Annotated in this window: 58 protein-coding genes, 1 tRNA gene, 1 pseudogene and 1 riboswitch; of the genes and pseudogenes, 26 read left to right on the top strand and 34 right to left on the bottom strand. The window is 69.7% G+C overall.

What is annotated here, in order from left to right; translation table 11 throughout:
- Positions 1–68 precede the first annotated feature (68 nt).
- The 3 genes from ACFY2B_RS25475 (at position 69) to ACFY2B_RS25465 (ending at position 2,607) form a co-directional block, all read left to right on the top strand.
- Entirely contained in the window at positions 69–1,148 is a 1,080-nt protein-coding gene (locus ACFY2B_RS25475) for a Gfo/Idh/MocA family oxidoreductase (RefSeq protein ID WP_390765380.1), read from the top strand.
- Positions 1,145–1,648 carry a heme-degrading domain-containing protein gene (locus ACFY2B_RS25470; protein WP_390765379.1) on the top strand — a complete coding sequence of 168 codons (504 nt, stop codon included), beginning with the start codon at positions 1,145–1,147 and terminating at the stop codon, positions 1,646–1,648. The genes ACFY2B_RS25475 and ACFY2B_RS25470 overlap by 4 nt, the downstream gene beginning before the upstream one ends.
- 92 nt (positions 1,649–1,740) lie before the next feature.
- Positions 1,741–2,607, top strand: a complete 867-nt coding sequence (locus ACFY2B_RS25465) for an LLM class F420-dependent oxidoreductase (RefSeq protein WP_390765378.1) — start codon at positions 1,741–1,743, stop codon at positions 2,605–2,607.
- Between the two features lie 469 nt (positions 2,608–3,076).
- On the opposite strand, the gene ACFY2B_RS25460 is transcribed toward ACFY2B_RS25465, so the two are convergent.
- The 4 genes from ACFY2B_RS25460 to ACFY2B_RS25445 form a co-directional block, all read right to left on the bottom strand.
- Positions 3,077–3,934: a fumarylacetoacetate hydrolase family protein gene (locus tag ACFY2B_RS25460; RefSeq protein WP_390765377.1), complete on the bottom strand. Its 858-nt coding sequence runs from the start codon at positions 3,932–3,934 to the stop codon at positions 3,077–3,079.
- A 215-nt stretch (positions 3,935–4,149) separates the two neighbouring features.
- Entirely contained in the window at positions 4,150–4,860 is a 711-nt protein-coding gene (locus tag ACFY2B_RS25455) for a YidC/Oxa1 family membrane protein insertase (RefSeq protein WP_390765376.1), read from the bottom strand.
- A 100-nt stretch (positions 4,861–4,960) separates the two neighbouring features.
- Positions 4,961–5,272, bottom strand: a complete 312-nt coding sequence (locus ACFY2B_RS25450; protein ID WP_390765375.1) for a DUF6412 domain-containing protein — start codon at positions 5,270–5,272, stop codon at positions 4,961–4,963.
- Between the two features lie 206 nt (positions 5,273–5,478).
- On the bottom strand, positions 5,479–6,033 hold the full coding sequence (locus ACFY2B_RS25445) for a winged helix-turn-helix transcriptional regulator (protein WP_390765374.1): 555 nt from the start codon (positions 6,031–6,033) through the stop codon (positions 5,479–5,481).
- 69 nt (positions 6,034–6,102) lie between these two features.
- On the opposite strand from ACFY2B_RS25445, the gene ACFY2B_RS25440 reads away from it, so the two are divergent.
- A complete protein-coding gene (locus ACFY2B_RS25440; protein WP_390765373.1) occupies positions 6,103–7,542 on the top strand; it encodes an MFS transporter in 1,440 nt (479 codons plus the stop codon).
- A gap of 96 nt (positions 7,543–7,638) precedes the next feature.
- Here ACFY2B_RS25440 and ACFY2B_RS25435 read toward each other — a convergent pair whose 3' ends face one another.
- Positions 7,639–8,451, bottom strand: a complete 813-nt coding sequence (locus ACFY2B_RS25435; protein WP_390765372.1) for a class E sortase — start codon at positions 8,449–8,451, stop codon at positions 7,639–7,641.
- A gap of 380 nt (positions 8,452–8,831) precedes the next feature.
- On the opposite strand from ACFY2B_RS25435, the gene ACFY2B_RS25430 reads away from it, so the two are divergent.
- The 4 genes from ACFY2B_RS25430 (at position 8,832) to ACFY2B_RS25415 (ending at position 12,600) form a co-directional block, all read left to right on the top strand.
- Positions 8,832–9,872 (top strand): hypothetical protein, encoded by a 1,041-nt coding sequence (locus ACFY2B_RS25430; RefSeq protein WP_390765371.1) that lies wholly within the window; start codon positions 8,832–8,834, stop codon positions 9,870–9,872.
- Between the two features lie 146 nt (positions 9,873–10,018).
- Positions 10,019–10,426, top strand: coding sequence for a very short patch repair endonuclease (locus ACFY2B_RS25425; protein WP_390765433.1), 408 nt, complete (start codon positions 10,019–10,021; stop codon positions 10,424–10,426).
- A gap of 23 nt (positions 10,427–10,449) precedes the next feature.
- Positions 10,450–11,364, top strand: a complete 915-nt coding sequence (locus tag ACFY2B_RS25420; protein WP_390765370.1) for an NgoMIV family type II restriction endonuclease — start codon at positions 10,450–10,452, stop codon at positions 11,362–11,364.
- 120 nt (positions 11,365–11,484) lie between these two features.
- Positions 11,485–12,600 carry a DNA cytosine methyltransferase gene (locus tag ACFY2B_RS25415; protein WP_390765369.1) on the top strand — a complete coding sequence of 372 codons (1,116 nt, stop codon included), beginning with the start codon at positions 11,485–11,487 and terminating at the stop codon, positions 12,598–12,600.
- On the opposite strand, the gene ACFY2B_RS25410 is transcribed toward ACFY2B_RS25415, so the two are convergent.
- From ACFY2B_RS25410 to ACFY2B_RS25400, 3 genes are all read right to left on the bottom strand, one after another.
- On the bottom strand, positions 12,597–13,562 hold the full coding sequence (locus ACFY2B_RS25410; RefSeq protein ID WP_390765368.1) for a NaeI family type II restriction endonuclease: 966 nt from the start codon (positions 13,560–13,562) through the stop codon (positions 12,597–12,599). The genes ACFY2B_RS25415 and ACFY2B_RS25410 overlap by 4 nt on opposite strands.
- A gap of 540 nt (positions 13,563–14,102) precedes the next feature.
- The gene (locus ACFY2B_RS25405; RefSeq protein ID WP_390765367.1) at positions 14,103–14,504 is read right to left on the bottom strand and encodes a hypothetical protein; all 402 of its coding nucleotides are present in this window, start codon (positions 14,502–14,504) and stop codon (positions 14,103–14,105) included.
- A complete protein-coding gene (locus ACFY2B_RS25400; protein ID WP_390765366.1) occupies positions 14,504–15,154 on the bottom strand; it encodes an ATP-binding protein in 651 nt (216 codons plus the stop codon). Before ACFY2B_RS25400 ends, ACFY2B_RS25405 begins: the two co-directional genes overlap by 1 nt.
- Before the next feature lie 268 nt (positions 15,155–15,422).
- Here ACFY2B_RS25400 and ACFY2B_RS25395 point away from each other — a divergent pair, with 268 nt between their 5' ends.
- The 3 genes from ACFY2B_RS25395 to ACFY2B_RS25385 all read left to right on the top strand — a co-directional run bounded on the left by ACFY2B_RS25395 (position 15,423) and on the right by ACFY2B_RS25385 (position 17,249).
- Positions 15,423–16,274 (top strand): helix-turn-helix domain-containing protein, encoded by an 852-nt coding sequence (locus ACFY2B_RS25395; RefSeq protein WP_390765365.1) that lies wholly within the window; start codon positions 15,423–15,425, stop codon positions 16,272–16,274.
- A gap of 10 nt (positions 16,275–16,284) precedes the next feature.
- Positions 16,285–16,479: a hypothetical protein gene (locus tag ACFY2B_RS25390; RefSeq protein WP_390765364.1), complete on the top strand. Its 195-nt coding sequence runs from the start codon at positions 16,285–16,287 to the stop codon at positions 16,477–16,479.
- A 467-nt stretch (positions 16,480–16,946) separates the two neighbouring features.
- Positions 16,947–17,249 (top strand): hypothetical protein, encoded by a 303-nt coding sequence (locus ACFY2B_RS25385; RefSeq protein ID WP_390765363.1) that lies wholly within the window; start codon positions 16,947–16,949, stop codon positions 17,247–17,249.
- Between the two features lie 171 nt (positions 17,250–17,420).
- Here ACFY2B_RS25385 and ACFY2B_RS25380 read toward each other — a convergent pair whose 3' ends face one another.
- On the bottom strand, positions 17,421–18,485 hold the full coding sequence (locus ACFY2B_RS25380; protein ID WP_390765362.1) for a GlxA family transcriptional regulator: 1,065 nt from the start codon (positions 18,483–18,485) through the stop codon (positions 17,421–17,423).
- A gap of 171 nt (positions 18,486–18,656) precedes the next feature.
- On the opposite strand from ACFY2B_RS25380, the gene ACFY2B_RS25375 reads away from it, so the two are divergent.
- Complete coding sequence (locus ACFY2B_RS25375; RefSeq protein WP_376523871.1) at positions 18,657–19,106, top strand: hypothetical protein; 450 nt, start codon at positions 18,657–18,659, stop codon at positions 19,104–19,106.
- Positions 19,107–19,148: 42 nt separating this feature from the next.
- Here ACFY2B_RS25375 and ACFY2B_RS25370 read toward each other — a convergent pair whose 3' ends face one another.
- Together ACFY2B_RS25370 and ACFY2B_RS25365 are read right to left on the bottom strand one after the other, a co-directional pair.
- Positions 19,149–20,603: an MFS transporter gene (locus ACFY2B_RS25370; protein ID WP_390765361.1), complete on the bottom strand. Its 1,455-nt coding sequence runs from the start codon at positions 20,601–20,603 to the stop codon at positions 19,149–19,151.
- A gap of 340 nt (positions 20,604–20,943) precedes the next feature.
- Positions 20,944–21,726, bottom strand: a complete 783-nt coding sequence (locus ACFY2B_RS25365; protein WP_390765360.1) for a helix-turn-helix domain-containing protein — start codon at positions 21,724–21,726, stop codon at positions 20,944–20,946.
- 3 nt (positions 21,727–21,729) lie between these two features.
- Here ACFY2B_RS25365 and ACFY2B_RS25360 point away from each other — a divergent pair, with 3 nt between their 5' ends.
- Both ACFY2B_RS25360 and ACFY2B_RS25355 read left to right on the top strand, forming a co-directional pair.
- Entirely contained in the window at positions 21,730–22,098 is a 369-nt protein-coding gene (locus tag ACFY2B_RS25360; RefSeq protein ID WP_390765359.1) for a hypothetical protein, read from the top strand.
- Positions 22,099–22,383: 285 nt separating this feature from the next.
- Positions 22,384–22,476, top strand: a pseudogene (locus ACFY2B_RS25355) (Ku protein); the annotation flags it as partial.
- Positions 22,477–22,734: 258 nt separating this feature from the next.
- Here ACFY2B_RS25355 and ACFY2B_RS25350 read toward each other — a convergent pair.
- The gene (locus ACFY2B_RS25350; protein ID WP_390765432.1) at positions 22,735–23,997 is read right to left on the bottom strand and encodes a DUF445 domain-containing protein; all 1,263 of its coding nucleotides are present in this window, start codon (positions 23,995–23,997) and stop codon (positions 22,735–22,737) included.
- Positions 23,998–24,747: 750 nt separating this feature from the next.
- On the opposite strand from ACFY2B_RS25350, the gene ACFY2B_RS25345 reads away from it, so the two are divergent.
- Positions 24,748–26,085, top strand: coding sequence for an SGNH/GDSL hydrolase family protein (locus tag ACFY2B_RS25345; protein WP_390765358.1), 1,338 nt, complete (start codon positions 24,748–24,750; stop codon positions 26,083–26,085).
- A 143-nt stretch (positions 26,086–26,228) separates the two neighbouring features.
- Here the strand turns inward: ACFY2B_RS25345 and ACFY2B_RS25340 are convergent, their stop codons facing one another.
- The 4 genes from ACFY2B_RS25340 to ACFY2B_RS25325 form a co-directional block, all read right to left on the bottom strand.
- Positions 26,229–27,005 carry a DUF1707 domain-containing protein gene (locus tag ACFY2B_RS25340; RefSeq protein ID WP_390765357.1) on the bottom strand — a complete coding sequence of 259 codons (777 nt, stop codon included), beginning with the start codon at positions 27,003–27,005 and terminating at the stop codon, positions 26,229–26,231.
- Between the two features lie 109 nt (positions 27,006–27,114).
- Positions 27,115–28,101, bottom strand: coding sequence for an ATP-binding cassette domain-containing protein (locus ACFY2B_RS25335; RefSeq protein WP_390765431.1), 987 nt, complete (start codon positions 28,099–28,101; stop codon positions 27,115–27,117).
- A gap of 273 nt (positions 28,102–28,374) precedes the next feature.
- Positions 28,375–29,139 (bottom strand): ABC transporter permease, encoded by a 765-nt coding sequence (locus tag ACFY2B_RS25330; protein ID WP_390765430.1) that lies wholly within the window; start codon positions 29,137–29,139, stop codon positions 28,375–28,377.
- Between the two features lie 49 nt (positions 29,140–29,188).
- Positions 29,189–29,989, bottom strand: a complete 801-nt coding sequence (locus ACFY2B_RS25325) for an ABC transporter permease (RefSeq protein WP_390765356.1) — start codon at positions 29,987–29,989, stop codon at positions 29,189–29,191.
- Positions 29,990–30,192: 203 nt separating this feature from the next.
- Between ACFY2B_RS25325 and ACFY2B_RS25320 the strand changes: the two genes are divergently transcribed.
- A complete protein-coding gene (locus ACFY2B_RS25320) occupies positions 30,193–32,655 on the top strand; it encodes a transglycosylase domain-containing protein (protein WP_390765355.1) in 2,463 nt (820 codons plus the stop codon).
- Positions 32,656–32,682: 27 nt separating this feature from the next.
- Here ACFY2B_RS25320 and ACFY2B_RS25315 read toward each other — a convergent pair whose 3' ends face one another.
- The 3 genes from ACFY2B_RS25315 to ACFY2B_RS25305 form a co-directional block, all read right to left on the bottom strand.
- Positions 32,683–33,003: a DMT family transporter gene (locus tag ACFY2B_RS25315; RefSeq protein WP_389008278.1), complete on the bottom strand. Its 321-nt coding sequence runs from the start codon at positions 33,001–33,003 to the stop codon at positions 32,683–32,685.
- 37 nt (positions 33,004–33,040) lie between these two features.
- Positions 33,041–33,102, bottom strand: a riboswitch (guanidine-III (ykkC-III) riboswitch).
- A gap of 77 nt (positions 33,103–33,179) precedes the next feature.
- Entirely contained in the window at positions 33,180–33,542 is a 363-nt protein-coding gene (locus tag ACFY2B_RS25310; RefSeq protein WP_376523860.1) for a GroES family chaperonin, read from the bottom strand.
- A 44-nt stretch (positions 33,543–33,586) separates the two neighbouring features.
- On the bottom strand, positions 33,587–33,916 hold the full coding sequence (locus ACFY2B_RS25305) for a DUF3618 domain-containing protein (RefSeq protein WP_390765354.1): 330 nt from the start codon (positions 33,914–33,916) through the stop codon (positions 33,587–33,589).
- A 92-nt stretch (positions 33,917–34,008) separates the two neighbouring features.
- Here ACFY2B_RS25305 and bcp point away from each other — a divergent pair, with 92 nt between their 5' ends.
- The 4 genes from bcp to ACFY2B_RS25285 all read left to right on the top strand — a co-directional run bounded on the left by bcp (position 34,009) and on the right by ACFY2B_RS25285 (position 35,891).
- Positions 34,009–34,476 (top strand): thioredoxin-dependent thiol peroxidase, encoded by a 468-nt coding sequence (bcp, locus tag ACFY2B_RS25300; protein ID WP_376523856.1) that lies wholly within the window; start codon positions 34,009–34,011, stop codon positions 34,474–34,476.
- A gap of 139 nt (positions 34,477–34,615) precedes the next feature.
- Positions 34,616–35,266 carry an HNH endonuclease signature motif containing protein gene (locus ACFY2B_RS25295; RefSeq protein WP_390765429.1) on the top strand — a complete coding sequence of 217 codons (651 nt, stop codon included), beginning with the start codon at positions 34,616–34,618 and terminating at the stop codon, positions 35,264–35,266.
- Positions 35,263–35,793, top strand: coding sequence for an HNH endonuclease (locus ACFY2B_RS25290; protein ID WP_390765353.1), 531 nt, complete (start codon positions 35,263–35,265; stop codon positions 35,791–35,793). Before ACFY2B_RS25295 ends, ACFY2B_RS25290 begins: the two co-directional genes overlap by 4 nt.
- Positions 35,794–35,818: 25 nt before the next feature.
- Positions 35,819–35,891, top strand: a tRNA-Leu gene (locus ACFY2B_RS25285).
- A 55-nt stretch (positions 35,892–35,946) separates the two neighbouring features.
- Here the strand turns inward: ACFY2B_RS25285 and rdgB are convergent.
- From rdgB to ACFY2B_RS25265, 4 genes are all read right to left on the bottom strand, one after another.
- Positions 35,947–36,549 (bottom strand): RdgB/HAM1 family non-canonical purine NTP pyrophosphatase, encoded by a 603-nt coding sequence (gene rdgB, locus ACFY2B_RS25280; protein ID WP_390765352.1) that lies wholly within the window; start codon positions 36,547–36,549, stop codon positions 35,947–35,949.
- Between the two features lie 32 nt (positions 36,550–36,581).
- Positions 36,582–36,989 (bottom strand): hypothetical protein, encoded by a 408-nt coding sequence (locus ACFY2B_RS25275; RefSeq protein ID WP_390765351.1) that lies wholly within the window; start codon positions 36,987–36,989, stop codon positions 36,582–36,584.
- Between the two features lie 125 nt (positions 36,990–37,114).
- Entirely contained in the window at positions 37,115–37,852 is a 738-nt protein-coding gene (rph, locus tag ACFY2B_RS25270) for a ribonuclease PH (protein ID WP_390765350.1), read from the bottom strand.
- A gap of 394 nt (positions 37,853–38,246) precedes the next feature.
- Positions 38,247–38,480: a glucose PTS transporter subunit EIIB gene (locus ACFY2B_RS25265; RefSeq protein ID WP_376523848.1), complete on the bottom strand. Its 234-nt coding sequence runs from the start codon at positions 38,478–38,480 to the stop codon at positions 38,247–38,249.
- 185 nt (positions 38,481–38,665) lie between these two features.
- Between ACFY2B_RS25265 and ACFY2B_RS25260 the strand changes: the two genes are divergently transcribed.
- Together ACFY2B_RS25260 and ACFY2B_RS25255 are read left to right on the top strand one after the other, a co-directional pair.
- Positions 38,666–39,952, top strand: coding sequence for a PTS transporter subunit EIIC (locus ACFY2B_RS25260; protein WP_390765349.1), 1,287 nt, complete (start codon positions 38,666–38,668; stop codon positions 39,950–39,952).
- Between the two features lie 167 nt (positions 39,953–40,119).
- Entirely contained in the window at positions 40,120–41,370 is a 1,251-nt protein-coding gene (locus tag ACFY2B_RS25255; protein ID WP_390765348.1) for a PTS transporter subunit EIIC, read from the top strand.
- Positions 41,371–41,482: 112 nt separating this feature from the next.
- Here ACFY2B_RS25255 and ACFY2B_RS25250 read toward each other — a convergent pair whose 3' ends face one another.
- Positions 41,483–42,235: an MBL fold metallo-hydrolase gene (locus tag ACFY2B_RS25250; RefSeq protein WP_390765347.1), complete on the bottom strand. Its 753-nt coding sequence runs from the start codon at positions 42,233–42,235 to the stop codon at positions 41,483–41,485.
- Positions 42,236–42,498: 263 nt separating this feature from the next.
- Here ACFY2B_RS25250 and ACFY2B_RS25245 point away from each other — a divergent pair, with 263 nt between their 5' ends.
- On the top strand, positions 42,499–43,011 hold the full coding sequence (locus tag ACFY2B_RS25245; protein ID WP_390765346.1) for a type II toxin-antitoxin system PemK/MazF family toxin: 513 nt from the start codon (positions 42,499–42,501) through the stop codon (positions 43,009–43,011).
- 30 nt (positions 43,012–43,041) lie between these two features.
- Here the strand turns inward: ACFY2B_RS25245 and ACFY2B_RS25240 are convergent, their stop codons facing one another.
- The 8 genes from ACFY2B_RS25240 to clpS form a co-directional block, all read right to left on the bottom strand.
- The gene (locus ACFY2B_RS25240) at positions 43,042–43,545 is read right to left on the bottom strand and encodes a hypothetical protein (RefSeq protein ID WP_390765345.1); all 504 of its coding nucleotides are present in this window, start codon (positions 43,543–43,545) and stop codon (positions 43,042–43,044) included.
- Positions 43,546–43,685: 140 nt separating this feature from the next.
- Positions 43,686–44,636, bottom strand: coding sequence for a PLP-dependent cysteine synthase family protein (locus tag ACFY2B_RS25235; protein ID WP_390765344.1), 951 nt, complete (start codon positions 44,634–44,636; stop codon positions 43,686–43,688).
- A 15-nt stretch (positions 44,637–44,651) separates the two neighbouring features.
- The gene (locus ACFY2B_RS25230; RefSeq protein ID WP_376523836.1) at positions 44,652–44,939 is read right to left on the bottom strand and encodes a MoaD/ThiS family protein; all 288 of its coding nucleotides are present in this window, start codon (positions 44,937–44,939) and stop codon (positions 44,652–44,654) included.
- 109 nt (positions 44,940–45,048) lie between these two features.
- Positions 45,049–45,144, bottom strand: coding sequence for a putative leader peptide (locus tag ACFY2B_RS25225; protein ID WP_376523835.1), 96 nt, complete (start codon positions 45,142–45,144; stop codon positions 45,049–45,051).
- A gap of 77 nt (positions 45,145–45,221) precedes the next feature.
- Positions 45,222–45,644, bottom strand: a complete 423-nt coding sequence (locus ACFY2B_RS25220) for a Mov34/MPN/PAD-1 family protein (RefSeq protein ID WP_390765343.1) — start codon at positions 45,642–45,644, stop codon at positions 45,222–45,224.
- Between the two features lie 154 nt (positions 45,645–45,798).
- On the bottom strand, positions 45,799–47,217 hold the full coding sequence (locus tag ACFY2B_RS25215) for an amino acid permease (protein ID WP_390765342.1): 1,419 nt from the start codon (positions 47,215–47,217) through the stop codon (positions 45,799–45,801).
- Between the two features lie 331 nt (positions 47,218–47,548).
- On the bottom strand, positions 47,549–48,157 hold the full coding sequence (locus ACFY2B_RS25210) for a DUF2017 domain-containing protein (protein ID WP_390765341.1): 609 nt from the start codon (positions 48,155–48,157) through the stop codon (positions 47,549–47,551).
- Between the two features lie 11 nt (positions 48,158–48,168).
- Positions 48,169–48,486, bottom strand: coding sequence for an ATP-dependent Clp protease adapter ClpS (gene clpS, locus ACFY2B_RS25205; protein ID WP_390765340.1), 318 nt, complete (start codon positions 48,484–48,486; stop codon positions 48,169–48,171).
- 57 nt (positions 48,487–48,543) lie between these two features.
- On the opposite strand from clpS, the gene ACFY2B_RS25200 reads away from it, so the two are divergent.
- Complete coding sequence (locus ACFY2B_RS25200) at positions 48,544–49,941, top strand: nicotinate phosphoribosyltransferase (protein WP_390765339.1); 1,398 nt, start codon at positions 48,544–48,546, stop codon at positions 49,939–49,941.
- Between the two features lie 126 nt (positions 49,942–50,067).
- Positions 50,068–50,691, top strand: coding sequence for an isochorismatase family protein (locus ACFY2B_RS25195; protein WP_390765338.1), 624 nt, complete (start codon positions 50,068–50,070; stop codon positions 50,689–50,691).
- A gap of 130 nt (positions 50,692–50,821) precedes the next feature.
- Here ACFY2B_RS25195 and ACFY2B_RS25190 read toward each other — a convergent pair whose 3' ends face one another.
- Together ACFY2B_RS25190 and ACFY2B_RS25185 are read right to left on the bottom strand one after the other, a co-directional pair.
- Positions 50,822–51,187, bottom strand: a complete 366-nt coding sequence (locus tag ACFY2B_RS25190; protein WP_390765337.1) for a hypothetical protein — start codon at positions 51,185–51,187, stop codon at positions 50,822–50,824.
- Positions 51,188–51,308: 121 nt separating this feature from the next.
- Positions 51,309–53,660 (bottom strand): immune inhibitor A domain-containing protein, encoded by a 2,352-nt coding sequence (locus ACFY2B_RS25185; protein ID WP_390765336.1) that lies wholly within the window; start codon positions 53,658–53,660, stop codon positions 51,309–51,311.
- A 405-nt stretch (positions 53,661–54,065) separates the two neighbouring features.
- Here ACFY2B_RS25185 and ACFY2B_RS25180 point away from each other — a divergent pair, with 405 nt between their 5' ends.
- The gene (locus ACFY2B_RS25180) at positions 54,066–54,353 is read left to right on the top strand and encodes a hypothetical protein (RefSeq protein WP_390765335.1); all 288 of its coding nucleotides are present in this window, start codon (positions 54,066–54,068) and stop codon (positions 54,351–54,353) included.
- Positions 54,354–54,397 lie beyond the last annotated feature (44 nt).

The following is a 54,397-nucleotide window of genomic DNA, read 5'->3' as shown; positions in this document are numbered from 1 at the left end:
CGCCCGTTCCACACCCCCATTCTCTCCGGCACCTTGCACTTTGGAAACAGCGTTGCGAAAGTGGCTGCATGACAACTGGTACGACTGGCACCCCCCTGCGCGTGGGCCTGATCGGCTACGGCCTGGCGGGCTCCGTCTTCCACGCCCCGCTGATCTCCGCCACGGACGGCCTCGCCCTCGACACGGTGGTCACCGCGAACCCCGAACGGCAGCGGCAGGCCCGCGCCGAGCACCCGGACGTACGGCTCGCCGCCGACCCCGACGAACTGTTCGACCGCGCGGACGGACTGGACCTGATCGTCATCGCGTCGCCGAACAAGACGCACGTCCCGCTGGCCACCGCCGCCCTCAAGGCGGGCCTGCCGGTCGTGGTGGACAAGCCACTGGCCGGCACGGCCGCCGAGGCCCGGGAGCTGGCCGCCCTCGCCGAGCAGCGCGGCCTGCTGCTGTCGGTCTTCCAGAACCGCCGCTGGGACAACGACTTCCTGACCCTGCGGGGGCTCCTGGCGGAGGGCGCGCTGGGCGAGGTCCAGCGGTTCGAATCCCGCTTCGAGCGCTGGCGTCCGCAGCTCAAGGGCGGCTGGCGCGAGTCCGGCGACCCGGCAGAGATCGGAGGTCTGCTCTACGACCTCGGCAGCCACACAGTCGACCAGGCCCTGGTCCTGTTCGGCCCGGCCACGCGCGTGTACGCCGAGTCGGACGTGCGCCGCCCAGCCGCCGAGGCCGACGACGACACGTTCATCGCGATCACCCACGCCGGCGGTGTCCGCTCTCACCTGTACGCCTCCGCCACCACCGCCCAGCTCGGTCCCCGTTTCCGGGTGCTCGGCTCGCGCGCGGGCTATGTGAAGTACGGCCTCGACCCGCAGGAGGCGGCGCTGCGCGAGGGGCGGCGGCCGGGCCCCGGCTGGGGCACCGAACCCGAGTCCCTGTGGGGCCGGATCGGCTCCGGGGAGTCGCCGCTCACCGGCGGCGGCACGCCCGTACCGACCCGGCCCGGCGACTACCCGGCGTACTACGCGGCCATCGCCGAGGCGCTGACCGGTGCCGGTCCCAACCCGGTCGGCGCACTGGCCGCGGCCGACGCCCTCGACGTACTGGAGGCGGCCCGCCGCTCCGCCCGCGACGGTGTGGCGGTGACGCTGTGAGCCGCCACCCGCAGGGCGGACCGGGGTCCGCCGCCGAGGCCGCCCCGAGCATCGAGGAGTTGGAGGCACAGCAGCACCGGCTGGTCTTCCGCCGGTTCACCTGCGACGACGCCTGGGCCCTGGGCTCGCTCCTGGTGGAGCTGGCACGGGCGCGCCATGCCCCGGTGGCGATTGACATCCACCGCGCCGGCCAGCAGCTCTTCCACGCGGCGCTGCCCGGGTCCACCCCCGACAACGACGCCTGGATCGCCCGCAAGCGCCGCGTCGTGGAGCGCTACAGCGCCCCGTCCTACCTGGTCGGCGCCCGTTTCCGGGCCAAGGGTACGAGCTTCGAGGACTCCTCCCGACTCGACCCGGACGTGTACGCGGCGCACGGCGGCTCGTTCCCGATCACCGTCGCGGACGTGGGCGTGATCGGCGCGGTCACCGTCTCCGGCCTGCCGCAGCTCCAGGACCACCGCCTGGTGGTGGAGGCACTGGAGCGTTTCCTGGACATCTGACACCCCACGGGACCATCCCGAGGCTCCCTCCGGTTGAACCGCCAGAGCACTCAGCGATCATGGAACGACACGCACCCGGAGGGAACGGAACCATGAGCACCGCCCTGAAGGAATCGGTCGGCCGGTACGGCATCTGGAGCGTCGGACTCCGCTCGGAGGAGCCGGACCGGCGACCGGAACTCGCCGCTGCCGCCGCCGAACTCGAACAGCTCGGGTTCGGCGCCGTCTGGCTGGGCGGCAACAGCGCCGCCCGGCACTCGCTGCCCCTGCTGGAGGCCACCTCCCGGCTGGTCGTCGGCACCAGCATCCAGAGCATCTGGGACTACGGCGCCGAGACCAGCGCCGCCGCCTTCGCCGAGGTGGAGGCGGCCCATCCCGGCCGCTTCCTGCTGGGCCTCGGGGTGAGCCACGCCAGGCGCGCCGAGCAGTACCGCCGCCCGTACTCGGCCCTGGTCGAGTACCTGGACGCGCTGGACGCGGCCGGGGTCCCGGCCGGGCGCCGGGTCGTGGCGGCGCTCGGCCCGAGGAGCCTGGACCTGGCCCGCGAACGCACCGCGGGTGCCATCCCCTACCTGGTCACCCCCGAGCACACCGCGCAGGCCCGCCGGATCCTGGGCGAGGAGCCGCTGCTGGCGCCGGAGTTCAAGGTGGTCCTGGAGACGGACCCGGACCGCGCCCGTGCCCTGGCCCGGGACAGCCTGGCCATGTACCTGACCCTGCCGAACTACACCAACAACTTCCTGCGGCTCGGCTTCACCGAGGACGACCTGGCGGCGGGCGGCAGCGACCACCTGATCGACGCGCTGTTCGCCTGGGGCGACGACGCCAGGATCCGGGACCGCATCGACGCCTTCCACCAGGCGGGCGCCGACCACGTGGTCCTCCAGGTGGTGACCGACGGCCCCCGAGACGCCCTCCCCCGCCCAGCCTGGCAAAAACTCGCCACCATCCTGCCCTGACCCACCTTCCCCCACCCCGTCCAGGCCCCCACAGGAGCGCGAGGAACCGCGCGCCCCCACGCATAGACGCGAGGGGAACTACGCGCCCAGCCCCCACACACATACGCGCGCGGAGAACTACGCGCCCAGCCCCCCACACACATACGCGCGCCGAGAACTACACGCCCAGCCCCCCATAGGGGCGCGAGGAACTGCGCGCCCAGCCCCCACAACCCGCACCCACCCACCCACGCAACCACCCCCACCCACCCCTCCAGCCGCACGGAGAACGACACCCCCCACCCTCAGGGGCGCGGGGAACTGCGCAAAAAAACCCGCACCCCCACTACCCGCACCCGAACACACCCCCGTCCCCCATCCCCACCCCCCAGGGGCGCGGGGAACTGCGCAAAACCACCCCCCACCCGCACCCAAAAACCACCCCCACCACCCCACCACCCCGTATTTCCCCGCCCCACCCAGCGGAGCGCTACGCGTTGGCGAAAACCTGCCGCTGCCTCCCCAACCCCTCGATCTCCAACTCGACAACATCCCCGCCCCGCAGATACGGCTTCGGCTCGGGCTGCCCCAGCGCCACCCCCGCGGGCGTACCGGTGTTGATGACATCCCCGGGGTACAGCGTCATGAAGTGGCTCACGTACCGGACGACCTCCCCCACCGGGAAGATCTGCTCGGCGGTGGTCCCGTTCTGCTTCAGTTCGCCGTTGACCCACAGCCGCAGCGGCAGGTTCTGCGGATCCGGCACCTCGTCCGCGGTCACCAGCCACGGCCCGAGCGGATTGAACGTCTCGCAGTTCTTGCCCTTGTCCCAGGTCCCGCCGCGCTCGAACTGGAACTCCCGCTCGGACACGTCGTGCGCCACCGCGTACCCCGCGACATGCGCGAGCCCGTCGTCCGCCGACTCCAGGTAGCGGGCCGTACGTCCGATGACGACGGCCAGCTCCACCTCCCAGTCGGTCTGCTCCGACCCGCGCGGCACGAGCACGGTGTCGTCCGGCCCGACGACCGTGTCCGCGGCCTTGAAGAAGACGACCGGCTCGGCGGGCGTCTCGGCACCCGTCTCCCGGGCGTGGTCGTGGTAGTTCAGGCCGATGCAGACGACCTTTCCGATCCGCGCGAGCGGCGGCCCGATCCGCAGTCCGGCCGCGTCCAGCACGGGCAGGTCGCCGGCGTCGGCGGCGGCCCGGACCCGGCCGAGCCCGGCCTCGTCGGCGAGCAGCGCCCCGTCGATGTCGCCGACGAGCCCCGACAGGTCCCGCAGGGTCCCCGCGGCGTCCAGCAGTGCGGGCCGCTCCGCCCCGGCCGTACCGACTCGCAGCAGCTTCATGGTCACCATCTCCCTCGGTCAAGGATCCCGTCCGACGGCCACAGCCATCGGAGGTCTGGTCGATCCTCCAAGGTCGAGATCAAGTCCGCAACCACCGGTTCACGTACTGGAACACAGCCGGGGCGTTCACCGCGGTGCACCGGCGCGCTCACCGGTACCCCCACCGACCGGACCGGACACCCCACCGGGGCACCCCGTCAGTGCAGCGGAGGTGCTCACCGGTACAGCAGCACCCGCTCGACGGCGGTCCACGTCGTGCTGGTGACCACGTACAGCGCGGCGGCGAGCGGCACCACGGCCACGGTCAGGAGCGTGAAGTACGACATGAACGGCATGGCCCGGCCGACCGCCGCGAGCCCGGGAGCCGGCGCGTTCCCGGCGGGCACCGCGGCGTCGGCCGCCATCGTCCGCTTCGTACGCAGGCAGTTGAAGGTCGCGACGGCGGCGACGACGGCGAACAGGCCGAGGTAGACGGCGCCGGACACGCCGAACACCCCGCCGTCGACGAGGGCGTCCGTCCACCGCCCGCCGAGCGGCGCGGCGAACAGCTGGTGGGTGAGCAGCCCGTTGGTCCGGCCACCGACCGTGGTGTTGGAGAAGAGGTGGTAGAGGAGGAAGAAGGCGGGCAGTTGGAGCAGGCTGGGCAGGCAGCCGGACAGCGGCGACACCTTTTCCTCGGCGTGCAGTTCCCGTACGGCCTGCTGGAACTTCTCCGGGTTCTTGCCGTGCTTCTCGCGCAGTGCGGCGACCTTGGGCTGGAGCGCGGCGCGGGCCCGCTGCCCGCGGGCCGCCGCCCGGGACAGCGGATGCACCAGCAGCCGGACGAACGCGGTGAACAGGATGATCGCGGCAGCCGCCGCGGAGGCGTGGAAGATCGGCTGGAGCAGCTCGGCGAGCTGCTCGACAAGGCGGGCGAAAACGGACATGGGTGAGCCCTCCGGGGGTCTCGTCGTGCCGGGAGAGGACGTGCGTGACGGCATGACGACCCACGCGGGGTCACCTACGTTGACGTATCCGGGTGGGGCCCTACGCGGTGGTCGCCGGGAGGGCGCGCCCCGGTGCTCTGGGCCGCGGCCGGCCGGAGGCATCGGGATCCCGCTGGGGCAGGAAGGCGGTGCGGCGGTCCCGGTCGCGGATGGCCGTACGCACCCGAGTGGGCGGTACGGCGGGGGCGCAGCGGGCGGCGACGAGGGTGCAGACGGCGAGCGCCGAGGCGGCGGCCGCGGTCGCCGCGAGCGCGACGGTGGCGCTCAGGACGCCGGTGTCGAGGAGGGCGACTCCGAGCAGCAGGAACAGCAGGACGGCGGCAGGGCGCAGGCCGGACCGGCTACGGACCATCGGCCTGCCCTCCCCTCACTCGTACGTCCTTGCGCGCCATGCGTGCTGCTGCTGCCGGTTGTACCGCAACCCCACCGGTCCGCGCCACGGCCCCCGCGAGCGGAACCGCCCCACACCATCCGAGTCGCATCCCGCGCGGACGGCACCGCACCCCCTGCGGACGGCCGGCCCCGCACCCCGCGATCTACACCCCGTCCACACCTCATCTACATCCTGTCGCCCGACCCGCCCGACGGTCCGGTCTCGATCGTCAGGGGTTCCAGCAGCCGCTTCGGCCGCAGGAGCGCCCGGCTGACCGGATCGGCCGGATCGGGGTCGAGTCCCGGCCCCGGCACGATGACAACGTCCGCGACGGGCACGAAGGTTCCGCAGGCCGGGCATTCGCCGTACGGCCCGAGTTCCGTGCCGCAGTCCACGTGCCGGTACGAGCGCAGTTGTGTCTCCTGGAAGTGCTCGCGCCCCCAGCGCCCGAGGGTCCGCAGCACCGGCCACAGCGCGGTCCCGCGCTCGGTCACCACGTACTCGTCCCGCGGCGGCGACTCCTGGTACCGGCGCCGTTCGAGGATCCCCTGCTCGGTCAGGGTCTTCAGCCGGGCCGACAGGACGGCGCGCGGGATGCCGAGGTGGACGAGGAAGTCGTTGTACCGGCGGACGCCGTAGAGCGCGTCGCGGACGACGAGCAACGTCCAGCGCTCGCCCACGACTTCCAGCGCGCGGGCGATCGAGCACTCCTGCGTCACGTAGTCCTTGCCCAGTGCCATGGGGACCACCTTAGCCAGTTTCCGACACCTTGGTTCAATGAACGAACTTGCCATGCTACGGTACCGCCCATGGGTAGGTTCAATGAACGAACTCTTATACGGGCGGCCCCCCGGAACGCCCCGCGCGGCCCGGCAACCCCGGTAGCCGCCGCCCAGCCGTCAAGACACCCCCGGCCCGCCGTCACCCTGGCCCTGACCAGCGCCGCGACGGCGGTGACCCTGATGACGTACACCGCTCCGATGGTCACGCTGCCGGAAACGGCGGCGGACCTGCACACCCCGTTGTCCGCCCAGGCATGGCTCCTCAACGGCGCCCCGCTGGGACTCGCCGCCCTGCTCCTGGTGGCCGGCAGCCTCGCCGACGACTACGGCCGGCGCCGGATCTTCCTCTCCGGCACGCTGGCCCTCGGCATCACCACGGCCCTCGGCGGCCTGACCACGTCGACCTGGGCCTTCACCCTGGCCCGCGCCGCCCAGGGTGCCGCGAGCGCGGCGATCCTGGCGAGCAGCCTGGGCCTGCTGGTGACCGCCTACCCGAGCCCGCGCGGAAGGCTGCACGCGACCGGCGTGTGGGGCGCGTTCGTCAGCGGCGGCATCGCGGTCGGCCCGCTGGTCTCCGGCGCCCTGCCCGACTGGCGGCTCGCGTACGTGGTCCTGGGCGCGGCGGCACTGGTGATCGCGGGACTGGGCATCCGCGGACTGTCCGAGTCGCGCTCGCCGCGGGGCGGACGGCCGGACGCCGCCGGGGCCACGGCCTTCGGCCTCGCGCTGGTCGCCCTGGTCGCGGCGCTCACCCTGGGCCGGGACGGCTGGCTGCGGGCGCCGGTCGGCCTGCTGCTGGCGGCGGCCGTGCTGCTGGCCGGGGTCTTCACCGTCGTCGAACGGCGGGTACGGACCCCGATGATCGACCTGAACCTGCTGCGCAGCCCCCGCTTCCTCGCGTCCTCGGCGGGCGGCCTGTTCACCGGCCTGGCGGTGATCGGCCTGTTCAGCTATCTCCCGGCGCTGATGCAGCAGACGCTGCGCCTGTCGCCGCTGGCGACGGCGTGGCTGTTCCTGCTCTGGTCCGGGCTGTCCTTCGCGGTGGCCTTGCAGGCGAAGCGGCTCGCGGGCCGGGTGCCGCCGCGCCGGCAGCTGGCGATCGGCTTCGTCCTGCACGCGGTCGGCACGCTGACGATGCTGGGCGCACTGGCCGCGGACTCCTGGGTGCGGCTGCTGCCGGGACTCGTGATCGGCGGGGTGGGCAGCGGTCTGCTCAACGCGGCGCTCCCGCTGCTGTCGGTGGAGTCGGTACCGGCCGAACGGGCGGCGATGGGTTCCGGCGCCCAGCAGACCTTCCGCTACATCGGCTCCTGCGCCGGGGTGGCCCTGACCATCGCGCTGGCCACGTCGTCCGGCGCCGGCCTGGCCCGGGGCGCGAACCTCGCGATGACGGTGTCCGCGGGGCTTGCGGTGCTGGGCGCGGTGAGCGTGCTGGCACTCCGGGACCGGGACCGGGACCGCGCCTGAGACCGCGCCCGGGAGCGCGGCTGAGACCGCGACTGAGACCGCGGTGGAACCACGCGCCGGAGGCCACCGGAACCGAATCGTTCCCCGGTGGCCGGGTCACGGGGAGCGCGGCCGCATCGACACCAGCTTCCCCCACACGACCAGCCGGTACGTGGACGTGAACTCCGGCGTACAGGTGGTCAGGGTGATGTAGTAGCCCGGCTCGGTGTAGCCGTACCCGGGTTTCACGACCGACCGCGGCACCGGCCGCAGGACGCCCGAGTCCCGGGCCGATGTCTGCGGCAGGGTCTTGTCGACGACGTACGAGTAGGTCGCCGCGTTCGTCTCCACCTCGATCGTGTCCCCGGCCCGCAGCCGCGGCAGCCGGCGGAACGGCTCCCCGTGCGTGTTCCGGTGCCCGGCGAGCGCGAAGTTGCCGGCCCGGCCCGGCTGCTGGGTGCCGGGATAGTGGCCGACGTACCCCTTGTTCAGGACCTGCTGCTTGTCGACGCCCTCCGCGACCGGCACCCGCAGCCCCAGGCGCGGAATGGTCAGGACGGCGTACGCCTGGGAACGGCCGGCCCCCGACGAACCGGTGTCGCCGGACGACCGCTGCCCGCCCGTGGCCCCTCCTTGGCTCGTCGGCGAGGGGGCGGGCGGCGTCACCGGAGCCGTATCGGTGCCCGCGGGCGCGGCGGCGGGACCACCGGAGTCCCACTCCCGCTCCAGCGCCTCCACCTGCCGCTCGGCGCCGCGCCTGGCCTCCCGGTTCGTCCACCACACCTGGTGCACCACGAGCAGCAGGAGCACCACCCCGACGGTCACCAGGACCTCGCCGCCGCTCCACACCACCCGGCGGTGCCGGGCACGCCGCCGCCGCGTGCCGTTCTCCACGACCGGCACCCCGCGAACCACACCGGAAGCCCGCATACGCAGTACGCCTCCTCACCGCCCCTTCCAGCCCCGCATGGCCCCCCACGGCCCCGGCTCGCCCACACACCCGAAACCGCCCGCACGATAGGCCCACGGCCGCCAACTCACCAGACCCGCGCCCCGACGCAGCACGGAGACCACCCCGCACCCGCACTTCAAAAAGGCTTTGTCAGGCCGGGCCGGCGGTGATGACGTACGCGATACACACCCGGCCCCACCCGCCCACGGACCCGCGGGTGGCCGTCCCCGCACCCGGCCGGACACCGATCCCGTGACCGGCGGACACCGCCGCCGCCCGGCCATCGCCCGGCGGCCCCGGCGCCCCGCCGGTCCCCTTGCCGCTCGCCCCTTCGGCCGACGGCAGTACGGTGTCCCCCATGCGCCCCGACACGCCCGCCGAGAACGCCGAGAACGCCGTAAACGTCGACCACACCGCCGAAGCGGCACGCCTGGAGCGGACCGCCGATCTGTATCCCGAGGACGCCGAAGCCCTGCTCGTCCGGGCCGCGGCCCACCGGGAACTCTCCGGCGACCGCCCCGCCGCGACCGCGCTCTACGACCGCCTGCTGTCCGCCCCGGACACCCTGGAGACCCCGCACCTGGTACGGGCCCTGAAGGCGTCGAACCTGTGGGAGTACGGCCATGAGGCGGAGGCCCGCGCCATCATCGACGGCATCCGCACCGCCGCGCCCCGGGACCCGGCCCCGTGGGTGATCGTGGCCGAGGCCCTGGAGTCCCACGACGAACTGGAAGCGGCGCACGAGACGTTCACCCAGGCCACGACGCTCCTGCTGACGGACGTCCCGGAACCCCCGTACGCCACCCACCCTCTCCTCTTCGGCCGCCACCGGGTCGGCCGCATGCTGGGCGCCCCCCACGACGACTGGGACGACCGGGCGGACGCCCTGCACTCGTCCTCCTCATCCTCCTCGGTGTCCCTGGACGAACTCCACGACCCCAAACGCGTGTGGGCCCTGGGCTCCGACAACCCCGCGGAACTGGAGGCGGAGATCTCCCGCCTGCGCGCGGAACTCGACGCCCACCGAGAGGCACTGTCCCGCCCGTTCCCGGTCGCGATCCTGCACTGGCCGGCCGACGAACTGGCGGAACTCCTGTCCGCCTACCCGTCCCTCACCGCCGAGTACCCGTCCCGGGACCAGCACCTGTCGACGATAGAAGCCGCCCTGCGCGAACTCGCATCCTCCGGCACGGCAAACCTGGGCATCGTCACGGGCACGGTCCCGTCGTACGAGGCATTCGCGGCGTCGGAGGCATCATCACCGACGCAGGCGGAACTGCTGCCGCAGTACGCAACGACACTGGCGGCCCGAGGACGAGCAACGGCCTGGCCGCCGGAGCGGGGGGCGGGGTGTTGGTGCGGGGCGGGGGCGTCGTATGAGGGGTGTCACGGAGCCTGAGAGAGCTGCCGATCACGGGGCTGAGCCGCGCCTGCGCCCCCGGCCGCGAACGCAACGAACCCGCAGGGCCACCCGGGCCATGGGCAGGCCGGCAGAATGCTCCCGTGCCAGGAGCAGTCCCATCTTCCTCCGCCGTATCCGCCCGGATGAGCCGACAGAGTTCACGCGACACGGCTCCAGAGGTCGCAGTGCGGAAACTCCTGCATGCCGCAGGGTTGCGCTACCGAGTGAACTTCCCGGTGCCTGGCATGCCACGCCGCACGATCGACATCGCGTTCAGTCGGGTGAAGGTCGCCGTATTTCTGGACGGTTGTTTCTGGCATGGCTGCCCCGAGCACGCCACCCATCCCAAGGCGAACGCCGAATGGTGGCGACAAAAACTTACAAAAAATATCATACGGGACCAGGAGACCACACGACATTTGGAATCGCAGGGCTGGACCGTCTTGCGATTCTGGGAACATGAAGTTCCAAAATCGATTGCAGAAGTCGTCGAAGAAACGTGGCTAAACTTCCGACAAGAAACATCTCGAACCATGAAGCATTCGAGCTAGTTCTTCATCCATAGGGATTTCCTTTGCCTGCACCTTTCGTTGAAGCACTATGCGGCTACCGCGACGGTCGGCCGAACACGTCCGACAAGAATGACTCAGGATCAATCGCTCTGGGCAAGATTTTCTACGAAGCGATGGGGATCGCGGAAGACGCAATTCCACCGGAGAGTAATGAAGACGGAAAGAAAACGACCGTTGGCCCACTGATGGCCACCTTGATGTCTTCCGATCTTCAACAGTATCTTAAAAATGAGGCATCACATCTCACGGTGGAACCCGAGAAGCCGTTTCCGATCTTTGAGCAGTTTACACACCTCAAAGCCGCACAAGATTTGCGCGGCGACATGGCGAAGGATGTGGAGCGGGCCGTCCGGGACTTGCAAAAGTACTCAGCCCGGGCGGGATTGAGCGAAGAGATACACAGCAAGCTGAGCGCACACCTCAGCAAGATTCGTGACGAAATTCAATCGGTCGAGGATCGGCGTCGGGAACTTCTGAACCTAATGGGTGAAGAATCACTTCTCAAGCTGGACATCACCGTCTCCAGGGATCTGCCCCAAACCTTGAATCCCTCCAAACCCCTGCGGCACCTTGTGGCCGGGCTGTCATTGAAATGGACCCTTCGGACCGACAGAGCCCAGGACTGCAGGAGCCAGGGCGCCAAGATGGCAGCGCTCCGCCGTGGCCGCATGCCGCACTTCGCCGCAGTGACGATGGAACCGAGGCCGGCGATGCTGGCACTCCTCGCGCGGGGGACCGGCGACATCGATTGCGTATACCACCTGCACCTTCCGGCCCTCTCCGATGCCCTGGATGAGTACTGTTCAGGAACGCGACACAAGGCCCGGATCGCCATCAGAGACAACTTCAGGCGTATGCGCGATCACCGGCGAATCCGCGACTACGACGAACTGCGGACGTACCTGAGCACACTGTGACAGGCCGCACCGAAGCCCACCCCGCTTCACGGCACCCCATCCCATCGCAGCCCCGGCACGGCACGTTGTCCTCACACCCATCAAGGGCAACTGTCAGTCCGTGGGATTAACCTGTCCACCATGGCTAAGCGCATCTCCATGATCGACCTGTTCGCAGGCTGCGGTGGCATGACCTCCGGCTTCGTCGCTGCAAAGGGGTACAAACCGGTCATGGCGGTCGAGTGGGACCTTCACGCTGCGGCTACCTACGCCGCCAACTTCGGTGAGTCGCACATGCGTTGGGGTGACATTCAGAACATCAAGGACAAAGAGATCCCAACGGCCGACGTGATCATCGGCGGCCCGCCATGCCAGGGATTCTCAAACTTGGGAACCAGAGACGTGAATGACCCACGGAACAAGCTCTGGAAGGAGTACATCCGCTTCGTCAGGCACGCCCGCCCCATGGTCTTCGTCATCGAGAACGTCGACCGGTTCCTCAAGTCGTCCGAGTTTTCCCTGCTCCAGGCCGAGGTTCGCCCCGGCGGCCTGCTGGAAGGCTACGAGTTGACCCACGGGCTATTGATGGCCGCAGACCACGGCGCGCCTCAGCGCCGCAAGAGGACCATCGTGATCGGGTCCCGCATCGGAAGGATCCCTCTCCCCGAGCCCACCCACGGCCAGGGCAATCCCATGGGATTGAAGAGTTGGCGTACGGTGCACGATGCGTTCGGCGAGAAGCAACTCCTCGACGTGCCCACCGTGAAAGCCCTACCCGATTCGACCGTTTCATTCTTCGGTCAGACAGTGCCGGGAATCTATAAGAGCGAGGACTTGCACATCGGGCGTACGCCCACCGAACTCTCGCTACTTCGGTACGCCCACATCCCACCTGGTGGTGGGCGTTTCGATCTACCTGAAGATCTTTTGCCCAACTGCTGGAAGAACAAGCCATCAGGAACCACTGATGTCATGGGCAGGATGCGATGGGACGAACCCTCGCTCACCATCCGAACCGAGTTCTACAAGCCTGAGAAGGGTCAGTATCTGCACCCCCAGTGGGAACCCGGGGTGGACGGCTACCGAGTGGATCGCCCCATCACCCATAGGGAAGCCGCGCTCCTTCAGACTTTCCCCGACAACTACCTCTGGTGCGGCACGAAGATCCAAATCGCGAAGCAGATCGGCAATGCTGTACCGACAGTCCTGGCACAGGCCATCGCGAATCAAATCAAGCCGTACATCTTGAGTGCCTAGTAGTCAATGGTGGGGGCCGGGTGGCGTTCATCATCCGGTCTCGCCACGACATAGGGAGTCGCGCCGATCCAGACCTGCGACCTGCTGTCACCGGGGCTTGGAGCGGGAACCAAACGCGTCGCAACCCATGTCCCCTTGTCCGGTATCGGAAGGCCCAGGGCTTTGGCCACACGAGGGCTTTCCTTCTGATGGCCGAGGATGATCACGCCTTCCGACGCGAGTCTCTGCCTTGCATCCCGCACTCGCTTCGGTGCATCCAACTGCTTGGCGACCGTCACCACAGCATTCCTGTCAACAATGCGGCCGTGCACACATCGGAAGAGTTGGTCGACCCTGTTCTGTCCCACAGGAGCTTGCTCCAGCGCTGTACGGATGGTCTGATCAAGCCCCAAGAGCAAATTACTCTTCAACTTGCCCTGCCTGATAAGCCACTTGACGCGACGTCGGCCCAGAAGAGAAATTGAGCGCTTCCCATCCTGATTCCCACCCCGGGTCAGAATATCCTCCGAGATGCGAACCAGACCAACTTTAAAGGTCGACTCCCTATCGTTTGCCGCCATCAGAAGGCAGAGGTGTCCCATCGCCTCGCGCGGGATCATCCACTTTCCCTCCAGCGAGAACTTTGCATCCACCTCTCGACCGCACACCCGATAGTCCATCACGTCACCGAGTGGTAAGTCGAAGGCCGCGCGGCAGACAATCTCGACCTTCGTGCCCAGGTAGGTCTTCTCGGTCTTCTCAAGCATGTCGACGTCGTACCGTCCGGTCCTCTGTCCGTCCAGTACTTCGTCGAGAGCCTGCCTGAATACAGATGAAAAACGACCTTCCAAGTCAGTGTGACCCCCGAACCACCGGGCCACGCCGTCGACATCACCGTCCTGGACGTGATGAGGAGTGGCCTCGCCAGCCCCTAGCGTCAAAGCGTTCGACTCGTCGAACAGAGCGTTCTCATCCATAGGCATGACACCACAATAGATCGCCGCGCCGGCGGTCCACTAGAGCATTTGTCGTCTTCAAATGATCTCGACCGATTGCTCATGGTCGCGGCGATACTCCTCGTCAACCATCCCGTGTGGACGAGGGGTTCGTCCTGTCCACCCAGTTCATAGCGGGGACGGACGCGGTCGAAGCCCCGGATGGTGCCGAACGGAACGGTGGTGAGGTTCCGTCCAGAGCCTGGCGTACATGCCCAAGTGGTACGCACTCAGGGCCACTATGCACACCCGTTTCCCTAGCGGGCCAAGGACGAACGTTCGAGGGGGATGCCTCAAGTGACCCGGGCACACACCGCGGCTCAACACCCCTCAAAGGGCGAGGAGCGCCCGGACGTGCGCATACCGCCTGAGTGACAAGGGTCACTTGGCCTGCGATACCTTGGGCCAGCCGGTCACGCTGGGGAGCGGTACGGCATCACCAACAACTGCGGCCTGATCCGCTATGGCGACGGATGCGGTCCATTTTCTCCGCATCGGCCCCGGGGGGGCCGCCCCCTACCAGACCCGTCAACCGTCCTGCCCGTCGCCAATGAGCGCTCGCACCTGCTCCAGTTCCGATGCCACCCTCAGCCATGTGTAGCCATTCAGGCCGGCCTCGGTACGCCGAGCAATCTCGTCAATGCGCCCAAGGACATGCTGCACAGCCTCTATGCCCGTTACCCCAGCAGGAGGTTCTAGTTCACTCCACCTGAGCTTGGCTGACGCGAGGACGATGCCATCCGCTACGTCGACGGTCAGCAAGAATTCTCTGCATGTGGGATCGGTGGCCAACGGCAAGACCTCCACATCGCCCAAGAAGCCCGCCTCCCTTGCGACCCGACAAAGCAGTCCCAGCGATTCAGGATCACGCCAGCCGAGATTCAAGCCGCTGGAAGAGCCAATGCCTTCGCCTCCATATTCTCCTTCCATCACACTCGCTCCGCCGAAATTTCCTCGAAGCGTACCTGCGCACTTTCGAGAGTATCTTCGGGGTCCAAGCCATGAGCCTGGACCCAGTGCAATAGATCTGCGATGAGCCCGACCGCCTCCTTGGCGGTTTGCAATACTGATGGGCTGTCAGACATGACTGAGCGACAGATTTGTTTGCCATACACGGTCAGCAACTCGTCGGCGCGGGATACGCGGTGATCCGAGACGTGACCGTGCGGCGACGTGAGCATAGTGGCCAACTCGCACCACGTGCCCTTCCACCTTGGAGTAAGGCGGACTCCCCACTTCTCGGAGATCGCGTCGACCAGGGCAAGTCCTCGCCCCCCTTCATCCTCACCCTCCGCCGACGTCTGCTCCGGGAGTTTCCCCAAGAAGGGGTCCTGAACCTCCAGACGCAGATTCGTACCCTCCATCGAGACGACGAGTCTGGCCTGAGTCCCGACACCCACATGCTTGATCACGTTGGTGGCGAGTTCACTGACGCAGAGTTGAGCAGGTTCCACCACACCCAGGAGACCCCAGTGAGTGAGATGCTGACGCAGGATTCTACGCAGGGCGGGCACTTCGTTGGGTAGCGCGATGAAGGAGACTTGCAACTCGGAGCGCGGTAGGCAGCTGTCGTGATTCACGAACAACCTCCGTGGTCTGGGTGGCCTGGTGTCCTGACAACAAGCGCAGCGATCAGTGGCCTGTCGCCCTCGCCCAGCCCTCCGCTCCCCGTACGGGAGCATCCAGCCAGGCATGACGATGCACTTCTGCTCGCTCCGTGCGATCAGATCGATACTCAACGTAGAGGGTCTGAGGTAAATTTGCCACTAGCTTCGGCAAATTAGCTCGATCGTGGTTCGCTCCGGCAAGACACGGCAGACTGCGGTGGAGCGCAGAGGAAGGAACGACATGCCCCCAAAGGCGGCCCCCACCCAGCGACAGAAGCGCTTGGGCCAGGAGTTGCGCAGGATGCGGCTAGCTGCAGGCATGTCTGCAGAGCACGCAGCAAAGCTTCTCGGCGTCGACCGCGGCAAGATCTCTTACATGGAGTCGGGCGTCCGGAACATCAGCGAGGAGCGTCTTCGCGCCCTCGCTCATCACTGCCAGTGTGCCGACGAGAAGTATTTGGCCGCTCTGGTCAGGATGGCCTCGACCGGCACCCAGGGATGGTGGGAGCAGTATCGAGGGTCTCTGCCGCAAGGGCTTCTGGACATTGCCGAGTTGGAAGCACAGGCCACTCGCATGCGGGCCGCCTGCACTGTTCACGTCCCGGGCCTGCTTCAAACGACTGCGTACGCTCTCGCGGTTTTTCGCGCCGTCCTCCCCTCCCTACCGGAACACGAGGTAGCCATGAGGACGTCCCATCGCAACCATCGCCAGGAGTTGCTCGCCACTCACTCCGCTCCCCCCTTCACCGGCATTGTGCATGAGGCGGCGCTGCGAATGCAGTTCGGAGGCCCCCAAGTCGCCCGCGAACAGCTCGCATACTTGCTTGCACAGTCGGAGAAGGACGGTGTGACGGTGTTGGTCGTACCCTTTGCTCATGGCGCCTTCCCCGGGGCAGGGCAGACCGTCCTGTACGCAGAAGGGCCGACCGAACAACTGGATACGGTTCAGATCGACAACTCACATGGCCCCGATTTCCTCTACGGGGATGCCGAGTTGGTCAAGTACCGTGCTCACTTGGACCGGATGGAGGACCTCGCGCTGTCCCCCGAGAGCTCCAGAGACTTCATCCATACACTCGCCCATGACCTCTAGTGGAGGCATCGTGCCCAAAATCCAGTGGGAAGACCCGTTCTGCGGGGAAGGCAACTCATGCTTCCGAATAGGCGTTGATGAGATCGGCAACGCCTACGTAGCCGTACACGGCCAGGAGGACCGTTTCATCACCGACAGCCGGGACGCCTTGCGAACCATGATTCTGGACATCAAGGCTGGAAAGGCAGACCACCTCCTCAAGTGAGTCCGCTCCGCGGCTGACGGACCGGACAAGTCATCGTCCACAGCCGCACGCATGCACCGGAGCCGAGCCGGATGCGGCGCGCCTCTGCCTGCTCAGCCACCAGGATGCGCAAGTTCAGGACGCCAGCCTCATACAACACGTCAACGCGGCCGCACCGAGGCTCTCGTCGAGGAAGGGCGAGTGAAGATTCCAGCGGACGGGTCAACCGCGAGCAGCTCCGGGATGATGGGGACATACTTACGGCGCTCGGCGCGGCCGTTGAGGACGTTGGTTCGACGTCCAGCCCGAACATCTTGATGCGCCCGAGATGTCGAAACGGACGAAAAAGTCGTCCACGAACCGGTGGGTATCCGCCACCGGCTTCTTCTCGCGTAGTCCTGTGGGGAGAGTTGAGCCGACCTGACTCATGTTTAGCCTTGCGCGTGGCCCCGGCGTTAGCTCAGGAACAGTGACAAAAGGAGGCAGACATGGCCAAGGTTCCCAGTTCGGTGATTGCCGCGGGTGGGCTCGTCGGAGGATACGGCGTTGCCCGTTGGACGAAGAAGCGGCAGCTCGGTGGGGCCGTGCTGGCCGTCGCGGGGGCCGCTGCCGCGCAGCAGTGGCACAGGGCGGCCGGGGCGAAGGCCGCGGGGGCGCTCGGCGTCGCCTATGTCGCCGCCTTCGCCGGGTCGCATCCGCTGGCGAAGAAGGTCGGCGCCTGGCCGTCCGTCTTCGGGGCCGCTGGGGCTGTCGCCCTCGCCTCCTGGGCCGTCGCCGACCGGCGGGCCTGAGCAGCGCATGACCTGAGCAGCACATGACCTGAGCAGTGCTTGGCCCGAGCAGTACGTGGCCTGGGTAGTACGGGTCGGGTCTTGAGCAGCACGGCCCCCGAGCAGTGCGGGTCGCGCGTGGTGCCGGGCTCCGTACGGAGGTGAGTCGGTGCGGTGCCGTTCGGCAGTCCGTCAGCTCGGTCCGGAGCCGACCGGCGCTCGGACACCGGCCGCCCTCTCACCACCAGCACCGGCAGCAGCAGCGGCACCAGCGACCGGGCCCGGGCCCGGAGCCGGATCCGTCCCGGTCGTTCCGCTCGTCCGGAACGCCCTCCGGTATGACTGAGGGCTCGTCCCCACCACTCTTCTGAAGCGTTCGCGGAAGGCCGTCGGGGAGCCGAAGCCCGCCTGTAGCGCGATGCGTTCCACCGGGTGTGCCGTCGTCTCCAGCAGGTACTGGGCACGCCGTACCCGCGCCCGGTGCAGCCACTGGAGCGGAGTCGTGCCCGTCTGCTCGCGGAAGCGGCGGTTCAGGGTGCGGGTGCTCATGCCCGCCCTGGCGGCGATGTCCTCCAGGGTGAAATCCTGGTCGCAGTGGTCCTCCAGCCACTCCAGGAGCGGTTCGAGGGTGGCGCCGGCGGGGGCCGGAGGCAGGTCGTGGACGATGAACTGGGCCTGGCCACCCTCCCGTTCGAGCGGCATGACGGACAGGCGGGCCGCGTGCGCGGCGACCGCGGAACCGTGGTCCTTGCGGATCAGGTGCAGGCACATGTCCATCGCGGCCGCGGCGCCCGCCGAGGTGAGGAACTGGCCGTTGTCGACGTACAGGACGTTCGGGTCGACGGTGATGCCCGGGTACATCGCGGCCAGGTGGTGGGCCGCGACCCAGTGTGTCGTCGCGCGCAGGCCGTCCAGCAGGCCCGTCGCCGCGAGGACGAACGCGCCGGCGCAGACCGACGCGATGCGCGTGCCGTTCGCCGCCGCCGCGCGCAGCGCGTCCACCACCTCGGGCGGCGGCGGAACCGTCGGGTCCGCGACGCCGGGAACGATGATGGTGTCGGCCTCCGCGAGCGCTTCGAGGCCGTAGGGCGCCCGCACCGTGAACGCGCCCGCGCTCACCTCCGCCGCCGGGGAGCAGACCCGTACCCGGTAGGCCGCGCGGCCGTCCGGCAGCCGGGCGAAGCCGAAGGTGTCGATCGGTGCGGAGAAGTCGAAGGGGATGACCTGGTCCAGGACGAGTACGGCCACGGTGTGCATGGCAGGAACGTAGCGTACGCCGGGTTGTCGCCAAGCGGATGGGATGAGGAGGGAGGGCAGTGAAGGGCAGCGGAGGGCAGGAGGGCCAGGCAGGGGGGGGTGGCGAGAATCTGTTCAGCTGTGGCACTACTGCCTCTTCTGTGGCTTCGGCGGTCCGTCTAGCGTCCTGCCGTGACCAAGTTCCTGCTCGCCGTCCACGTGCTCGCCGCCATCGTCGCCATCGGTCCCGTCACCGTCGCCGCCAGCATGTTCCCGCCCGCCGCGCGCCGGGCCCTCGCCGCCCCGGACGACCCGCGGGCCACCGGGACCGTCGCGGTGCTGCACCGTATCTGCCAGGTGTACGGCCTCGTCGGCGTCGTCGTGCCCGTGTTCGGGTTCGCCACCGCGAGCGCCATGGGAGTGCTCGGCAGCGCCTGGCTGATCGCGTCGATCGTGCTGACCGTGCTCGCCGCCGTCGTCCTGATCGCGTTGGTGCTGCCCCGGCAGGATGCGCTGGTGGCGGGCTCCGGTACGGCGGAGACGACCGTGCGGCTCGCCATGTTCACCGGGATGTTCAACGTCCTGTGGGCGGTCGTGACCGTCCTGATGATCGTCCGGCCGGGGTCGACCACCGGCGCGTGAGCCGGCCGGCCATGATCTCCCCGGAGAGCGGGGCGCGGGCCGTCAGTCCGCCGCCGTCAGGGGGCGCGCGATGTCCTCCAGGGCGCGCCGCTGCGCCGGTACCGCCAGGGCCGCCGCGACCAGCCCGGCCGCGCACATCAGGGCCGCGCCGACCTGGAAGGCGATGACCGTGTCGCCGACCCGGCCGGTGCCGGTGAGTTCGGCGAACAGCAGCGGGCCGCTGATCCCGCCGGCCGCGGTGCCGAGGGCGTAGAAGAACGCGATGGCCATCGCCCGGGTCTCCATCGGGAAGATCTCGGAGACGGTCAGATAGGCGCTGGAGGCGCCCGCCGACGCGAAGAACAGCACCGCGCACCAGCACGCCGTCAGGGTGAGGGCGCTCAGCGTGCCCCGGCCGAACAGCCAGGCCGTGCCGAACAGCAGCACTCCGGAGAGCAGATACGTCGAGGAGATCATCACCCGGCGGCCCACGGTGTCGAAGAGTTTGCCGAGCAGCAGCGGGCCGAGGAAGTTGCCGACCGCGATGACGGCGAAGTAGTACCCGGTGTCACCGGTGGGGACGGCGAAGAACGTGGTCAGGATCGTGCCGAAGCCGAAGGTGATCGCGTTGTAGAGGAACGCCTGGCCGATGAAGAGGGCGAAGCCGAGGACCGCGCGTCTGCGGTAGTCGTGGCAGATGGTGCGGGCGATCTCCCGGAAGGTGATGCCGCTGCGCTGGCGGATGACCAGTTCGCGGCGCGGCCGGGGCAGCGGCTCGCCCCGCTGCGCGGTGATCCGCCGCTCGACGGCGGCGACGGTCCGTTCCGCCTCCTGTTCCCGGCCGTGGATCAGCAGCCAGCGGGGACTTTCGGGGACGTGCCGTCGTACGAGGAGGATGACCAGGGCGAGTACGGCGCCCAGCGCGAAGGTCAGCCGCCAGCCGACGTCGGCGGGCAGGAGGTCGGTGTTCAGCGCGACGATCGACAGCAGCGAACCGCCGACGGCGCCCAGCCAGAAACTGCCGTTGACGAGCAGGTCGACCCGGCCGCGGTAGTAGGCCGGGATCAGCTCGTCGATCGCCGAGTTGATGGCCGCGTACTCGCCGCCGATGCCGAAGCCGGTCAGGAACCGGAAGAGGAAGAACCACCAGGAGGAGAAGGAGACCGCGGTCAGCGCGGTGGCGGCCAGATAGACCCCGAGGGTGATCATGAAGAGTTTCCGGCGGCCGTAGCTGTCGGTCAGCCGGCCCCAGAACAGGGCGCCGGAGCAGGCACCGGCCACATACAGGGCGGCGGCCACACCGGTGACCTCGCCGGAGGTGATCGCCAGCCCGCTGCCGGGTTCGGACAGCCGGCTCGCGATGTTGCCGACGATCGTCACCTCCAGGCCGTCCAGGATCCAGACGGTGCCCAGGCCGATCACGATCGTCCAGTGCCAGCGCGACCAGGGCAGACGGTCCAGCCTGGCGGGTACGGCGGTGGTGACGGTCCGGCCTGCGGCGGCCTCGGCAGCGGGCATGGGCACGGGCTCCCTCGTCGTCGCGGCGTCGCGACGACGGCACGCCGCGACACCGGGACAACGAGTCACGTCCCGATCCGTCGCCGCTTCCGGGTCCCCGTGCCCCGACGCGCCGTCGAAGGACCCGGGCGACCCGGCCGACCTGCCCGGCCCGCCAGGGCTTCAAGGTCAACTCATGGCCCCTTTGAGGCGTATCCGTCATCCCCCGCGCATCGCCGGCACCCCGGCCCGGACCCGGGGCCGGCCAGGCCGACGCAGCAATCAACGCCCGCCACGCCGCCGGTGCGGCCGGCGTCGTCCTCGCCCCCGCCGGCCCCGACGCCCTATGGCCTGTTTCGGCTCACTCGCTCGCGCCCTTGCCCCCCGCCCCTGATACGACACCGCCGGACGCTGCCGGGCGGAGGATCTCCGACGGGGTGCGGCCGACGAGGGTGCGCGCCGTGCGGGTGAGGTGTGGCTGGTCGGCGAAGCCCGCGAAAGCGGCCGCGGCGGCCGCGGACTCGGCCGGCAGTTCGGTCATGGCGGTGCGCAGCATGGCCCACAGCCGTAGCCGCGGGAGCGGGATCCCCACCCAGTCGCGGACGAGGGTGCGCAACCGCGGCTGGGAGAGCCCGACCTGGGCGGCGACCGCGCCGATCGTGGCGGTGGACCCAGGACGGGTGATCTCCCGCACCGCGTAGGCGACCCTGGAATCGAGTGAGGTGCCCGCTCTGGCGAGAGTCGCGAGCTCGGCACGGGCCGCGTCCAGGTCGGCATCGGGGCCGGGACGGTCGAGGGCCGCGAGCACGCGGTGGGTCGCGGTCTCGCTCAGGCGGGTCGGGTCGGTGCCGAGCGCCAGCTCCCACGGGTCCAGGAAGAGGGCGACGTAGGCCGACGAGACGGCACAGGTGTGGGCCAGCTGCGGCGGCACGATCACGCCGGCCGCGGCGACGGTGCGGTTGCCGTCGTAGCCGACCTCGACACCACCGCCGAGCGCGAGCACGATCTTCCACGCTGGGTGCCGATGGGGGCGTACCCGAAAGGCGCCGGACTCGGCGAACATCGTCGCCGCCGGGCCGGACGCGAAGTGGAGGCGGCGATCGATTCGTTCAAGCGTCCACGCCTGGGTCGGCGGCACCATCATGGCATGCATTCTATTCCGGCCATCGCCCTGGCAGCCTTCCTGATAGTCAACGGCGTCGCGCACTTCGTTCGCCCGGACTACGTCCGCCGGCTGGTCCCTTCCTGGCTGGGCCGCGCACGACTGCTCGTCGCCGCGGGCGGGGTTGCGCTGATCATCGACAGTGTTCTCCTCCTCGTGCCGCGGAGCCGAGCAGCGGGCGGGTGGATCGCCGCGGCAATGATCTTGGTCTTCGTCGTCGCGCATCTCGATGGGCTGGCACGGGCCGTGACGGAGAGGCCGCGCCGTGCTCGCGGGTTGGCGAGCGCAACCGTCAAGGTGCTTCTCAACTTCGCCTACATTGGTTGGGCCGTCGCTGTGGCGACGACGGCTTGAGCCTGGCCGCCGAGGCCACCCGCGCTCAAGGCCGCAGGTCGACACCGCGATAGCCCTCCGCCCAGGGCAGATTCGCCGACTGTCGCGAGTTCGCATCCGGTGGAACAGGCAGCGCTCGGAACGTCCATGTCAGATCGGGCGCCAAGAGGAAGATCACTCCGTGGCGTCGTTTTTTCGGCGAGAGCTACGGGAGACCCCCTACAAGGCTTCCCTCTCCGTCACCGACGTCTACGCGCCGCATTACCCCACGTCAGAATCCTTCTGAACACTTCTGCGGTCGGTAAACCGGACGGCGCCGTCGCAGCGAAACCGTACAAGCTGCTGGTCCAGGCCCTCGGCCGGTCGTCGAAGGTGGCCATCGCGAAGTACGCACGGAGGAGGAGCGGCCCCTGCCTGAGGTGGCCGAGCCCGAGCAGGCGCCGGGTCAGCTGCTCGACCTGATGGCGGCGCTCCGGAACGCTAGGGTGCATACGGTTCGTGGTCAGTGAGTGAAACCTGACAACCCGCCCTCTTCAACGGCCACTCCGGAAGCCCTCCTGCATGTCGATTGACGACCCGGGCGGCGCGGGTGAACCGGGCGGCCCGGGTGGGTTCCCCACCGTCGCCCGGCGCCGCCGGCCCGTGCCGTCGCCCCGGCTACCCGCCGAGCGCCCGCGACAACGTGTAGATCAACAGGCCGGCCAGGGAACCCACCACCGTGCCGTTGATCCGGATGAACTGCAGGTCGCGGCCGATGTGGGCCTCGATCTTGCGGGTCGTGTGCTCGGCGTCCCAGCCGGCCACGGTGTCGGTGATCAGGGAGGTGATCTCCTTGCGGTACGTCGTCACGACGTGCACGGCCGCGTCCTCGACCCAGCTGTCGACCTTCTCCTGGATGTTCGGCTCGGTGGCCATGCGGGCGCCCAGGGACAGCAGCGAGGCACGGACGCGCAGCCGCAGCTCGCTGCGCTCGTCCTCGGCCGCCGAGACGATCATGGACCGTACGGCCGTCCAGGCGGAGGCGATCAGGTCCTGGACCTCGCCGCGGCCCAGCACCTCCCCCTTCATCCGCTCCACGCGCGCCCGGGTGTCCGTGTCGGACTGCAGGTCGGAGGCGAAGTCGCCGAGGAAGCGGTCGAGCGCCCCGCGCGCGGGGTGGGAGGGCATGTCCCGCATCTCGGTGACGAAGCGCAGCAGTTCCTTGTAGACCCGTTCGCCGACCTTCTTGTCGACGAAGCGCGGGGTCCAGCCGGGGGCACCGCCCTGGACGGCGTCCATGACCTGCTCGTCGTGGAGTACGAGCCAGTCGTGCGCCCGGCCGACGATCAGGTCCACGAACCGCTTGTGGCCGCCGTCCGCGACGATCTTCTCCAGCATCTTGCCCATGCCGGGGGCGATCTCCTGGGCGTCGGCACGGCGCGTGATGGCCTCGCCGACCACCGCCTGGACATCGGAGTCCCGCAGTACGGTCAGGGCGCCGCGCAGGGCCGTCGCCAGCTCCGCGGTCACCCGGTCCGCATGGTCGGGCTCGGCCAGCCAGGCGCCGAGTCTGCTGCCGATGCCGACGCTGCGCAGCCGCTGCCGTACGACGTCCCCGGAGAGGAAGTTCTCGCCGACGAACTCGCCGAGCGACACCCCGAGCTGGTCCTTCTTGGTCGGGATGATCGCGGTGTGCGGGATGGGCAGGCCCAGGGGATGGCGGAAGAGGGCGGTGACCGCGAACCAGTCGGCGAGCGCGCCGACCATACCGGCCTCGGCCGCCGCGGCGACATAGCCCGCCCAGGGGCCCGCGCCCGAGTTCCCCGCCCATCTCGCGAGGACGTACACCACGGCCACGAGCAGGAGGAGACTGGTCGCCGTGAGCTTCATGCGCCGCACACCGCGCTGCCGCTCGGCGTCGGCCGGGGTGAACGAGGTCATGGCGCGGTAGGTGCGCGACGCGGCGGACTCGGGCGCCACCTTGCCCGTCGTCCTTCCCGCCGCGGTCCCCGTCTCGGCCCGGCCCGACACGGTGCCCGTCTCCGCGCCGCCCGGCGCGGTCCCCGTCTCCGCCCGGCCCGGCACGGCGCCCATCTCCACGGCGGTCCGCGACTTCGTCGTACCCGCCGCGGTACCCGCCGCGGTACCCCTCTCCGCCGTACCTGCCGCCGCGCCCGCCGCCCCCGTGCCCGTCTCCGCCGCCCCCGTGCCTGTCTCCGTCACACCCGCCGCAGCCGCTGAGTCAGGCGCAGACATGGCAGCCGTGGCAGACGGAAGTGCCGGGTCCGCCGCTCGCGCTCGGTCGGGCCGCCCGGCGTCCTCCGCCACATGCGCCGCGTCGGGCCGCCCGGCGTCCTCCGCCGCACGCGCCCGGTCGGACCTCCCCGCGTCCTCCGCCACACGCGCCCGGTCAGCCGTGCGTGCCTGCTCAGACGTACCGGTTTGGTCCGGTGTGCGCGCCGCGGTACCTTCTTGCGCGCCGTCCTCCGTGCCGTCCATTCGCTCCACCCGTTCGGTGATCCCGCACACATTGTCCCTTCCTGACCGACTCCTGGAACGGAACAAGAGTTCCCGTCGTCCGTCTGCGCGGGGGTTTGGACAGGGCCCTGTCAGATCACCCCGGTCCATGACACATCATGGGCTCGTCGGATCGGAGCCCGGGCTCCCTTCGCCGAGGAGAACACCACAAGCATGACCAGGCGTTCTGGATACGTCCTGCTCAGTGCGGTCGTCGCACTGGTCGTGGGGCTGTTCGCCGCCCTCTGGGCCGGTGTCGCCGCGGACGACGGCCTGCCCCGTGCCGCCGTGGCCTCGCACCGTCCCCACCACGGCCCCACGGCCGCCGCCCCCGCCTCCGCGGGCACCTGGGTGGCCACCTGGTCCGCCGCGCCGGCGGGCGCCGAGCCGGGTACGGAGACACTGGGCATGGCGGGCCGTTCGGTGCGCAACGTGGTGCACACCAGCGTGAGCGGCGGCAGCGCCCGCATCACCCTGTCCAACCTCTACGGCCGGTCGGCGCTGATCCTCACGCACGCGTCCATCGCGGTCGCGGCCGCCGACGGCAGCGCGACCGCCGCGGCGGGGACGATGCGGCAGCTCACCTTCGGCGACGGCACCGGTGTGGTGATCCCGCCGGGCGGCCAGGTGCTCAGCGACGCCGTACGGCTGGCCGTCCCACGCGACGCGGACATCCTGGTCACCACGTACTCGCCCAGCGCGTCGGGTCCGGTCACCTGCCATCCGCAGGCGCGGCAGCTCTCCTACCTCGCGCAGGGCGACCGCACCGAGGACCCGACGGCCGCCCCCTACACCGGGCGGACCTCGGTCTGGCGCTATCTGACGGCCGTGGACGTGCTGAGCAACGAGTCCGACGGCACGGTCGTCGTCCTCGGCGACTCGCTCACCGACGGGGTCACCGCCACCGAGAGCGCCGATCACCGCTGGACCGACTTCCTCGGGCGGCGGCTGCGCGAGGCCGTCGAGAACGGCGGCGACGTGCCCCGCTACAGCGTCGTCAACGAGGGCATCAGCGGGAACCAGGTGCTGGCGGACGGGTTCGGCCGGCCCGCCGACAACCAGAGCGGGCTCGACCGCTTCGAACGGGACGTCCTCGACCGTACGAACGTCAAGATCGTCGTCATCGACCTGGGGGTCAACGACATCCTCCGCAACCCGCGGCTCGCCGACCCCGGCAAGATCGTCGACGGGCTCCGCGCGCTGGTCGGCCGCGCCCACGCCCACGGCCTCAAGGTCGTCGGCGCCACCCTGATGCCCTTCGCCGGCCACCGGGGGTCGACCCCCGCCCGTGAACTGGTCCGCCAGGAGATCAACGCCCGGATCCGGGCGGGCGGGGTCTTCGACGCGGTGGTCGACTTCGACGCGGCGCTGCGGGACCCGGCAGATCCGGGCCGGCTCCGCCCCGCGTACGACTCGGGCGACCATCTGCACCCCGACGACCGGGGCTACCGGGCGATGGCCGAGGTCTTCGACCTGCGGGACCTCAAGGGCGCGGGCCGGGCGGCGCTGTAGCCGACCGGGCACGGCGGCCGGGGCGGGCACAGCGACGGCCGGGGCGGGCACAGCCGCCGGGGCGGGCTCAGCGACGGCCGGGCACAGCCGCCGGGGCGGGCTCAGCGACGGCCGGGCCGGGCACAGCCGCCGGAACCCGGCCCTCAGTTCTCGCCGTGGCGGCGCCGCTCCCGGTCGTCCCGGTCGTAGTGGTGGCCGTACCCGCCGTGTCCGCCGTGCCCGCCCTCGGACAGCTCGCGCCGCTCCGCGCGCCGGTCCAGCCGCTGCTGCCGGCGCTCCTCCTTCAGCCGCTGCCGCTCCGCGCGGGTGACCTTGCGCTCCACGCCGACACCACCCCAGAAGGCGAAGCCGGTCACGATCACCCGTGGACCGCCGGGGTCACCGAGCACGCCCTCCTCCCGGTGGTCGAAGCCGCCCATGATGCCGATCCCGCGGACCACGACCTCCACCCCGGGCCCCACGACGACCTGCATACCGCCCATGATCGCGATGCAGTTGATCACGACCTCGCGGTCCGCGAAGTCCGCCTCCCGCAGATCGATCTCGCCGCCGCCCCAGAAGGCGAAGCTGTTGAAGCGGCGCGGCACGGTCCAGCGTCCCTTGCGCTGGAACCCGGACATCACGGCGACCGCCCAGGACGAGGAGCCCTCGCCACCGACGATCCGGCCCGTCCAACTCCCGTTCGGTGCAGGCTCCTTGCGCATGGAGACCGCGGGCGGCGGCGCCACCGTGCCGCTCGCGGGCAGGTCCTTGGTGATCGGGGCCAGCTCCCCGTACGTGCGCGCCTTGTAGGCGGCGTCGAGCCGTTCGCCGAACTCCTCCATGTCGAGCCGCCCTTCCGCGAGGGCGTCCCGCAGGATCTCGGCGACCCGCTCACGATCGGCGTCGGAGGCGCGCAGCTCCGGGGCTTCGTCGGTCATACCGAGCAGCCTACGAGTTCCCCCGGGTCCAGGGCTACGAGACGACCGTGCCCACGAGACGGCCGTGCGGCCCCGGGTCCGACGAGCCGGCCGGGGCCGGAAACGGTGGCTACGGCACCGCTCCCTGCGCCTCCCCGGCGTACATCCGGGCGATCACCTGCTCAATGTCCGGTTCCCGCACCGACAGGTCGGCCAGCGGGTAGGCCGCGGCGATCCGCGCCACCAGCGGCGCCGCCGACGCGGACGCCGGGAAGGCCAGCCACTGCCGCGGCCCCTCCACCTTGGTCACCCGGGCCCCGGGCACCTCGATCGGCGGGACCTCCCGCTCCAGGTCCACCACCAGGGTCCGCTCGCCCTCCGCCACCTCGTGCAGTCCGGTGAGCGGGCCGTCGTAGACCAGCCGCCCGTGGTCGATGACCATCACCCGGGAGCACAACTGCTCGATGTCCTGGAGGTCGTGCGTGGTCAGCAGCACGGTCGTGCCCCGGTCGGCGTTGAGCGAGCGCAGGAATTCCCGCACCTTGGCCTTGGAGACGACGTCGAGGCCGATCGTCGGTTCGTCGAGGTAGAGCACCTCGGGGTCGTGCAGCAGCGCCGCCGCGATGTCGCCGCGCATCCGCTGGCCGAGCGAGAGCTGGCGCACCGGTACGTCCAACAGGTCGGCCAGTTCCAGGAGTTCGACGCAGCGGTCGAGGTTCTCGCGGTAACGCCGGTCGGGGATGCGGTACATCCGGTGCACCAGCCGGTAGGAGTCGATCAGCGGCAGGTCCCACCACAGCGTCGTACGCTGCCCGAACACCACCCCGATGCGCTGCGCGAGCCGCCTGCGCTCACGGGCGGGTTCGATGCCGGCCACCCGCAGCCGCCCGCCGCTAGGCGTCAGGATGCCCGTGAGCATCTTGATCGTGGTCGACTTTCCGGCGCCGTTCGGGCCGATGTAGCCGACCATCTCGCCGCGCGCCACCGTGAAGGAGATCGAGTCGACCGCCCGCACCTGACGCCGCTCCCGCCGCAGGAAACCGGCCTTCCTGCGGACGTCGAAGACCTTCTCCACGCCGTCCAGCTCGATGAAGGGGACAGGGTCGACGGCGGCCACGGATCGATCCCGGTCGACGAGGTCCGCGGACGGATCCCGGTCCACGGGGTCTGCGGGGTCTGCGGGGTCTGCGGGGTCTGCGGGGTCCGCGGGGTCCGCGGAAAGTTCCCGGTCGACGAGGTCCGCGGACGGATCCCGGTCGCCGCCGTCGGCGGGAAGGCCCCGCCCGGCGGAAAGGCCCCCCTCGCCCGAAAGGCCCTGCCCGCCGCCGTCGACGGAGGGGCCCCGGCCCGTGGACCGGTCCCCTCCGGTGAAGTCGCCGTCCGTCACGCGCTAACTCCCTGTACTCCGGTAGGAACGAAGCCCCGCCCGCCACGCGAGACCGGCCAGCACACAGCAGACCGCCGCCACCAGCGGCGACGCGAACGCCGTCCACCCCGGCAGGCCGAGCGGATAGGGCCGGCCCAGCAGCCGGCTCGCCGGCACCCAGTTCACGAAGGCCAGCGGCAGCATGAACGTCACCCCGCGCACGAAGTCCTTCCCGAACACGCTCGGCGGGTACTGCAACAGCGTGGTACCGCCGTAGGTGAACGCGTTCTGCACCTCGGCCGCGTCCTGCACCAGGAACTGGAAGGCGCCGCCCGCCACGAACACCGCGCAGAAGATGGCCGCACCGCTGACCAGCATCACCGGCACCAGCAGCACCTTGCCCACGGTCCAGTCGACGTGCACGGCGGCCAGCGCGTAGCCCAGCACCAGCGCGCCCTGGGTGACCCGGCCCAGCCGACGCGGCGCGAAGCGGTCCGCGCCGACCTGGGCGAGCACCGGAGCGGGCCGCACCAGCAAGGTGTCGACGGAACCGTCACGGATCCGGGCGCCCAGCGCGTCCATCGAGCCGAGCACCAGATCCGCCACGCCGAACGCCGTCGCGGACAGCCCGTACAGGAGCGCGACCTCCGGCAGCGACCAGCCGCCCAACGTGTCGACCTGCGAGAACATCAGCAGGATCGTGACGACGTCCAGCCCGGTCACCACCAGGTTGCCGGCCAGCGTCAGGGCGAAGGACGCGCGGTAGGCCATCGTGGACCGGATCCACATCCCGGCGATCAGCCGGTAGGCCCGCAGCCCGTCCAGGGCACGGCTGTGCTCACCCACCCTGCACCACCACCCGCCGCGTCGCCGCCGACTGCATCAGCCGCCCCGCCGCCAGCAGTGCCACCGCCCACGCCGCCTGGAACGCGTAGGCGCCCAGCGGATCGGCCTCCCCCATCAGCACGTCCGCCGGCATCTGCAACTGCGCCGCCCACGGCAGGGCCCGCACCACGTCGCCGAACCCGCCCGGGAAGACATTGAGCGGCAGCGTCATCCCGCTGCAGAAGACCCCCGTGACCATCAGGACCTGCGACACCCCCATGCCGTCCAGGAACCAGAACACGCTCAGCGCCGCGAGGTAGCGGATGCCGAAGCTGACGACCATCGCCAGCACGAGGGCGACCAGGAAGGCCGCCCAGGAAGTGACGTCGCGCGGCAGCGCCATCGGAAAGAACAGCGCGCCGAAGACGAACGGGATCACGCCCCGACCCAGCAACTGGAACAGCGACCGCCCCAAGTCGCCTGCCAGCCACCACAGTTGCAGATCCGCCGGCCGGTACAGGTCGATGGCGATCGCGCCCGTGCGGATCCGCTCCATCAGGTCTCTCTCGACGCCGCCGCCCTGGATGGCGAGGGTCGCGTACAGGCACTGCCCGAGCCACACATAGGTCACGGCCTGTGTCTGGTCGTATCCGCCCAGGTGCGGTCTCTCGTCCCACAGGGCCAGGTAGGTGTACACGAGGATGATCCCGAAACAGGTGTTGGTGAACACCCCGGCCGCGGTCGCCGCCCGATACGTCGCGTATCGTCGGAAACCGCCTGCTGCGACGGCCGCATACAACCGTCCCGCGCCCACTCCCACCGACCTCCCGGACCGCCCGACACCGAACGCAGGAGCCTAGTGGGCGGGCGATGTGGCGGACCACGCATTTTTCCCTGCGGAAGCGCGCCGGAATCCGGGAACGGAACGCCGGGTGCGAGAGTCTTCAACAGGGGGCGCAGAAGGCGTTACGAGGGCGTACGGGAACGTACGACGCGAAACAGGAGTCCGTGCAAGAGATGAGCGACGAGCCGCAGCCGCAGCAGCCGACCGACGGCTTGGCACCGGGAGAACCGCAGGGGGCACCCGACACGGGGGGCAAGAGGCCCAAACGCACCGGCTGGCGCCGCCTCCTGCCGACCTGGCGCATGGTGCTCGGCACGACCGTCATCGGCGTCCTGCTGCTCGTCGGCCTGTTCTTCCTCGGCTACTCCCTGGTGAAGATCCCCCCGGCGAACGCCCTCGCCACCAAGCAGAGCAACGTCTTCCTCTACGCCGACGGCAGCCAACTGGCCCGCGACGGCGAGGTCAACCGGGAGAACGCCACCCTCGCCCAGATCTCCAAGGACGCCCAGCACGCCGTACTCGCCGCCGAGGACCGCGACTTCTACAGCGAGTCCGCCATCGACCCGAAGGCGATGCTCCGGGCCGGCTGGAACACCGCCACCGGCAAGGGCAAGCAGTCCGGCTCGACGATCACCCAGCAGTACGTGAAGAACTACTACCTGGCGCAGGAGCAGACCGTCACCCGCAAGGTGAAGGAGTTCTTCATCTCGATCAAACTCGACCGCACGGAGTCCAAGGACCAGATCCTGGAGGGCTACCTCAACACCAGCTACTTCGGCCGCAACGCCTACGGCATCCAGGCCGCCGCGCAGGCGTACTACGGCGTGGACGCGAAGGACCTCGACCCGGCCCGCGCCGCCTACCTCGCCGCGCTCGTCAACGCGCCCAGCGAGTACGACGTCATCGCCCACCCCGAGAACAAGACCAAGGCCGTGGACCGCTGGAACTACGTCCTGGACGGCATGGTCAAGAAGGGCTGGCTCAGCCAGTCGGACCGGACCGGCCTGAAGTTCCCGATGCCGAAGGAACAGACGACGTCCACCGGACTGTCCGGACAGCGCGGCTACCTCGTCGAAGCGGTCAAGCACTACCTCACCACGAACGACATCGTCAGCGCCGACGAACTGGCCGCGGGCGGCTACCGCATCACCACCACCCTGGAGAAGGACAAGCAGAACGCCCTCGTCAAAGCGGTCGACGACCAGCTGATCTCCAAGCTGGACAAGAAGAACCGCAAGGTCGACACCTACGTCCGCGCGGGCGGCGCCTCCGTCGACCCGAAGACCGGCAAGGTCGTCGCGATGTACGGCGGCATCGACTACGTCAAGCAGTACACCAACGGCGCCACCCGCGGTGACTTCCAGGTCGGCTCCACCTTCAAGCCGTTCGTGTTCACCTCGGCGGTGGAGAACGGCTCGTCCACCCAGGACGGCCAGCCCATCACCCCGAACACCTACTACGACGGCACCGACAAACGGCCCGTCCAGGGCTGGAGCGGCGGCACCTACGCCCCCGAGAACGAGGACAACGTCTCCTACGGCGACATCACCGTGCGCACCGCCACCGACAAGTCCGTCAACGCGGTGTACGCGCAGATGGCCGTCGACGTCGGCCCGGCCAAGGTCAAGCAGACCGCGATCGACCTCGGCATCCCCTCCGACACCACCGACCTCCAGCCCTACCCGTCCATCGCGCTCGGCACGGCCAACGCCAGCGTGCTGGACATGGCCGAGGCGTACGCCACCCTCGCCAACCACGGCGAACGCCCCGCCTTCAGCCTGGTCGCCAAGATCACCAAGGACGGCACCGAGAACGTCCAGCTGCCCGACGAACAGACCAAGCAGGCCGTCAGCCGCGAGGCCGCCGACACCACCACGTCGATCCTGCGGAGCGTCGTCGACAACGGCACCGCGACCGCGGCCAAGGCCGCCGGCCGCCCCGCCGCGGGCAAGACCGGCACCGCCGAGAGCGACACCGCCGCCTGGTTCGCCGGCTTCACCCCCGACCTCTCCACGGTCGTCGCCGTCATGGGCCAGGACCCGGTGACGGCCAAGCACATGCCGCTCTACGGCGCGCTCGGCCTCCCCCGCATCAACGGCGGCGGCCCGTCCGCCGAGATCTGGGCCCAGTACACCCGCGACGCCCTCCAGGGCGAACAGGCCGCCGACTTCCACCTCCGGCTGGAACCGGGCGCCGACCGCACCCTGCCGCCCAGCGCGCCCTCCTCGTCCCAGCCCGGCACCGGCGACCCGAGCGTCGGCAACGCCACCGGCACCACCGGAACGCCCGGCACCACCGGCACCGGCGGCCAGGGCGACCACGGCCAGACGCAGGGCCAGACCACCTCCGGCCAGGACACCGGCGGCACCGGCACGACCGGCGGCGGCACCGGCACCGGCGGCACCGACGCCGGAACCGGCACCGGCGGCACCACGACCGGCGGCGGCACCGACGCCGGAACCGGCACCGGCGGCACGGGCAGCACCGGCGGCTCGGACGGCGCCGGATCGGGCGGCGGCGCCCCCGGCGGCACGGCCGACGGCGGCACCGCGTCCGGCGGCGCCCCCGGCGACCCGGGCGGCACCGGCACGACCGGCACGGTGGGGCCGATGTCCGAGTTCACCAGGAGGCAGTGACCGGCGCCGGGCCCTCCGGGCACCCGGTCAGTGACCGGAGGTCGCCTTCAGACCCACCACGGCGACCAGCAGCAGACAGACGAAGAAGATCCGGGCGGCGGTGACGGGCTCCCCCAGCACCACCATGCCGAGCACCGCCGCCCCGGCCGCCCCGATGCCCACCCACACGCCGTAGGCGGTACCGATGGGCAGGGTCTTCGCGGCGTACGAGAGCAGCACCATGCTGGCGACGATGCCGGCCCCGGTGAACACACTGGGCACCGGCCGGGTGAAACCGTCGGTGTACTTCATACCGATCGACCAGCCCACTTCGAGCAGACCGGCGACGACGAGCAGAACCCAGGCCATGACGGGCACCTCCGGGACATACGCACTGACTGACGGGGGTGCGTCGTCTTTGCCTGCGTCCCGGTACGGCGCGTCTCGTCGGGCTCCTTCAAAGCTAGCAAAACAACGGCCGGAGGGGCCGGTGACGAAGGTCACCGGCCCCTCCGGCCGTCGAATCACAGACTTCCCGGAGCTTGCTACAGATACAGGCCGGTGGAGTCCTCCGAGCCCTCGAACCGGTCCGCGGCCACCGCGTGCAGATCGCGCTCGCGCATCAGCACATACGCGACACCCCGCACCTCGACCTCGGCCCGGTCCTCCGGGTCGTACAGGACCCGGTCGCCCGGCTCCACGGTCCGGACGTTCTGCCCGACCGCGACGACCTCGGCCCAGGCCAGCCGACGGCCCACGGCCGCGGTGGCGGGAATCAGGATGCCGCCGCCCGAACGCCGTTCGCCCTCGCTGGTGTCCTGCCGCACGAGGACCCGGTCGTGCAGCATCCGGATGGGCAGCTTGTCGTGCTGGGAGCTGCTGCTGTGCTCGTTACTTTTGGCGCTCACGCCTTCGAACCTACCTGCCTTCGCCGTACCCGGAGGAGTCCGGGTCAGCCCTTGCGGCGCCGGGACCCGAGGGCGACCAGCCCCACCACCCCGACGGCGAGCAGCGCGACGGGCACGATGCGCTCCATCCGCGGCGCCCCCTCCTCGTCGACGAACTGCGCCCTGACATCGCTGATCACCCGGTTGACCTGCACATAAGCCCGTCCCAGGGTGTGGTCGACGTTGGCGACGACCTTGGCCTTGGCATCCCCGACGACGGTCTTCGGATGCACCCGCACCCCGATCTCGTCGAGCGTCTCGGCCAGCACTTCACGGCGGCGTCTGATGTCCGCCTCGATCTGCGCCGGGGTTCTGGTGTCCGACGTGTCCGCCACCGTACGGCCTCCGAGTTCTCTGGTGCTGTTTCGGACAGTCTGTCAGCTTCCCGCGCCGCCGCACTGTCAGGACCCCCCGTTACGCTAGACCGATGAGCGAGCGACTCCAGCCCGGGGACGTGGCCCCCGCCTTCACCCTCCCCGACGCCGACGGCAACGAGGTGTCCTTGTCGGACCACAAGGGCCGCAAGGTCATCGTGTACTTCTACCCGGCGGCCCTCACCCCCGGCTGCACCAAGCAGGCGTGCGACTTCACCGACAACCTGGACGTGCTGGCCGGCGCGGGGTACGACGTGATCGGCGTCTCCCCCGACAAGCCGGAGAAACTGGCGAAGTTCCGCGAGAAGGAGTCCCTGAAGGTCACCCTCCTCGCCGACCCCGACAAGCGGGTCCTGGAGGAGTACGGCGCCTTCGGCGAGAAGAAGCTCTACGGCAAGACGGTGGTCGGCGTCATCCGCTCCACGGTGATCGTCGACGAGCAGGGCAAGGTGGAACGCGCCCTGTACAACGTCAAGGCCACCGGCCACGTCGCCAAGATCATCAAGGATCTGGGCATCTGAAGACACGCTCGTATCACTAAGCGGCCAGCACCGGGGTGCACCCGTGCGGGCCGCTTTGCTTTTCGGGCGTGACTGTCCGATAAGCGGTTCGTTACTCCGTACGGGCCATGAACGCGTGGCCGAGAACGGAGGGGAATTGATGGGTGTCAGCGCATACAGCAAGGAGCGACTGGAGGAGGCTGCTCGGGGGGCTCAGACATTGTCGGAGGCGTTGGAGAGGTTGGGGGTGGACCCGAAAAGTTCGACGAGGCGGTACGTCCTTGGACGGATGAAGAAGCTTGGGGTGGATGTCTCCCACTTCGAGCGGGAGGGCGTGAAGTGGACGCGGGAGGTGCTTGAGCAGGCTGTCGCGGCATCGACCAACATGTGCGAGGTACTGCGCCACCTCGGGCTGGAGGTCGTCGGCGGCCACCACACCCACATCAGCCGCCGGATCAAGGCGTACGGCATCGACACCTCGCACTTTCAGATGCCGACGCAGCGGGGGAAGCCCTGGCGCGCTCGAACGCCAGAGGCACTGCTCGTCGAGCAGCCGGTCGGCAACGCCAGACGCGTTCCGAGCGACCGGCTCAAGTGGGCATTGACGGCCCTGGGGGTTCCGGAGCGGTGCGCTCTCTGCGGCACGGCGGTGTGGCGAGGATGTCCGCTGCCGCTGGAGGTTGATCACATCAACGGTAATTGGCGCGACAACCGCATCGGAAATCTCCGGTTCCTGTGCCCCAACTGCCACTCGGCAACGGACAATTACCGGGGGCGCGGCAAGGGTCGCACCAAAGGCTGCGCTTCATGAACAGCAGCGCCCACTTCGGGATCAACATCTCGCCCTTCAACCGCTCCAGCGGGCAAACCCTGCCAACACGTGACGAACTGTGTGCAGCGGTCTCCGAGTCGATCTCCATCGCAGAAGCACTTCGCCGATTGGGGCGTCCGGACAGCACCAGGCAACGCGAACTGCTGCGCCAACGGATCGCCGAAGAACAACTCACGACCGCACACTTCCTGGGCCAAGCGCATCAACGAGGGAAGCCCGGCGTGGTCCCCCTCAAGCGCCCCGAAGAGATTCTGGTCCAGCACGACCGCGCGCGCCGGACGAGAACCCACCTGCTGCGTCGTGCGCTCCTCGAAATCGGCGTACCGCAGGAGTGCGCCGAGTGCGGCGTCGGTCCGGAGTGGCTCGGGCGCCCCATGACACTGGAGATCGACCACGTGAACGGCGACTGGAAGGACAATCGGCGCGAGAACCTGCGGCTGCTATGCCCGAACTGTCACGCGATCACCAGCACCTGGTGCAGAGGGGGCGGACGACGGAAGGTGTAGCCCAGTAAAGTAGGCGTCGGCCCCGGCGCCCGTACGCCAACGGCCGAGCGGCGATCTTTAGGTGGTCGTGTTTGTCGGTTCGAATCCGACCGGGCGCACAGGCAAAAGGAGCCCCATGCCTTCGATTCGTAGGCATGGGGCTCCTTGGCGAGATCAGCCCAACAACTCCCGCACCACCGGCACCAACGCCCGGAACGCCTTCCCCCGGTGGCTGATGGCGTTCTTCTCGGCCGGGGTGAGTTCGGCGCAGGTGCGGGTGGCGTCGTCCGGCTGGAGGATCGGGTCGTAGCCGAAGCCGTTGGTGCCCGCGGGGGCGTGGCGGAGGGTGCCCCGCAGTTGGCCCTCGACCACCGCCTCGCGGCCGTCGGGCAGGGCCAGGGCCGCCGCGCAGGCGAAGTGCGCGCCGCGGTGTTCGTCGGCGATGTCGGAGAGCTGGGCGAGCAGCAGGTCCAGGTTGGCCTTGTCGTCGCCGTGCCGTCCGGCCCAGCGGGCGGAGAAGATGCCGGGGGCGCCGTTCAGGACGTCGACGCACAGGCCGGAGTCGTCGGCGACGGCGGGCAGGCCGGTGGCCTGGGCGAGGGCGTGTGCCTTCAGGAGTGCGTTCTCGGCGAAGGTGACGCCTGTCTCCTTGACGTCGGGGACGTCGGGGTAGGCGTCCGCGCCGACGAGTTCGTGGGTCAGGCCCGCGTCGGCGAGGATCGAGCGCAGTTCGGTGATCTTTCCGGCGTTGCGGGTGGCGAGGATCAAGCGGGTCATGCGGGCCAGTATCCCTTGCCGCGGCCGGTGGTTTACGGGGTGCAGACCTTGGTCAGTTCGCCCGCCGCGTCGGTGACCGGTCCGACGTCGGGGGTGGTGTCGCCGTTCTTGATCGCCGTGCGGATGGTGTCGACGGCTGTGCCGAGGTCGTCGACCGCTTTGTTGACGTCGGCGTTGTCGGTGGTGTCGCCGATCTTGTCGAGGTTCTTCTGGATGGCGTCGAGGGATTCGGCGGCCTGGGTGGGGTCGGTGGCCGCGTTCTCCACCGCCTGCTGGAGTCGGGTGACGCTGTCGGCGATGGAGTCGGCGGTGCGGACGCAGTCGAGGGCCTTGTTGACGCTGTCGCATCCGGTGGCGAGGCCGGTGGTGAGTGCGACGCCGGCTGTCACGGCGGCGACGGCGGTGATACGGGCTCGACGGCGGCGTCGGCTCGCGGCCATGGCTGGGTTCCTCCCCCGGTTCAGGCTGGCCGGGCGCACACCCCTGTGTCGTGCGCCCGTACCCATGGGGACGCCGGGGAGGCCGGCGGGGTTGCCCCGCGGGAGGCTTCTGTTTGGCGTGCTCTTTACTTTTCGAGGGTGGCGTCGAGCGCCTTGTGCTGGAGGGCCGCGAGGTCGGTGCAGCCGGTGACCGCGAGGTCGAGGAGGGCGTTGAGTTCGTCGCGGGCGAAGGGTTCGGCTTCGGCGGTGCCCTGGACCTCGACGAAGCGGCCGTCGCCGGTGCAGACGACGTTCATGTCCGTCTCGGCGCGGACGTCTTCCTCGTAGCAGAGGTCGAGGAGCGGGATGCCGCCGACGATGCCGACGGAGACGGCGCTGACGGTGCCGGTGAGTGGGCGGCGGCCGGGGCGGATCAGTTTCTTGCCCTGGGCCCAGGTGACGGCGTCGGCGAGGGCGACGTAGGCGCCGGTGATGGCGGCGGTGCGGGTGCCGCCGTCGGCCTGGAGGACGTCGCAGTCGAGGACGATGGTGTTCTCGCCGAGGGCTTTGTAGTCGATGACGGCGCGCAGGGACCGGCCGATGAGCCGGGAGATCTCGTGGGTGCGGCCGCCGATCTTGCCCTTGACGGATTCGCGGTCGCCGCGGGTGTTGGTGGCGCGGGGCAGCATGGCGTACTCGGCGGTGACCCAGCCTTCGCCGCTGCCCTTGCGCCAGCGGGGGACGCCTTCGGTGACGGATGCGGTGCAGAAGACCTTGGTGTCGCCGAAGGAGACGAGGACGGAGCCTTCGGCGTGCTTGCTCCAGCCGCGTTCGATGGTGACCGGGCGGAGTTGTTCTGGGGTGCGGCCGTCGATTCGAGACATGGAGTGGAGCCTAGTGCCTGGGCGGGTGGGCTCCCGGCCGGGCGGGGGGCGTCGGGGGCGGGCCCGTCTCCGGGGCCGGAGGCGGCGGCCGGTGCAGGGGCGTGGGAGGTCCTGCGCCGGGACGTGAGAGGTCCGGGACGCGGGAGGTCGTGCGCCGGGACGCGGGAGGTCCTGCCGCGAGCCGGGACCCCGGTCCCTTTACTCTCGCTTCGAGTTGCTCACGCTTCGAGGCCTCGTGGGGACGCGGGGAACTGTGCGACCGGCTCCCGCACCCCGTACCCCCGCATCTCGCCGGACCCCACCCGCCCACCGCGTGCCCCGTGCCGGAGGCGCCCGGCATGCGTGAGGGGCCCGGCCGCTGGCGGCGGGGCCCCCTACGGGTGGGCCGTGAGGCTCACATCATGTCTTCGATCTCCGAGGCGATCGGGTCGGCGTCCGTGCCGATGACGACCTGGATGGCGGTGCCCATCTTGACGACGCCGTGGGCGCCGGCGGCTTTCAGTGCGGCTTCGTCGACCTTGGAGGGGTCGGTGACCTCGGTGCGCAGGCGGGTGATGCAGCCCTCGATCTCCTCGATGTTGTCGATGCCGCCGAGTCCGGCGACGATCTTCTCTGCCTTGCTGGCCATGTTCCCTCTCCCTGGTCTGAACCGCTTTGTCGCAGTAACCCACAGTTGGCCCAGCTTCGCGAGCGTCCTTGTCGTACGTATCGAAGGATGGCGTTCACGGCAGCGGAACCGTCCGAAACTGGTCTACACCACCCGGGAGACGGTCGCCAAGCCCGCTTGTGAGCCGAGGGGCCCGGAGGGACGGCATGAGCGCGGACAGCACGGTCTCTCCCGCCCGCGCGCGCTGGAGCAGTCTGTTCCAGGGGTTGCAGAAGATGGGGCGCAGTCTTCAGCTTCCCATCGCGGTGCTGCCGGCGGCGGGCATCCTCAACAGGCTCGGCCAGCCTGATGTGTTCGGGGCGCGGGGGCTGGGCTGGACGGTCGTCTCGAAGGTGATGGCGGGGGCGGGGGGTGCGCTGCTCGACGGGTCGCTGGGGTTGCCGTTGTTGTTCTGTGTCGGTGTGGCGATCGGGATGGCGCGGAAGGCGGACGGTTCGACGGCGTTGGCGGCGGTGGTGGGTTTCCTCGTCTACTACAACGTGCTGCGGCAGTTCCCGCAGGGCTGTGCGGCGGGTGCGCGGGCGGTGGCGGTCGGCTGTCAGGCGCGGGACGGGACGGTGACGGCCTTCACGTATCAGAATCCGGGGGTGTTCGGGGGCATCGTGGTGGGGCTGCTGGCGGCGTTCTTCTGGGCGCGGTTCCATCGCACGCGTCTGGTGGACTGGCTGGGTTTCTTCAACGGGCGTCGGCTGGTGCCGATCGTCATGGCGTTCGTGGCGATCGTGTTCGCGGCGTTGTGTCTGTGGGTCTGGCCGCCGGTGGGTGCCGCGCTGGAGGGTTTCAGCGGGTGGATGCGGGGGCTTGGGGCGTGGGGTGCGGGGGTCTTCGGGGTGGCGAACCGGGCGTTGCTGGTGGTGGGTCTGCATCAGTTCCTGAACGTGCCCATCTGGTTCCAGTTCGGCAGTTATAAGGAGCCGGACGGCACGGTGGTGCACGGTGACATCAACATGTTCCTGGCGGGTGATCCGCAGGCGGGTCTGTTCACGTCGGGTTTCTTTCCGATCATGATGTTCGCGTTGCCCGCGGCGGCGCTGGCGATCACGCACAGCGCGCGGCCGGACCGCCGTGCGGAGGTGGGTGGTCTGATGCTGTCGGTGGGGCTCACGTCGTTCGTGACGGGCATCACCGAGCCGATCGAGTACTCGTTCATGTTCGTCGCGCCGTTGTTGTACGCGGTGCACGCGGTGCTGACGGGGGTGTCGATGGCGGTGACGTGGGGGCTGGGGGTGCACGACGGTTTCAGTTTCTCGGCGGGTCTGATCGACTACGTCATCAACTGGGGTCTGGCGACGAGGCCGTGGCTGATCGTGCCGATCGGTCTGTGTTGCGCCGTCGTCTATTACGTGGTGTTCCGTTTCGCGATCGCCCGGTTCGGTCTGCGGACGCCGGGTCGGGAGCCGGCGGAGGAGGTCGAGGACGTCTCCGAGGCGTGATCGGTGCGGTGTCGGCGGGCTTGCCGGCGGGCCTTCGACAACGTCACCAAAGTGTGACCCAAACCCGGCACCATGCTATGGAATTCTCAGTTCCGTGGGTGCCCTCCACCGTGTTACAACAGGTCTACACCACTGAGTGGTGTAGACCACCACCCGATGGAGGACGCATGAGCACCGCCACCGCGACGGCGGCTCCCGCAAAGAAGCGGGGATCCGGCCTGTTCCAGGGCCTGCAGAAGGTCGGCCGCAGCTTGCAGCTCCCGATCGCCGTGCTGCCGGCGGCGGGGATCATGGTCCGGCTCGGCCAGGACGACATCTTCGGCAAGGACGGCCTCGGTTGGGACAAGGTCGCCGCCGTGTTCAGCAACGCGGGCAGCGCGCTGACCGGCGCCCTTCCGATCCTGTTCTGTGTGGGCGTGGCCATCGGGTTCGCCAAGAAGGCGGACGGTTCGACCGCGCTCGCCGCGGTGGTCGGCTTCCTCGTCTACAGCAAGGTCCTCCAGGCTTTCCCGGTCACCGAAGAGGTGATCCAGAAGGGCAAGGACATACCGGCGAGCTACAACGACCCCGGGGTGCTCGGCGGCATCATCATGGGTCTGCTCGCCGCCGTGCTGTGGCAGCGCTTCCACCGGACCAAGCTGGTCGACTGGCTGGGCTTCTTCAACGGCCGCCGGCTCGTGCCGATCATCATGGCCTTCGTCGGCCTCGTGATGGGCGTCTTCTTCGGCCTGGTCTGGAAGCCGGTCGGTGAGGGCATCTCGAACTTCGGCGAGTGGCTGACCGGTCTCGGCTCGGGCGGCGCGGCCCTGTTCGGTGCCGTGAACCGGGCGCTGATCCCGGTGGGCATGCACCAGTTCGTCAACACGGTGGCCTGGTTCCAGCTCGGCGACTTCAAGAACTCGGCCGGCGACATCGTGCACGGCGACATCACCCGGTTCCTGGCCGGTGACCCGTCCGCCGGTCTGTTCCAGTCCGGGTTCTTCCCGATCATGATGTTCGGTCTGCCGGCCGCCGCGCTCGCCATCGCGCACTGCGCCCGTCCCGAGCGCCGCAAGGCCGTGCTGGGCATGATGGTCTCCCTCGCGCTGACCTCGTTCGTCACCGGTGTCACCGAGCCGATCGAGTTCTCCTTCATGTTCGTCGCGCCGGTCCTGTACGTGCTGCACGCGGTGCTGACCGCGGCGTCGATGGCGGTGACCTGGGCCTTGGGTGTGCACGACGGCTTCAACTTCTCGGCCGGCTTCATCGACTACGTGCTCAACTGGCATCTGGCGACCAAGCCATGGATGATCATCCCGATCGGGCTGGTCTTCGCGGCCATCTATTACGTGACCTTCCGCTTCGCGATCGTCAAGTTCGATCTGAAGACCCCGGGCCGCGAGCCCGAGGAAGAGGTCGAGGACCTCACCAAGGCGTGAGCCCCGCCCCGGCACGACGACGGCCCCGGAACCGATGCTCGGTTCCGGGGCCTTCCGGTGTGCGGGCCTTCCGGTGTGCGCACGGGCCTGAACTCCGTGCGGACCGGATCCGTCAGATCTCGTACGTCGCCCTGGGCGCCGCCAGTTCCACCGGGCCGTCGAAGACGGCGCGCGCGTCAGCCAGGTTGACCTCGGGGTCGGTCCACGGCGGGATGTGGGTGAGGACCAGGCGCCGGGCACCCGCGCGGGTGGCGCTCTGACCCGCCTCCCGGCCGTTGAGGTGCAGGTCGGGGATGTTCTCCTTGCCGTGGGTGAACGCGGCCTCGCACAGGAAGAGGTCGGTGTCCCGGGCCAGCTCGTCGAGTGCCGTGGTGACGCCCGTGTCCCCGGAGTACGTCAGTGACTTCCCGCCGTGTTCGACCCGGATGGCGTACGCCTCCACGGGGTGCCGCACCCGTTCGGTGTGCACGGTGAACGGGCCGATCTCGAACGTGGACGGCTTGATGGTGTGGAAGTCGAAGACCTCGCTCATGGAGGAGGCGGTGGGGGTGTCGGCGTAGGCGGTGGTCAGGCGCTGCTCCGTGCCCTCGGGTCCGTAGACGGGGATCGGGGCGGCGCGTCCGCCGTCGTGCCGGTAGTAGCGCGCCACGAAGTAGGCGCACATGTCGATGCAATGGTCGGCGTGCAGATGGCTGAGGAAGATCGCGTCGAGGTCGTAGAGACCGCAGTGGCGCTGCAACTCGCCGAGGGCGCCGTTGCCCAGGTCGAGGAGCAGCCGGAAGCCGTCGGCCTCCACGAGGTAGCTCGAACAGGCCGAGTCCGCGGACGGAAACGACCCCGAGCAGCCGACGACGGTGAGCTTCATGAAGCAGAAACCTCCGTTGGCGGTGAATCCGGCTGGACCGAACCGGAAGGAACGATCCACTAGGGGCGAAAAGGGGTTCGGAAAAAGGCAGACAGGGGTCGTGCGGTCCGTCGAGCGTAAAGCGCGAAAGCTTGGGTCGCGCCGTTGCCAGGGGGGGTTGTGGGCGAACTCACCTGTGCTGTCACCGGTTCGGCTGGACCGGGGGCGCAGGCGATATGACAGAGGGCGCGCGCGGGGTTGCACGCGCCGGTACCGTCAAGCCTATGGACACGTCCTGGTGGCTGGCGCTCGCGGCGGTGGTGCTGCTCGCGCTGATCGCCACGCTCGTCGACGGCTGGGGTCGCGGCCGTCGGCCGCCCCGGCGCAGGACGTGGTCACCGGGGCGCGACGAGCGTCCCCGGGCGGACGTGGCGCGGCCCCAGCCGGGTGACATCTGGTGGGCGAGCGTGCCGCACGAGGAGGGACCGGTGCCCGAAGGGGCCGCGCGCGGCGCCTCGGGCAGGGCGGCGGCGCGGGACGGGCGAGCGGAGGACCGGCCCTGTCTGGTGCTCGCGGTGCACGGCAAGCGGGCCACGGTTGCGAAGATCACCAGCAGGTACCGCGACGAACAGGCCGGGGTGATCCCGCTCCCGCCGGGTTCGGTGGGCGACGCGCAGGGCCGGCAGAGCTTCCTGGAGACGGACGAGCTGCGCCAGGTGCCGGTGTGGGATTTCCGGCGCCGGGTGGGCGTGGTCGATCCGGTGCTGTGGGACCAGGTGCGGCACCTGGCGACCTGAGCGCGTCCGGGCGGCGGGCCCGGCCGCGGCTCAGCGGACCCGTACGGTGACCGTCCAGCTCTGCAGGCCCTGGCAGGCGACCTGGCCGGGGCTGCCCTGGGCGCACAGCGGGCGGTACGAGGTGAGTCGCGCGGTGCCGGCGGCGACGGCTTCGTAGGCGGCGAGCGCGTGGCCCGGCTGGACGACGACGCCCGCGTTGACGGCCTTGAGTGCGGTGCCGGTGGCGGTGAGCGGCTGCCAGGGGCGGTCCGGGGTGCCGGCCAGATCGATCCGTACCACCCCGCCGCGCGTCAGGCACAGGCTGTGGCCGTCGTCGGCGACGGTCAGCTCGGCCTGGTTCACGCAGCCGCCGGAAGGGGTGCCTGACGCGGACGGGGTCGCCGGTGCGGACGGGGTCGACGACGGGGTGGTGCCGCCCGCGCTGTCCCCCGGGCCCGAGCCGTCGCCCGCCGCGCCGCAGCCGGCGAGCAGCAGCACGGCCGCCGCGGCGGCGAGCGTCGTGCGGTGGATCCGGTGGATCGTCGTACGGCGCATGGGGCGACCGCCTTTCCGCGAAGGTCTCGGACCGGTACGGATATGACGTTCCACCCGGCCGTGCGGATCCGTCGCGGACCCCCGCCGGTTTCCACCGGCCGGGGTCCGCCACTCGGCGGCCGAAGGGCCGGCGCGGGGTGCTACGCCCAGAGCTGGCCGTGCAGCGTCTCGATGGCCTCCTCGGTGGTGGCCGCCGTGTAGACGCCGGTGGAGAGGTACTTCCAGCCGCCGTCGGCCACGATGAAGACGATGTCGGCGCTCTCGCCGGACCGCGCCGCCTTGCGGCCGACGCCGATCGCGGCGTGCAGCGCGGCGCCCGTGGAGACACCGGCGAAGATGCCTTCCTGCTGGAGGAGTTCCCGGGTGCGGGTGACCGCGTCGGCCGAGCCGACCGAGAAGCGGGTGGTGAGCACGGAGGCGTCGTACAGCTCCGGTACGAAGCCCTCGTCGAGGTTGCGCAGGCCGTACACGAGGTCGTCGTAGCGGGGCTCGGCGGCGACGATCTGCACGTCCGGCTTGTGCTCGCGCAGATAGCGGCCGACGCCCATGAGGGTGCCGGTGGTGCCGAGGCCGGCGACGAAGTGGGTGATCGAGGGGAGGTCGGCGAGGATCTCCGGACCGGTGGTGGCGTAGTGGGCGCCGGCGTTGTCCGGGTTGCCGTACTGGTAGAGCATCACCCAGTCCGGGTGCTCGGCGGCGAGTTCCTTGGCGACGCGCACGGCGGTGTTGGAGCCGCCCGCGGCCGGTGAGGGGATGATCTCCGCGCCCCACATGCCGAGCAGGTCCCGGCGTTCCTGCGAGGTGTTCTCGGGCATCACGCACACCATGCGGTAGCCCTTGAGCTTGGCCGCCATGGCCAGTGAGATGCCGGTGTTGCCCGAGGTCGGCTCCAGGATCGTGCAGCCCGGGGTGAGCCGGCCGTCCTTCTCCGCCTGCTCGACCATGTGCAGGGCGGGGCGGTCCTTGACCGAGCCGGTCGGGTTGCGGTCCTCCAGCTTGGCCCAGATCCGGACGTCGGCGGACGGCGAGAGGCGCGGCAGGCACACCAGCGGGGTGTTGCCCACCGCAGCGAGCGGGGAGTCGTAGCGCATGGGGATCGGGGCCTGTCAGGCCATGCCGCCGGCCACCGCCGGCAGGATGGTCACGACGTCGCCGTCGGACAGCTTGGTGTCGATGCCGTCGACGAACCGGACGTCCTCGTCGTTCAGGTAGACGTTGACGAAGCGGCGCAGTTGGCCGTCCTTCGCCTCGTCGATGAGGCGGCCCTGGATGCCCGCGTGCCGGGTTTCGAGGTCGGCGAACAGCGCGGCGACGGTGTCGCCGTTGCCCTCCACCGCCTTCTGGCCGTCGGTGTACTGGCGGAGGATGGTGGGGATGCGGACCTCGATGGCCATGGTTGCGGGCTCCTGTCGGAAGAATCGGATCGGGCGCACAGTGGGTCCCCCGGCTTTCGGCACGTGGGGGGAGCGCCGCGGCTCACGGCCGCACGGCGGCACGGAAACGTCAACAGATGGCGCTGTTCAGCCTGCACAGATCGACGTGCAGCCGCGCCACGAGCAGCATGCCCGGCGCTTTCTCGCTCACGTCGTGGAGAACCATGGGCACATGGTATCGATTCCCGGTCCGCTTCCCGGAATGCGATCTCGCATGGTGGATGAATTCTGACCGAATTGCGGTCAGTACGCCGCCACGACCTTGACCTCTTCCTCGGTGACCTCGCCGTCGAGGATCCGGAAGGAGCGGAACTGGAACTCGCCGAGGCCGTCGGTGTCGGCGGTGGAGACCAGGACGTAGTGGGCGCCGGGCTCGTTCGCGTAGCCGATGTCGGTGCGGGACGGGTATGCCTCGGTCGCGGTGTGGGAGTGGTAGATGATCACCGGCTCCTCGTCGCGGTCGTCCAGGTCGCGGTAGAGCTTCAGGAGGTCCTGCGAGTCGAACTCGTAGAACGTGGGCGAGCGGGCGGCGTTGAGCATCGGGACGAAGCGCTCGGGGCGGCCGGTGCCCGCCGGACCCGCGACCACGCCGCACGCCTCGTCCGGGTGGTCCGCGCGGGCGTGGGCGACGATCCGGTCGTACAGGTCCTGGGTGAGGGTCAGCATGCGGGCAAGGATAAGCAGTGGGGCCGCTCCGTACCGAGGGGCGGTACGGAGCGGCCCATATGACGGACGTCCGGAGCGGCTGCCGCAGCGCTCGCCCTGTCGGGTGTGCTGCGGCCGGACGTCCTCGGTGGCGCAGTTCTCGGTGGGCCGGTCCTCAGCCCACCTGCTCCAGCGCCGGTTCGCGGCGGTCGGTGGTCCCGGGGGTGCCCTTGCGCAGGAACAGCCAGCCGATGCCGAGCGCGGCGGCCCAGCCCGCCATCACGTACAGGCAGACCCGGGCGTCGGCGTCGTACGCGATCAGTCCGGTGACGAAGAGGAGGAAGACGAGGGCGATCCAGCTGCACACCGATCCGCCCGGCGCCGGGAAGGAGGACGCGGGCAGCCGGCCCGCGACGACGGCGCGGCGGTAGCGGATGTGGCTGATCAGGATCATCATCCAGGTCCAGATGCCGGCCGCGGTGGCGACGGAGGTGACGTAGCCGAACGCCTTCTCCGGGACGACGTAGTTGAGGACCACGCCGATGCACATGAAGGCGACGGAGACCGTGATGGCGAGCGCGGGCGTCTTTGAAGTCGACAGCCGGCCGAACGCCTTGGGGGCCTCGCCGTTGTCCGCGAGGGTGCGCAGCATGCGGCCCGTGGAGTACATGCCGGAGTTGCAGGACGACAGGGCCGCGGTGAGCACCACGAAGTTGACGATGCCCGCGCCGGCCGGGATGCCGATGACGGCGAACGCCTTCACGAAGGGGCTGACGCCTTCGGCGAACTCGGTCCACTTCACCACGCACAGGATGACGGTGAGGGCACCGACGTAGAACAGCGCGATCCGCCAGGGCAGGGTGTTGATCGCCTTCGGGAGGGTCTTCTCCGGGTTCTCCGACTCGCCCGCGGTGACGCCGACCAGTTCCACGGCGAGGTAGGCGAACATCACACCCTGCAAGGTCATCAGGGAGGAGCCGATGCCCTTGGGGAAGAAGCCGTCGAACTGCCAGAGGTTGGAGACCGTGGCCGTGTCACCGGCGGCGCTGAAGCCGAAGGTGAGCACGCCCAGACCGATCACGATCATGCCGATCAGCGCGGTGACCTTGACCATCGAGAACCAGAACTCGATCTCGCCGAACAGCTTCACCGAGATCAGGTTGGCCACGAACAGGACGACGAGGAAGACCAGGGCCGTCAGCCACTGCGGGACGGACGGGAACCAGTAGTGGATGTAGATCGCGGCGGCCGTCAGCTCGGCCATGCCGGTCACCACCCACATCATCCAGTACGTCCAGCCGGTGAAGTAGCCGAAGAACGGGCCGAGGAACTCCCGGGAGTACTCGGCGAAGGAGCCCGTGACGGGCCGGTAGAGCAGCAGCTCCCCGAGTGCCCGCATGATGAAGAAGATGATGGCGCCGGAGACGGCGTACATGAGAATGAGACTGGGTCCGGCCTTGGCGATGTTCGCCCCGGCTCCAAGGAACAGGCCGACGCCGATGGCGCCGCCGATCGCGATCATCTGCACCTGACGGCTGCCGAGCCCGCGCTCGTAGCCCTCTTCCGGCGCCTCGGTGACCTGCGATGGGGTCATGTGCGGTGTGCCTTTCTCCACGCCGGTCCGGGCCCTTCGGCCGGCCTCGGACCGGATTCCGGTCCCCCCTGGGCTGCTGGAGTTGTGCTGGCCGGTGATCGACCGGCCGGCCGCGCCCCCGGCGGGACATGGGTGGTGTCCGCCGGGCGGTCGTGAAGATGTACCACGGCAGCCCCGCTGATCACACCGGTGCACTGTGGCGCACCACACGGGAAAAAATAGGATAAATGGCAAGCAATCCCATCAAAACCGGTCACTTTGGTGACGGGATCGTTATCCGGATTTGAGCGTCCTCTGAGCGAACAGGGAATGAACAGGGAATGCGGACGAATCAGGGCAGGAGCGTCGAGACCAGGGTCTCCTGGAGTCCGCCGAGCCACAGGTACGCCATCACCATCGGCTTGCGCGGGTCGTCGTCCGACAGCCGGTAGAGCAGCTCGGTGTCGTCCTCGTCGGTGATCTCCAGCCGGGAGCCGATCGCCAGCCGCAGGTCGTTGAGCGCGCCCAGCCACTGCCGGGACTCCTCGGGCGACAGCTTGAGGACCGCCCCGCCCTCCCCCGCCGCGGCCAGCGCGTCCAGGGCGCGGATCACCGCGAGGGCGTTCTCCCGCTTGCCCGCCCGCAGGTCGTTCTCGGTGTAGCGGCGGAACTCGGCGGAGGACGCCTCCTGCTCCGCCGCCCGGGCGGGCGAGTCCGCCGTCCGCCCGGGGTCGCCGTAGGCGTCCGGGAAGAGCCGGCGCAGCACCGGGTCGGCGGGCGGCTCGCTGGGCCCCTCGGTGAACAGTTCGGCGAGCGGGTCGGCGGGGGCGTCCGCGGGGGCGGTGCCGGGACCGATCAGTTCCAGCAGCTGGACGGCCAGCGACCGGATGATGGAAATCTCGACGTCGTCGAGCGCGACGGCCGCGCCGCCGCCGGGGAGCGGTTCGAAGTGTCCTGACATCGGTGGCGTCGTTACTTCCGGTCCTGCTGGAGGGTGGCCCACAGACCGTAGCCGTGCATCGCCTGCACGTCGCGCTCCATCTCCTCGCGACTGCCGCTGGAGACGACCGCCCGGCCCTTGTGGTGGACATCGAGCATGAGCTTGGTGGCCTTGTCCTTGGGATAGCCGAAATACGTCTGGAAGACATACGTGACATAGCTCATGAGGTTGACCGGGTCGTTGTGCACGATCGTGACCCAGGGGACGTCCGGCTCGGGTACGGCGAAGACCTCCTCCGCCGGCTCGGTGCGTTCGATCTCTACGGGCGCGGGTGACGTCACAACGCCCATGCTGCCACGCGGGGCAAAAATCGTCACACTGACGAGATGGGGGTAGCATGCGGGTTCATGGACACAGCGGACCTTGGGCTGCCGGAGGACGAAGGGCGCGGGGCACCGCCGCGCCGGGGCGGTGGCGGCAGGCGGGTGGGCGTGCCGTCGACGGCGCTCTTCACGGACCAGTACGAGCTGACGATGCTCCAGGCGGCCCTCAGGGCGGGCACCGCCGGGCGCCGGAGCGTGTTCGAGGTCTTCACCCGGCGGCTGCCGAACGGGCGCCGCTACGGCGTCGTGGCGGGCACCGGGCGGGTCCTGGACGCGGTCGAGGACTTCCGCTTCGACGTGGGCGTCCTCGACTTCCTGCGGGAGCGGCAGATCGTCGACGAGGACACCCTCCAATGGCTGTCCGAGTACCGCTTCACGGGTGACATCTGGGGCTACCCGGAGGGCGAGGTGTACTTCCCGGGCTCGCCGGTGCTGCGGGTGGAGGGCTCGTTCGCCGAGTGCGTGCTCCTGGAGACCGTGATCCTCTCCATCCTCAACCACGACTCGGCCATCGCGGCGGCGGCCTCCCGGATGTCCTCGGCCGCCGGGGACCGGCCGCTGATCGAGATGGGCGCCCGGCGCACCCACGAGCTGTCCGCGGTGGCCGCCGCGCGCGCCGCCTACATCGGCGGTTTCACCACCACCTCCGACCTGGCCGCCGGCTTCCGCTACGGCATCCCGACGGTGGGCACCTCCGCGCACGCCTTCACCCTGCTGCACGACAGCGAGCGGGACGCCTTCCGGGCCCAGGTGGACTCGCTCGGGCGGGGTACCACGCTGCTGGTGGACACCTACGACGTCGCCGAGGCGGTCCGGACGGCCGTCGAGGTCGCCGGGCCCGAGCTGGGCGCGGTGCGCATCGACTCCGGGGACCTGCTGCTGGTCGCGCACCGGGTGCGGCAGCAACTGGACGAGCTGGGCGCGACCGATACGAAGATCATCGTGACCTCGGACCTGGACGAGTACGCCATCGCCTCGCTCGCCGCCGCCCCGGTGGACGCGTACGGCGTCGGCACCCAGCTGGTGACCGGCTCCGGGCACCCGACCTGCTCGATGGTCTACAAGCTGGTGGCGCGCGCCGAGTCGGCCGACCCGCAGGCCCCGCTGGTACCGGTGGCGAAACGATCCACCGGCGGCAAGACCTCCATCGGCGGGCGCAAGTGGGCCGCGCGCCGGCTGGACGCCTACGGGGTGGCGGAGACCGAGGTCATCGGCACCGGGCCGGTGCCCGCGGAGCTGGCCGACCGGCAGCTCCTGGTCGAGCTGGCCAAGGGCGGCGAGGTGGTGGCCCACGAGCCGCTGGACGTCGTCCGCGACCGGCACGCCGCCGTACGCGCCCATCTGCCGCTGTCCGCGACCCAGCTGTCGCGCGGGGAACCCGTCCTCGCGACGGAGTACGTACACGGAGGCCCGGGGTACTAGTGGACGTGCCGGGGCCGACCGCCCCGGCCGCACCCCTCCCGCCCCGGAGCAGAAGTCTCTAGGCTCGTAACTTCACACTCCCCCGCCCGCCACGAGCAGGGGACCGCCAGTCGAAGGACACCGACCATGCGCCGCGCCTTGATCGTCGTAGACGTGCAGAACGACTTCTGCGAGGGGGGCAGTCTCGCGGTGGCCGGGGGCGCCGATGTGGCCGCCGCCATCACCGAGCTGATCGGCGATGGGGGTCCCCCCTGTTCGAGCGAAGCCGAGAACTCGGGGGACCCGGGCGGCTATCGGTACGTGGTGGCCACCCGTGACCACCACATCGCACCCGGTGGCCACTTCGCCGACGACCCCGACTACGTCCGCTCCTGGCCCGCGCACTGCGTCGCCGGCACCGAGGGCGTGGGCTTCCACCCTAACTTCGCCCCCGCGGTCGCCTCCGGCGCGATCGACGCCGTCTTCGACAAGGGGGCGTACGCGGCGGCCTACAGCGGCTTCGAGGGCGCCGACGAGAACGGCGTCCCGCTGGCCGACTGGCTGCGGGCCCGGGAGGTCGACGAGGTGGACGTGGTGGGCATCGCCACGGACCACTGCGTACGCGCCACCGCCCTGGACGCCGTGCGGGAGGGATTCCGCACGCACGTCCTGCTGGACCTGACCGCGGGCGTCTCCGCCGACACCACCCAGCACGCCCTCGAAGACCTACGAGAGGCAGGCGTGGAACTGTCGGGCAAACCGGTCGTCTAGCCGCGCCCCGGAGGGGCGCGGGGAACTGCGCGCCCAGCCACGACGCACCCGCAGACGACCGACGCCCCTCACGCCCCACCGCCCCCAGGCACCCGCGCCCGCACCCGCACCCGCACCGGAACCCGACGTTTCACAGCCCACTCAGCGGAGCGCGAGCGCGCCGCAGCGCCCTGATCGGATGCCACAGCTCCGTGGCCAGGTCCGCCGTCCCGACACTGTTGTCAGGCGCGGTACGCCATATCAGCCCGTCCGGATGGTGCAGCACCGCCGTGATCTCGTCCGGCGTCGGCGGAGCCGCGTTGCCGCGCAGGTAGACCGCCCGCATGCCCAGGTTGCGCAGCCGCGTCAGGGCGCGGGCCCGGTTCCGGGCGTGCACCAGCACACGCACCGCACCCGCGGCCGTGCCCGCGGGCGCGCCGTCGGCGGCGGGGCTGGGCAGATTCAGTGCCACCACCACCGTGCCGTTCGGCAGCTTGCAGAAACCTCCTGCGGCCATTCAGTCACATCCCCGTTTCGGTCGGTGTCAATAAGAGCGCCACAGGACGCACCTAAACACGATCGGCGGCGACCCGCCAAGGGGTCGCCGCCGATACGTCTCTGACCTGCGAGGATGCGAGCTACTTCACCGCGGGGCCGACTTCGATGTCGATCGTCGAGCCGTCACGGGCCTGCTTGTCGATCTTGATCTTGGTGTTGGTGTCAGTGATCTTGACACCACCCGCCGGGTTCGACGAGTCGTAGTAGGTGGCGGCGTGGTCGTTGAAGACCGACACCCCGTTCGACGACTTGATCCGGGTCGGCACGTCCGCCTTGTGCAGCGTGATGCCGTCCGTGCGCTCCAGGCTGAACGTCGAGTCGTAGGCCTGCATGCGGTTGCGCATCAGCGTGCCGTCGGACCACCGCAGCGCCGTCGGGTGCGAGTCGACCGGGAGGATGAGGCCGGTGCCGGGGTGCTGGCCGGTGTTGTTGTCCTGCTCGGAGGTGTCCCACTTCCAGATCAACAAGCCATTCTGGTACGGGTAGTGCTCCACCCAGTCCGGACGGGTCGTCGAGAAGCCGAAGTTGTACGGGCCGGTCTTCAACGTCGTGTCGTACGAGACGTACTGGCGGTTCTCGGCGACGTAGTACTGCGCGTAGTCCTTGGTGAAGGACGCGCCGATCCGGGAGAACCCGTTCGCCGTCCAGGCCGCGTCCGCGCTCTCGGCGTCGTCGGCGAAGACCGTCGTGCCGTCCGCGGTGACGGTGATCCGGTCGGCCGCGAAGCCGTCTTCCGCCACACCGCCGTCGGTGGCGTAACGGAACCGCAGGTCGATCTTCTGGCCCGCGTAGGCGTCGAGCGGGTACGACAGCTTCTTGTACGCGTCCGAGAACCCGGTGAGGGCGGGCTTGTCGCTGCCGTCCCGGCCGATGGCCTGGCCGTCCGCGGTGCCGTCGAGCGCGGTCCAGTTGGCGCCGCCGTCGGTGGAGACCTCGGCGTAGAGGTAGTCGTAGTTGGCCTCGATGGCCCACCAGCCGTCCAGGGACAGCGTGGCCGACGACTTGCCCGTCAGGTCGACGGACCGGGTCAGGGTGTTCTTGAGGTCGTTGCCGCTGCCGCTCCACCACTGCGTCGAGCCCTGCGCCGGGGCGACGATCTCGGTGGTGACCTCTTTGTCCGGGAGGGTGACGACCAGCGCCTGCGGGTTCTTGGTGTTGTACTCGGCGACGCCCAGCTTGTGCGCGGACCTGGTGCCCGCCTTCGCCACGTCGTAGTCGAGCCAGCCCAGCTGGAGCTTGTCCCAGGCGTTCATGTCGCCGGGCAGGTCACCGATGGCGTCCTCGCCCCGGCCGAGCCAGGAGCCGGAGGACATCAGGGTCCAGAAACCGGTGGAGTTCTCGCCGCCCGCGGTATCGTACTCGTCCGGCAGGCCGAGGTCGTGGCCGTACTCGTGGGCGAAGACGCCCAGGCCGCCGTTCTCCGGCTGGATGGTGTAGTCGCCGACCCAGATGCCGGTGTCGCCGATCTCGGCGCCGCCCAGCTTGTTGTCGTCGGGGCCGGTGGCGCCGGCGTCGGTGCCGTAGGCGTACCAGCGGTGCGCCCAGATCGCGTCCTCGCCCTGGACGCCGCCGCCCGCGGACTCGTCCTCACCGGCGTGCACGATCTGGAAGTGGTCGATGTAACCGTCGGGCTCGTTGAAGTCGCCGTCGCCGTCGTAGTCGTAGCGGTCCCACTGGTCGTACTTGGCCACGTCCGCCTTGATGTCGGCGTCGGAGCGGCCGGCCGCCTTCTGCCCGGCGACCCAGGACTTCAGGCCGTCGCTCACCACGTTCCAGACGCTGGAGCAGGTGCTGGAGCCGCACGCGTTGTTGCCGTAGCGGGCCTCGTTATAAGGGACCTTGACCCAGCCGGAGACCTCGCCGTCCACCGAGTAGCGGCCCGAGGACTGCTTCTCGTAGTACTTCTTCAGCGACTCGGTGTCCTTGCCGGTGCCGAAGTAGAGGTCCTCGTAGTGCTTCTGGTCGTAGTCGGCCTGCCAGTCGGTGCTGTTGTCACCGGCGCGGTCCGGCGCGGCTATCTCGTTGTGCTGGGGGCCGGCGGAGCCGCCGTAGCGGGGGTCGGTCTGGTCGCCGAACTCGACCAGGATCGTGAAGATCTCGTCGGTCTTCTCCCGGCCCAGTTCGACGTACTTGCTGTCGCCCTTCTTGCTCTTGAGCTGGACGACCTGCGAACCGTCGCGGTCCTGCACCTTGGCCCGGCCGGCGATGACCTGGTCGAGCGCCTCCTGGCGCTGGGCGTCCTGGGTCCTGCTCAGCGGGCCGTCGAGGTCGTGCGTCTCCTGCTTCACCGGGGCCGGGTCGTGCCGGTTCGCGGCGGCCGACGCGGCCGTGGTGCTCGCCTCCGCGACGGCGAACGTCGCGAACGTGGCGGACGCCGCCGCCAGCGCGACGCCGACCGCGGCGACTCTGAACGTCCAGGGTCTGCTGGTCACTTGAGTTCCTCCCCAGCGTCGCGCGCACGAACAGGACGGGTCCTGGGCATGGAGGGGTCCGTGCGTGATCAACGCGTGTAGTCAAGTGACGTAATTTGACTAGAGGTTTAGGAGAAAAGACAGGTCTTGACTTGAGCAGGACAACTGGACTATGTACGGACTCCGGCGCGGAGAGGGGCCGGCGACACCGGCGGAGCACCCAACGAGCGCGTGGGCCAGGGCACTTGCCGGATGCATGACTCCGTGCGCCCCCCGTGCACCGGTACCGTGGGTTAGGCCACGCTTACCAACCGTTCCACTCGGGCATGCACGCGAATAGAGTCGAAAGTGGAACGCCCGGAAGTCGGCTGAAAGCCAGGCCGGTTGACCGCCTCACCCCCGATATCCTCCGAGGACACGATTGCCATGCCTCGTCCGACTGCCGCACAGCTCGCCTACGGTTCGTGCACCGTCATCTTCTCGACGCTCGCCATGCTGCTGCTGTCGCAGACGAGTTCGGGACTGGGTATCGCCGTGATCGCCCTCGCGGCGCTCGCCCTGGGGCTGCTGGTCGCCATGACGGTACCCCTGCCCAAGTCCCGTACGGCCGCCCCCGCGGCCAAGACGCCGGCCACCACCGAGCGGGTGGTGCCGGCGCCCCGCAAGCCGGTGGCCGCCGCGGCCGAGCCGGTGCGCGAGCCCACGGTTCGCTGAACGCCCCACGCAGTCGGCGGGTCCGTGTCGCACACGGACCCGCC

It is taken from the genome of Streptomyces sp. NPDC001270, from assembly GCF_042896695.1.
Lineage (GTDB): Bacteria > Actinomycetota > Actinomycetes > Streptomycetales > Streptomycetaceae > Streptomyces.
Note: the sequence above shows the minus strand (reverse complement) of the source record. Positions and strands in the feature narration are given on the sequence as shown.

Coding starts and splice junctions, on each gene's coding strand:
- ACFY2B_RS25475 (WP_390765380.1), top strand. CDS start 69: ATGACAACTGGTACGACTGGCACCCCCCTGCGCGTGGGCCTGATCGGC.
- ACFY2B_RS25465 (WP_390765378.1), top strand. CDS start 1,741: ATGAGCACCGCCCTGAAGGAATCGGTCGGCCGGTACGGCATCTGGAGC.
- ACFY2B_RS25460 (WP_390765377.1), bottom strand. CDS start 3,934: ATGAAGCTGCTGCGAGTCGGTACGGCCGGGGCGGAGCGGCCCGCACTG.
- ACFY2B_RS25455 (WP_390765376.1), bottom strand. CDS start 4,860: ATGTCCGTTTTCGCCCGCCTTGTCGAGCAGCTCGCCGAGCTGCTCCAG.
- ACFY2B_RS25450 (WP_390765375.1), bottom strand. CDS start 5,272: ATGGTCCGTAGCCGGTCCGGCCTGCGCCCTGCCGCCGTCCTGCTGTTC.
- ACFY2B_RS25445 (WP_390765374.1), bottom strand. CDS start 6,033: ATGGCACTGGGCAAGGACTACGTGACGCAGGAGTGCTCGATCGCCCGC.
- ACFY2B_RS25440 (WP_390765373.1), top strand. CDS start 6,103: ATGGGTAGGTTCAATGAACGAACTCTTATACGGGCGGCCCCCCGGAAC.
- ACFY2B_RS25435 (WP_390765372.1), bottom strand. CDS start 8,451: ATGCGGGCTTCCGGTGTGGTTCGCGGGGTGCCGGTCGTGGAGAACGGC.
- ACFY2B_RS25430 (WP_390765371.1), top strand. CDS start 8,832: ATGCGCCCCGACACGCCCGCCGAGAACGCCGAGAACGCCGTAAACGTC.
- ACFY2B_RS25425 (WP_390765433.1), top strand. CDS start 10,019: ATGAGCCGACAGAGTTCACGCGACACGGCTCCAGAGGTCGCAGTGCGG.
- ACFY2B_RS25415 (WP_390765369.1), top strand. CDS start 11,485: ATGGCTAAGCGCATCTCCATGATCGACCTGTTCGCAGGCTGCGGTGGC.
- ACFY2B_RS25410 (WP_390765368.1), bottom strand. CDS start 13,562: ATGCCTATGGATGAGAACGCTCTGTTCGACGAGTCGAACGCTTTGACG.
- ACFY2B_RS25405 (WP_390765367.1), bottom strand. CDS start 14,504: ATGGAAGGAGAATATGGAGGCGAAGGCATTGGCTCTTCCAGCGGCTTG.
- ACFY2B_RS25395 (WP_390765365.1), top strand. CDS start 15,423: ATGCCCCCAAAGGCGGCCCCCACCCAGCGACAGAAGCGCTTGGGCCAG.
- ACFY2B_RS25385 (WP_390765363.1), top strand. CDS start 16,947: ATGGCCAAGGTTCCCAGTTCGGTGATTGCCGCGGGTGGGCTCGTCGGA.
- ACFY2B_RS25380 (WP_390765362.1), bottom strand. CDS start 18,485: ATGCACACCGTGGCCGTACTCGTCCTGGACCAGGTCATCCCCTTCGAC.
- ACFY2B_RS25370 (WP_390765361.1), bottom strand. CDS start 20,603: ATGCCCGCTGCCGAGGCCGCCGCAGGCCGGACCGTCACCACCGCCGTA.
- ACFY2B_RS25365 (WP_390765360.1), bottom strand. CDS start 21,726: ATGATGGTGCCGCCGACCCAGGCGTGGACGCTTGAACGAATCGATCGC.
- ACFY2B_RS25360 (WP_390765359.1), top strand. CDS start 21,730: ATGCATTCTATTCCGGCCATCGCCCTGGCAGCCTTCCTGATAGTCAAC.
- ACFY2B_RS25350 (WP_390765432.1), bottom strand. CDS start 23,997: ATGACCTCGTTCACCCCGGCCGACGCCGAGCGGCAGCGCGGTGTGCGG.
- ACFY2B_RS25345 (WP_390765358.1), top strand. CDS start 24,748: ATGACCAGGCGTTCTGGATACGTCCTGCTCAGTGCGGTCGTCGCACTG.
- ACFY2B_RS25340 (WP_390765357.1), bottom strand. CDS start 27,005: ATGACCGACGAAGCCCCGGAGCTGCGCGCCTCCGACGCCGATCGTGAG.
- ACFY2B_RS25330 (WP_390765430.1), bottom strand. CDS start 29,139: ATGTGGATCCGGTCCACGATGGCCTACCGCGCGTCCTTCGCCCTGACG.
- ACFY2B_RS25320 (WP_390765355.1), top strand. CDS start 30,193: ATGAGCGACGAGCCGCAGCCGCAGCAGCCGACCGACGGCTTGGCACCG.
- ACFY2B_RS25315 (WP_389008278.1), bottom strand. CDS start 33,003: ATGGCCTGGGTTCTGCTCGTCGTCGCCGGTCTGCTCGAAGTGGGCTGG.
- bcp (WP_376523856.1), top strand. CDS start 34,009: ATGAGCGAGCGACTCCAGCCCGGGGACGTGGCCCCCGCCTTCACCCTC.
- ACFY2B_RS25295 (WP_390765429.1), top strand. CDS start 34,616: ATGGGTGTCAGCGCATACAGCAAGGAGCGACTGGAGGAGGCTGCTCGG.
- ACFY2B_RS25290 (WP_390765353.1), top strand. CDS start 35,263: ATGAACAGCAGCGCCCACTTCGGGATCAACATCTCGCCCTTCAACCGC.
- rdgB (WP_390765352.1), bottom strand. CDS start 36,549: ATGACCCGCTTGATCCTCGCCACCCGCAACGCCGGAAAGATCACCGAA.
- ACFY2B_RS25275 (WP_390765351.1), bottom strand. CDS start 36,989: ATGGCCGCGAGCCGACGCCGCCGTCGAGCCCGTATCACCGCCGTCGCC.
- rph (WP_390765350.1), bottom strand. CDS start 37,852: ATGTCTCGAATCGACGGCCGCACCCCAGAACAACTCCGCCCGGTCACC.
- ACFY2B_RS25265 (WP_376523848.1), bottom strand. CDS start 38,480: ATGGCCAGCAAGGCAGAGAAGATCGTCGCCGGACTCGGCGGCATCGAC.
- ACFY2B_RS25260 (WP_390765349.1), top strand. CDS start 38,666: ATGAGCGCGGACAGCACGGTCTCTCCCGCCCGCGCGCGCTGGAGCAGT.
- ACFY2B_RS25255 (WP_390765348.1), top strand. CDS start 40,120: ATGAGCACCGCCACCGCGACGGCGGCTCCCGCAAAGAAGCGGGGATCC.
- ACFY2B_RS25250 (WP_390765347.1), bottom strand. CDS start 42,235: ATGAAGCTCACCGTCGTCGGCTGCTCGGGGTCGTTTCCGTCCGCGGAC.
- ACFY2B_RS25245 (WP_390765346.1), top strand. CDS start 42,499: ATGGACACGTCCTGGTGGCTGGCGCTCGCGGCGGTGGTGCTGCTCGCG.
- ACFY2B_RS25240 (WP_390765345.1), bottom strand. CDS start 43,545: ATGCGCCGTACGACGATCCACCGGATCCACCGCACGACGCTCGCCGCC.
- ACFY2B_RS25235 (WP_390765344.1), bottom strand. CDS start 44,636: ATGCGCTACGACTCCCCGCTCGCTGCGGTGGGCAACACCCCGCTGGTG.
- ACFY2B_RS25230 (WP_376523836.1), bottom strand. CDS start 44,939: ATGGCCATCGAGGTCCGCATCCCCACCATCCTCCGCCAGTACACCGAC.
- ACFY2B_RS25225 (WP_376523835.1), bottom strand. CDS start 45,144: ATGGTTCTCCACGACGTGAGCGAGAAAGCGCCGGGCATGCTGCTCGTG.
- ACFY2B_RS25220 (WP_390765343.1), bottom strand. CDS start 45,644: ATGCTGACCCTCACCCAGGACCTGTACGACCGGATCGTCGCCCACGCC.
- ACFY2B_RS25215 (WP_390765342.1), bottom strand. CDS start 47,217: ATGACCCCATCGCAGGTCACCGAGGCGCCGGAAGAGGGCTACGAGCGC.
- ACFY2B_RS25210 (WP_390765341.1), bottom strand. CDS start 48,157: ATGTCAGGACACTTCGAACCGCTCCCCGGCGGCGGCGCGGCCGTCGCG.
- clpS (WP_390765340.1), bottom strand. CDS start 48,486: ATGGGCGTTGTGACGTCACCCGCGCCCGTAGAGATCGAACGCACCGAG.
- ACFY2B_RS25200 (WP_390765339.1), top strand. CDS start 48,544: ATGGACACAGCGGACCTTGGGCTGCCGGAGGACGAAGGGCGCGGGGCA.
- ACFY2B_RS25195 (WP_390765338.1), top strand. CDS start 50,068: ATGCGCCGCGCCTTGATCGTCGTAGACGTGCAGAACGACTTCTGCGAG.
- ACFY2B_RS25190 (WP_390765337.1), bottom strand. CDS start 51,187: ATGGCCGCAGGAGGTTTCTGCAAGCTGCCGAACGGCACGGTGGTGGTG.
- ACFY2B_RS25180 (WP_390765335.1), top strand. CDS start 54,066: ATGCCTCGTCCGACTGCCGCACAGCTCGCCTACGGTTCGTGCACCGTC.